Origin of the sequence: Leifsonia shinshuensis (assembly GCF_013410375.1) — a bacterium.
Lineage (GTDB): Bacteria > Actinomycetota > Actinomycetes > Actinomycetales > Microbacteriaceae > Leifsonia > Leifsonia shinshuensis.
This window is the reverse complement of sequence record NZ_JACCFL010000001.1, coordinates 1,231,065-1,286,397: the sequence shown is the minus strand read 5'-3', so window position 1 is coordinate 1,286,397 and position 55,333 is coordinate 1,231,065. Positions and strand designations below refer to the sequence as shown.

Sequence of the window (55,333 nt, the reverse complement as noted above, 5' to 3'; positions counted from 1 at the left end):
TCGTGCGCGCCAAGCGCACCCTGAGCGCGGCGCACGTCCCCTTCGAGGTGCCGGACCGCGCGGAGTACCCCGAGCGGCTGGCGTCGGTGCTGGAGGTCGTCTACCTGATCTTCAACGAGGGCTACTCCGCCACCGCGGGCGACGACTGGATGCGCCCCGACCTCTGCCAGGAGGCGCTGCGGCTCGGCCGGGTGCTCGCCGAGCTCACCCCGCGCGAGCCGGAGGTGCACGGACTGGTCGCGCTGATGGAGTTCCAGGCCTCCCGCCTCCCGGCGCGCGCCACCGCCGATGGGGAGCCCATCCTGCTGCAGGACCAGGACCGCACCCGCTGGGACCGCATCCTCATCGGCCGCGGGGTCGCCGCCCTCGCCCGCGCCGACCGGCTGGTGGGCCCGCGCGGCCGGGGTCCCTACGCGCTGCAGGCCGCGATCGCCGCCTGCCATGCGACCGCGCCCGCGCCGGAGGACACCGACTGGGAGGAGATCGTGGCCCTGTATGGAGCGCTCGCCGCCCTCCAGCCGTCGGCGGTCGTGGAGCTCAACCGCGCGGTCGCCCTGGCGATAGCGTTCGGCCCGGAGGCCGGGCTGGACGTCGTGGATCGGCTCGTGGACTCGGGCGAGCTGGCGTCGTACCATCTTCTGCCGTCGGTCCGGGCCGACTTCCTGCTCAAGCTGGGGCGGACCGTGGAGGCGGAGGAGGAGTTCCGGCGGGCGGCCGCGATGACCGGGAACGAGCGGGAGCGGGCACTCCTGCTGGCGCGGGCGCGGGAGGCCGCGGGCGGGTGACGGGCCGGGACGGGCGTCCGGGAGTGCGCCGAGAATGACTGCCCCCGGCGCGGAGGATGCGTGACACTGGGGTGCGTGAGAGTCCTCCTGAAGCTCATCCTCGACTGCGACCCGGACGCGGCCTGGCGCGCCCTGCAGAGCCCGACGGCCTTCCGCGAGGTGGCGCTGCCGTGGGTGGACTTCCGGTCGGACGAGCCCGCCGGCTTCCCGACCGTGTGGGACGACGCGGAACACCGGGTGAGCGTCCGCGCCCTCGGCGCGTTCACGGTCGGGACGCAGGCCATCCGCCTCGACACGCTGCGCTCGACGGACCCGCGCGAGCGGTCCACCCGCATCCTCCGCGACAGTGGCGGCGGTGTGGGCGGCGTGCTGTCCGCGATCCCGCACCTCGACCACCGGATGGCCATCGCCCCCGACCCCGCCGGCCCCGGCCCGGACGGCCGCCTGCGCACCCTGTACCGCGACCGGCTGGTGGTGCGGGCCGGCGTCGTGACGCCGCTCGCCTGGTACGGATTGTGGGCGTTCTGGCAGTGGCGCGGGCTGCGCCTGCGGCGCCTGGCGCCCACCTGGGCATACGATCCCCCCACGCCCGAACCGGACCCAGCCACGACGGAGGCAGCAGCATGAGCACGATCACCCCCGAGCCCTCCCCCGAGGTCGCCCCCGGTCGCGGCCGCGCCGCCACCGCCGTGCAGACCGCGGACTGGCGCCGCAGCGTCTTCGCGCTGTACGCCTCGGTGCGCCGGATCGCCGCGTCCGACCCGGCCGCCGCCCACGCGCACTGGATCTCCTGCCGCAACGACCTCTTCTCGTCGCACCCGGCCTCCCCGCTCCTGGACGAGGACCGCGACCGCTTCACCGGCCTGCCGGTGCCGCCCTACGACCCGGACTGGCGCTTCGAGCTGCCGATCCACCCGGCCGCGGAGGAGGTGCTCATGGACGTCGAGACCGGCACGGACGGCGTGGTCCCGTTCGAGCTGCTCGGCGCGGTCCACGTCCCGCTGGCCGGGTCGCTCGACGTCTGGCGGCTGACCTCCTACGGCGGCGGGCTGTTCGTCCCGGTCAAGGACGCCCTCGCCGGCCGCCGCGGCGGCACCTACGGCGGCGGCCGCTACCTGATCGACACGATCAAAGGCGCCGACCTCGGGATGACGGCGGACGACGAGACGACGATCGTCCTCGACTTCAACTTCGCCTACAACCCGTCCTGCGCCTACGACCCCGCCTGGGCGTGCCCGCTCGCGCAGGCGGGCAACACGCTGGGCGTGGAGGTGCCGGTCGGGGAGCGGTACGGCGGGGAGTGAGGCTCAGGCCTCCGTCGCCTCGCGGGTCGCGCGAACCCGCGTGATGAGATCGGCCAGGGGCTTCGACGCGACCGCCGGCTCGTCGAGCGCACGCTCGACCTGAAGGGCCTCCGCCGGAGTGAGCTTGATCAGCGCGTCCTGAAGCAGGATGTCGCGGGCGTTCTGCAGTGCCGGCCCGAGAATGAACGACGTCAGATCCTGCTGCGCCAGCTCGGCCGCGGCGCGGAGGGTGTCGCGCGCTTCTGCGCTCAATCGGAGGTTGAGCCGCTCGGTCTTGGCGGGGGCGAGTGCGGTCATGGGTTCAGTGTACACACGATGTACGTACGGGGTGCACCCGTCTGATGGATTCCCTCAGCTCGATGCGTTGAAAGTCGCCCTCAGCACCTTCACCGGCATGAACATCCGAAGGTGCCGATCCTCTAGCGATCGAAAGCCCATCTTCCGGTAGAAGGCGCACAACTCCGGCGTGAGCGCATCCACCAAGATCACCTCGACACCGACTTTGTCGGCGACGGCAAGGAAGCTCTCCAGCGCATGGACAAGCAACCTCGCACCCAGCCCACGACCTTGCGATCGTACGTCGACTCCCAGTTGGGCAAGGAGGATCGCGGGCATCGGATATCGACCGCGCCCTCCCCCGAAAGCTTCTGCGACTTCGCCTCTCTCCATCGTCCCTACCCGGGACGCATAGAAGCCCACGACGGCAAAGCCCTGGACCGCCAGGACCGTCCGCGCGTTGTTCGAGCGGTGCGACTGCCCCGCCTGCCGGCGGAACCAGTCATTCACGGCTTGCTCGCCACAGTCGAAGACCGAGCGGTCGAATGCCGCGTCGAACGCGACCAATCGAATCGGCGCACCCGCAGGCTCGCCATCCGCTCCCCTGAGCTCCTGCGCACTCATTCCCCGAGCATACAGATAATGTTCGGGCTACATCCAGAAATGAATGTATTACCGAGCGCCTACACCTCCACCAGCGTCAGCCGCTGCGTCGGCCGCGTCATCGCCACGTACAGCGACGCCGCGCCGCGCACCGACTCCGCGGCGAGCGCCGCCGGGTCGGCCAGCACGACCGCGTCGAACTCCAGGCCCTTCGCCTCGTAGCCGGTGAGCACCGAGATCGGGCGTGTCAGCCCGGCCGCCCCGCGGGCCGCCGCGTCGCCGAACCGCGCGCGCACCTCCGCGGCCACGGCCTCCACCTCGGCGGACGTCGCGATCACGGCGAGCGTGCCCTCCGCGTCCACGGACCGGTCGTGCGCGACCGCCTCCGCGACCGCGGCCGGCAGTCCCGCCGCGTCCGCCGCCACCCGCCGGATCGGCCAGTCGCCTTCCCGGACCGCGCGCGTCGGCGTGATCGGCAGCCCGGCCTCGGTCGCGATGCGCTCCGCTTCGCGGGTGATCTGCGCGGGCGTGCGGTAGTTGACGGTGAGCTCCTCCAGCCGCCAGGCGTCCTTGAACGACGGGCTGAGCGCTTCGTCCCAGCTGGTCGCGCCGGCGGCCGACGCCACCTGGGCGATGTCGCCCACGATCGTGAACGACTTCATCGGGCAGCGGCGCACGAGCACGCGCCACTGCATCGCCGACAGCTCCTGCGCCTCGTCCACGACCACGTGGCCGTAGGTCCACGACCGGTCGGCGAGGGCGCGCTCGGCGGTCGTGCCGCGGTCCTCCTGCTCGGCGAAACCGTCGGCGAGCTGCTCGGCGCTGACCAGGCCCTGCACGCCCATGTTGCGGATCGCCGCGCGGGCGTTCTCCAGGTCGCGCTTGCGCTGCCGCTCGCGCTCGCGGGAGGCCGGGTCGGCGCGGCCGGGGAAGTCGCCGAGCAGCTCGGCGGCCTCGTCCAGGAGCGGCACGTCGGAGACCGTGAACGGCGCGGTCCGGTCGCGCAGCAGCGCCTCCCGCTGCGCCGGCGTCCAGCGCGGCGTCAGCTCGGCCAGCCACGCAGGACGCGCGTACAAGTCCTGCAGCAGTTTCTGCGGGGTGAGCGGCAGCCAGGCCGTGTTGAGCAGCACGCGGACGTCGTACGAGGTGCGCAGGTCCTCCCGCAGCACCCGGAGGTCCGCCTCGTCGATGGTCGAGCCGCCGGCCCGGAGCTGGGCGGCCAGCTGGTCGGTCAGCTCCCCGAGAGCCTGCTTCACGAAGGTGACGCGCGCGACGTTGTGCGGCTTGCCGGTGCGCTGCGCCTTGGCGAGCGCGCGCTGGACGAGGTCGGGCTGGACCACCAGCCGCTCGTTGTCGACGACGATGGTCTGCGGCTCGGTCGGCGCCTTCTGGCGGGAGCGGACGGCGCGGGACAGCAGCCGCGCCATCTGGATGGAGCCCTTCAGCCGGGCGGCCTCCGGCGCGTCCTCGGTGGAGGCCTCCACGCCCGGGAACAGCTCGCCGAGCGTCTGCATGACGACGCCGGTCTCGCCGAGCGACGGGAGCACGGCCTCGATGTAGCGCAGGAACGCGGATGACGGACCGACGACGAGCACGCCGGAGGCGCTCAGCCGCTGCCGATTCGCGTACAGCAGGTAGGCGGCGCGGTGCAGCGCGACGGCGGTCTTGCCGGTGCCGGGGCCGCCCTGCACGACCAGCGCGCCGCGGATGTCGGACCGGATGATGCGGTCCTGCTCGGCCTGGATGGTCGCCACGATGTCGTGCATGCGACCGGTGCGCTGCGCGGTGAGGGCTGCCAGCAGCGCGCCCTCGCCCTGGACGTGCTCGCCGGACGCGTCGCCGTCGAGCAGCGACTCGTCGAAGACCTCGTCGTCGATCCGCACCACTTGGCGGCCGTTCATGGTCAGGTGGCGGCGGGCGCGCACGCCCATCCGCTCGTTCGCGGTCGCCTGGTAGAAGGCGCTCGCCTGCTGGGCGCGCCAGTCCACGAGCAGCGAGCGCTGGTCGTCATCGCGCAGACCCACGCGGCCGATGTAGCGGTGGTCGGTGCCGTCGACCGGCTCCTCCAGCAGCAGCCTCCCGAACACGAGCCGGGCGTCCACATCCCGGAGCTGGACGAGCTGGTCCTCGTACAGCCGGGCGAAAGCGTCGCGTTCGCTGCGCGCCTGGTGGTTGCTCCCGACGCTCTCCCGGCGCACCCGCGTCAGCCGCTCCTCCGTCTCCGCCCGGAGCGTGTCGAGACGCTCGTACAGGCCGGAAACGACGGTGCGCTCACGATCGAGCTCGGATTCCTGCACGCGCGAACCACCTTCCGGGATTACGGGCCGATAGTCTACGACCTCCGGCTATGAATGCGCTCCCAGCATCCGTGCGGCCCGCACCCGGTAGACTCGACGGACCAGCACGACTGGCCTGCCGGCATTGCCGGCGTGCGCGAGCGCCGGGCGGGGCCCCCGCCGCGCACCATCCACTCTTCTTTCCGGCGAAGACGTCGCCCTTCCGCGACGCCGCCGGACCGGCCCACCGTGGGCCGACTCTGCCAGAAAGGCACCAGTGACCAACCAGACTTTCGCCGACTTCGGCGTGCCCGCTCCCCTCGTCGCCGTCCTCGCGGCCGACGGCAAGACGGAGCCGTTCCCCATCCAGGCCGACACCCTGCCCGACACGCTCGCCGGACGCGACGTGCTCGGCCGCGGCAAGACCGGCTCCGGCAAGACCATCGCGTTCTCGCTGCCGCTGGCCGCACGGCTGGCAGCATCCACCGAAGGCGGTCGTCCGTCGCGCGGCTACCGCCGGCCCCGCGGCCTGGTGCTCGCGCCGACCCGCGAGCTCGCCACCCAGATCGACGCCACCCTCAAGCCGCTCGCGGCCGCGCTCGGACTCACCACGACCACGATCTTCGGCGGCGTCTCCCAGAGCCGCCAGGTGACCGCGCTGCAGGCCGGCGTCGACATCATCGTCGCCTGCCCCGGCCGCCTCGAAGACCTGATGAAGCAGGGCATCGTCCACCTCGACAAGGTGGAGCTCACGGTGCTGGACGAGGCCGACCACATGGCCGACCTCGGCTTCCTGCCCACGGTCACGCGCATCCTGAACGCCACGCCGGCCCGCGGCCAGCGCCTGCTGTTCTCGGCGACGCTGGACAACGGCGTGGACAAGCTGGTGAAGAAGTTCCTCCAGAACGAGGTGCTGCACTCGGTGGACGAGGCCACCAGCCACGTGGAGGCCATGACCCACCACGTCTTCGAGGTGGCCGACCAGGACGCCAAGAAGGACCTCATCCACGTGCTCGCCTCCGGGCGCGGCCGCCGCATCCTCTTCATGCGCACCAAGCACCAGGCCAAGCGGCTCGCCAAGCAGCTCACGTCGGCCGGCATCCCGGCCGTGGACCTGCACGGCAACCTGAGCCAGGGCGCACGCGACCGCAACCTCGCGGCGTTCGGCAGCGGGGACGTGCGCGTGCTCGTGGCGACGGACGTCGCCGCCCGCGGCGTCCACGTGGACGAGGTGGAGCTGGTCGTGCACGTCGACCCGCCCGCGGAGCACAAGGCGTACCTGCACCGCTCGGGCCGCACCGCCCGCGCGGGCAGCGCCGGCGACGTCGCCACCGTGATGCTGCCGGAGCAGGCGGGCGACGTGAAGCAGCTGCTGCGCGCGGCCGCGATCACGGCGACGCCGCAGCGGGTGACGGCGGAGTCGGCCGCGGTGACCGCGCTGGTGGGCGAGCGCGCGGAGCGCGTCGCTCCTGTCGCGGTCGTGAACGGCGGCGGGAACGGCGGCGGTCGTGGTGGCGCGAACGGTGGCGGCCGCGAGGCTGCCGCCTCGGGCGCCGGCAACGGCGCTGGCCGGAGGCGTCGTCGTGGGGGCGGCGGTCAGAACGGCGTCGCGGGTGACGCGGGCCAGAACGGCGCAGGTCGCGAGCCCGGAGGCCGCAACGGCGGCGGCCGGAACGCTGGCGGCCGGAATGCCGGAGGCCGTGAGGCCGCAGGTGAGAATGGCGTGGGCCGCAACGGCGGCCGGAACGGCGGCGGCCGGAACGGTGGTCGTGGCGGTGCCGACCAGACCGCCTCGGGCCGCAGCGCCGGAGGCCGCGGGGGCCAGAACGACAGCACCTCGCGCGGGAACGGCCGCGGCCGTCGCTCCTCCGGCGGCGACGCCGCGACGCACACCACCGGATCGGGCCACAAGGGCGGCTCGACCCACGGCTCGAACGCTCCCCGCCAGGGCATGCGCGTCGGCGACCTGGTGAATTCGGGCACCACCCGCGGACGCGGCACCCGCCGCGCCCGCGGCTGACCCACAACCGCACGCACAACGGAGGAGATCCGGCCGACAACCGGCCGGATCTCCTCCGTTGACTGCGTTTCGGGCCGTTCCCCGAGCGGATCTCCTCCGTTGCCCACCCGCCCACAACTCCGGAGACTCGGGACGACGCGCCGTGGGAGTGTCCGTAACTCCGGAGAATCAGGGCCGGGAGGGTGCGAATTCCGGTCGAACGAGATGGCCGGGTCCTCACGGACGGGACTCGGGGGAACGATTCCCGTGCTAGCGGACTGCGTGCGCCGCCAGGGAGGCGATCCCCGCCTCGATGCCGTCGATCAGGAGGCGGAAACTGCGGTCGAGGTCGTCGGGGAGGCCGAAGCCGCCGCCGAGTTCGAGGGTGATGAAGCCGTGGAGGGCGCTGCGCAGCATCCGGATGGCGTCGACCGTGGAATCCTCGGGGAGGCCGAAGCCGCGCAGCGCCGCCGCCAGGACGGCGATGGTCTCGCCGGCACGCGCCGCAAGCTCGGCGTCCGCCTCGGAGGCGAGGTCCGGCGCCACCTGGGTCGCCGCGTACCGGCCGGGGTGGCGGTGGGCGTAGGCGCGGACGGCGTCCGCGGCTGAGTGGATGGCATCCGACCCCGAGCGGCCGATGGTCGCCTCGGCGAGCACACCCGTCAGCTCGGCGACGCACTCGGTGGCGACCACGCGGCGCAGGTCGTCGAGGGAGGCGACGTGCTTGTAGAGGCTCGGCACCGCGACGCCCGCCCGGGAGGCGACGGCCGCGAGGGTGAGGCGGTCGAGGCCGTTCACGCCTCCGGCGTCCACGAGGTCCAGGGCCACCGCCGCGACCGCCGGGCGGGTGAGGCCGGCCCTAGGCACGCTTCTCACCCCAGCCGCTCTCCCGCCGCTCCGCCAGGAACCGCAAGGTCGCCGGGACGATGATGTCCGGCCGCTGGGCCTGCGGGTAGTGGCCGGCTTCGGGGACGCGGACGACCTCGGCGCCGAAGGACTCGATCCAGTCGGCCTCGGCGGCCGGGTCGCGGTAGTCGGGGTCGAGGGCTCCGACGAAGGCGAGGGTCGGGGCCTTCACTTCGGGCATCCGGGGCTCCACCACCGAGTGGGTGAGCTGGAGGGTGAGGTGGCGGAACGAGCGGAGCCGGCCGGGCTCCTTCATGTTGCGCTTGAGGTCGGCCGAGTGCTCCTTCAGCCACGGGGCGGTGCGGCCCTTGTTGATCGAGCGGTAGTAGCCCGCCCACACCGCCGGGCCCCACGGGCCGGTGAACAGCACGCGGTACATCCCGTGGATGGCTGCGACGGTCAAGCGGCTCATCGCCGGGTCGCGCAGCAGCGGGCCGTAGAGCACGAGGCCGGCGATCGCGTCGGGGCGCTCGGCGGCGGCCCAGGCGGCGGCGGCCGCGCCCATCGAGTTGCCGAGGACGACGGCGTTGCCGCCGAGCTCGTCGATCAGCGCGATCAGGTCGCGCGCGGTGGCGATGTCGCCGAACTCGCGGAACGTCGTGTCCGACTCCCCGTGCGCACGCAGGTCCGTGACGGCGACCCGGTAGCCGGCCTCCAGGAGCGGGCCGGTCAGCTCGCGGTACGTGGAGCGGAGGTCGCCCATCCCGGGGACGGCGACGACGAGCGGGCCGGAGCCCTCGACGGTGTAGCTGATGCGTCCCTCGGGGCGCTGCAGGAACTTGACCTGCGAAGCGATGGAAGTGTTCATAGCCGTAAAGCTAATACCATTAGCCAACGAGCGCAAGAGGAATTTTCGGAACTCTCCGGCGCGGGCTCAGACGAGCTTGCCCACCGACGCCATCGCGGCCTTGACCAGGGCGCTGCGACCGCCCTCGAGCTCCTCGCTGACCGTGTGCGACACGGCCTCCTCCGGCGTCATCCAGGTGATCTCCAGCGCGTCCTGCCGCGGTTCGCAGGTGCCGGTGACCGGCACGACATAGGCGAGCGAGACCGCGTGCTGCCGCTCGTCGGTGAACGCCGACACCCCCGGCAGCGGGAAGTACTCCGCGACCTGGAACGGCACCGGGCTCGCGGGCAGCAGCGGGAACGCCATCGGCCCGAGGTCTTTCTCCAGGTGCCGGAACAGCGCCTCGCGCAGCGTCTCCCCGTACATGACCCGGCCGGAGACCAGCGTGCGGGTGATCTCGCCCACCGCGTTGGCGCGCAGCAGCACGCCGACCTCGGTGACCTGGCCGAGGCCGTCCACCCGCACCGGCACGGCCTCCACGTAGAGCAGCGGCAGCCGTCTGCGGATCTGCTCCAGCTCGATGTCGCTCAGCCAGGCTGGGCCGGGCTGGACGCCCTCGCCGTCGAGCGGGTCGGGGGTCGGATCCGGGTCGGGGGTGCGCACGCTCATGCACTGATCCTACGGATGCAGTATCCCGGCGCCACCCGGACAGACCGATCTGTGGACTGCGCCGCGATCTGGGGGGATGTGGAGGACACGGTGACGTGCGCACAATGGACCATGCCCATCCCCGCCCCCGAGCTCCACCTCGATCACGAGGCGGTGCTCTGGTCCGCCGGTGAAGCCGACCGCGTCGGCCGCCCGCGACTGATCCTCCTGCACGGCTACGCGTCGGACGAGGCGGACCTCTTCGGGATCTCGGCCTACCTGCCGCTGGAGCCGGTGATCGCGTCGCTGCGTGCGCCGATCCCGGAGGGCCCGGGCTTCGCGTGGTTCTCGCGGTTCACCAACGTCTCCGTCGACCCGCTCGCCGCCAACGCCGACGCGGCGGCCCGCGCGGTCCTCGACTGGCTGGACGAGCAGCCCGACGCGCCGACCGGCCTGCTCGGCTTCTCGCAGGGCGGCGCCCTGGCGCTGCAGCTGATGCGCCTCGCGCCGGAGCGCTTCGACTTCGCGGTCATGCTCTCGGCGTTCGTCGTGCAGGGCACGGAGGAGGGCGACGCCGCGCTCGCCGAGCGCCGGCCCCCGGTGTTCTGGGGCCGCGGCACGCACGACGACACCATCCCCGCCGCGGGCGTCGCCCGCGCCGCGGACTGGCTGGCCGCCCACACCGCGCTCGACGCGCGCATCTACGAGGGTCTCGGCCACGGCATCTCGCCGCTCGAGCTCGGCGACATCTCCTCCTTCATCCGCACGCACCTGCCGCGCTGACCGCCGGACGCCGCGGGCCGACGCCGCGACTTGGCCGCTGTCGGTGGCCGGGAGCAGGATGGAGGCGATGAGCGACGTGCTCGACCGGTTCTCCCCCGCGACCCGTGAGTGGTTCCGCGGGGCGTTCGCCGCGCCCACGGACGCGCAGGCCGGGGCGTGGGAAGCCATCTCGCACGGCCGGCACGCGCTGGTCATCGCGCCGACCGGCTCGGGCAAGACGCTCGCTTCGTTCCTCTGGGCGATCGACCGCCTGGCGAGCGAGGAGCGGCCGCCGGACGCCCCGCGCGGCACCCGCGTGCTCTACATCTCGCCGCTGAAGGCGCTCGGCGTCGACGTGGAGCGCAACCTCCGCGCTCCGCTCGTCGGCGTCACGCAGACCGCGCGGCGGCTCGGCGCCGAACCACCCCACGTCAGCGTCGGCGTGCGCTCCGGCGACACCTCGTCGGCCGACCGGCGCGCGCTCGTGGCCTCGCCGCCGGACATCCTCATCACCACGCCGGAGTCGCTGTTCCTGATGCTCACGTCGCAGGCGCGCGAGACGCTCGCGACCGTCGAGACGGTGATCGTGGACGAGGTGCACGCCGTCGCGGCGACCAAACGCGGCGCGCACCTCGCGCTGTCCCTGGAGCGGCTCGACGCCCTGCTGGAGAAGCCCGCCCAGCGCATCGGGCTGTCCGCGACCGTCCGGCCACCGGAGGAGGTCGCCCGGTTCCTCGGCGGCAGCGCACCCGTGGAGATCGTGGCCCCGCCGGCCGGCAAGCGGTTCGATCTGCGGGTCGTCGTGCCGGTCGAGGACATGAGCGAACTCGGCACCTCCACCTACGCCAGCGACAACGACGACGGATCGGCTCCGCAGGCCGGCTCGATCTGGCCGCACGTGGAGGAGGCGATCGTCGACCGCGTGCTGGAGCACCGCTCCTCGATCGTGTTCGCGAACTCGCGGCGGCTGGCCGAACGACTGACCGCGCGGCTCAACGAGCTGTACGAGGAGCGGCTGCTCGGCGGCGAGGCGGGAGGCGCCGCGACCTCCCGGGCTCCGGCCGAGCTGATGGGCGGCTCGGACCAGACCAAGGGCTCCGCCGCGGTGGCCGACCCCGAGTCGCTCGTGCTCGCCCGCGCACATCACGGTTCGGTCAGCAAGGAGCAGCGCGCCCTCATCGAGGACGACCTCAAGTCCGGCCGGCTGCGCTGCGTCGTCGCGACCTCCAGCCTGGAGCTCGGCATCGACATGGGCGCGGTGGACCTCGTCGTGCAGGTGGAGGCGCCGCCCTCGGTCGCCAGCGGGCTGCAGCGGGTCGGGCGCGCCGGCCACCAGGTGGGCGAGGTGTCGCGCGGGGTCGTGTTCCCCAAGCACCGCGCCGACCTCATCCACTCGGCCGTCGCCACCGAGCGGATGGTCGGCGGCCTGATCGAGACGATGCGGATTCCGGCCAACCCGCTCGACATCCTCGCGCAGCAGACGATCGCGGCGACCGCCCTCGACCCGCTCGACGCCGACGACTGGTTCGACACCGTGCGCCGGGCCGCCCCGTTCGCGACGCTGCCGCGCAGCGCCTACGACGCGACCCTCGACCTGCTCGCCGGCCGGTACCCCTCCGACGAGTTCGCCGAGCTCCGCCCGCGCATCGTCTGGGACCGCGACGCGGGCACGCTCACCGGCCGCCCCGGCGCGCAGCGGCTCGCCGTGACCAGCGGCGGCACGATCCCCGACCGCGGGATGTTCGCCGTCTACATGGTCGGCGAGCGGGCCAGCCGGGTGGGCGAGCTGGACGAGGAGATGGTCTACGAGTCGCGCGTCGGCGACGTGTTCGCGCTCGGCTCCACGAGTTGGCGCATCCAGGAGATCACCCACGACCGGGTGCTGGTCTCCCCCGCCTTCGGCGAGCCGGGACGCCTCCCGTTCTGGAAGGGCGACGGCATCGGCCGGCCCGCCGAGCTGGGCGCGGCGGTCGGAGCGTTCGTGCGCGAGCTGAGCGCGGCCTCTCCCGCGGACGCCGAGCTGCGCTGCGTGGAGGCCGGCCTCGACGCCTTCGCGACGGCCAACCTGCTGGCGTTCCTGCGCGAGCAGAAGGAGGCCACCGGCCACACCCCGACCGACCGCACACTCGTGGTGGAGCGGTTCCGCGACGAGCTCGGCGACTGGCGCGTGGTGTTGCATTCCCCGTACGGCATGCAGGTGCACTCGCCGTGGGCGCTGGCGGTGCAGGCGCGCGTGCGCGAGCGCTACGGCATCGATGCCGGCGCGATGGCGGCGGACGACGGGATCATCGTGCGTATTCCCGACACGGAATCCACCCCGCCCGGCGGCGAGCTGTTCGTCTTCGAACCGGCCGAACTGGACGAGCTGGTGACGCTGGAGGTCGGCGGCTCGGCGCTGTTCGCCTCGCGGTTCCGCGAGTGCGCGGCCCGCGCGCTGCTGCTGCCCAAGTACAACCCGGGCAAGCGGTCGCCGCTCTGGCAGCAGCGGCAGAAGGCGTCGCAGCTGCTCGACGTCGCCCGCAAGTACCCGAGCTTCCCGATCATCCTGGAGACGGTGCGGGAGTGCCTGCAGGACGTCTACGACCTCCCGGCTCTGAACGAGGTGGCGCAGAGCATCGCCCAGCGCCGGATCACCCTGGTGGAGGCCGCGACCGAGACGGCATCGCCGTTCGCCCGCTCGCTGCTGTTCGGCTACGTCGCGGCGTTCATGTACGAGGGCGACAGCCCGCTCGCGGAGCGGCGCGCGGCGGCGCTGTCGCTCGACGCGGGGCTGCTCGCCGAGCTGCTCGGCCGCGCCGAGCTGCGGGAGCTGCTCGACCCGTCGGTGATCGAGCGGGTGGAGCTGCAGCTTCAGCGGCTCGACCCCGAGCGCCGGGTGCGCGGCGAGGAGGGCGTGGCCGATCTCCTGCGCCTGCTCGGGCCGCTCACGGTCGCGCAGGTGGCGGAGCGGCTGCAGGGTGAGGATGCGGGCGATGCGGCCGAGATCGAGGCGGCCGTCGCCCCGCCACATGCCACCCTGGCCGCCGCCCGGGCGCATCTCACCTCCCTCGTCGACGCCAAGCGCGCGTTGGCCGTCACCATCGCCGGCGAGGAGCGCTACGCCGCCATCGAGGACGCGAGCCGCCTCCGCGACGCGCTCGGCGTGCCCCTCCCGATCGGCGTGCCGGTCGCGTTCATCGAGCCGGTGGACGACCCGCTCGGCGACCTGGTCAGCCGCTACGCCCGCACGCACGGCCCGTTCGAGGTGGCGGAGGTCGCCGCCCGGTTCGGTCTCGGCCCCGCGATCGTGCACGACGCGCTGCGCCGGCTCTCCCGCGACGGCCGCGTGGTGGAGGGCGAGTTCCGCCCGCACGCCACCGGCTCCGAATGGTGCGACGCGGAGGTGCTGCGGCGGCTGCGGCGGATGTCGCTCGCCGCGCTCCGTCAGGAGGTCGAGCCGGTCGAGACCGCGACCTTCGCGCGGTTCCTCGGCGACTGGCAGCACGTCGGCTCCACGCTGCGCGGCGTGGACGCGGTGGCCTCGGTCATCGAGCAGCTCGCCGGCGCGCGCATCCCGGCCTCCGCGTGGGAATCGCTGGTGCTGCCGAGCCGCGTCGCGGACTACAGCCCGGCGATGCTGGACGAGCTCACCGCCACCGGCGAGGTGATCTGGGCGGGCGACGGCTCGCTGCCCGGCAACGACGGCTGGATCAGCCTCAACCTCGCCGACTCGGCCCCGCTCACGCTCGCACCGCCCGCCGATCACGAGCCCGACGAGCTGCAGCGCGGCGTCCTGGCCGCGCTCGCGCGCGGCGGCGGCTACTTCTTCCGGCAGCTCTCGGACACGCTCGGCGCCGAGCGCGGCGAAGCGATCGAGGACGCCACGCTCGTCACCGCCCTCTGGGACCTGGTCTGGGCCGGTCTGGTGACCAACGACACGCTCGCTCCGCTGCGCACGCTGACCGGCGGAGGCGGCGGCGCCCACAAGCGACCCAGGCAGCCCACCCGCTCCCGGATGTACCGCGGCCGCGTCGGTGCGCCGCGCACCTCGGCGATGGTGACCCGGATGGGGCCGCCGACGGTCGCCGGCCGGTGGTCGCTGCTCCCCGAGCGCGACCTGGACTCCACGATCCGCGCGCACGGGCAGGCCGAGACGCTGCTCGACCGGTACGGCGTCGTCACCCGCGGCTCGGTGATGAACGAGGGGACGCCGGGCGGCTTCGCGCTCGCCTACAAAGTGCTCAGCGGCTTCGAGGACAGCGGACGGGCGCGCCGCGGCTACTTCGTGGAGACGCTCGGCGCCGCGCAGTTCGCGAGCGGCCCGACCGTGGACCGCCTGCGCACCTTCGCCCGCGACCACACCCAGCCGCGCCCCTTCGAGGCGGTCGCGCTGGCGGCGACCGACCCCGCGAACGCCTACGGCGCCGCGCTGCCGTGGCCGGCCGTCCCCGCGCCGACCGGAGGGGTGGAGGGCGGCACCGGCCACCGGCCGGGGCGCAAGGCGGGCGCGCTGGTCGCCCTGGTCGACGGCGAACTCACACTCTACGTGGAGCGCGGCGGCAAGAGCCTGCTCTGCTTCGCCGACCAGGAGGACGAGACGGCGCGACCGGCTCTCGTCGCAGCCTCCCGCGCACTGGCCGGGCTGGTGACGTCGCGCCGCGTCGACAAGCTCGCGATCGAGACCGTCAACGGCGCCGGTGTGCTGGGCAGCCCGCTCGGCGCGGCCCTCGCCGAGGCGGGGTTCCTGGCGACGCCGCGCGGCCTCCGGCTGCGAGGCTGAGCGGATGCGCGCGAAGGAGGCCGCCCTGCCCGCCGGGGCGCCGGCCACGAGGATGACGGCCGATGCCCGAGGGTGACACCGTCTACCAGACCGCCGCGCGCCTGCGACGTGCGCTGGAGGGCCGGCTGCTGACCGAGACCGATTTCCGGGTGCCGAAGTACGCGACCGTCGACCTCAGCGGGCGGCACGTGGACGAGGTGGTCAGCCGCGGCAAGCACCTGCTGATCCGGGTGGGCGACCAGACCATCCACAGCCACCTCAAGATGGAGGGGTCGTGGGAGGTGTACCCGCCCGGCGGCCGCTGGCGGCACCCCGGCTTCCAGGCCCGCGTCGTGCTGCAGACCGCCGAGACGCAGGCGGTCGGCTTCCAGCTCGGGATCCTCGAGGTGGTGCCGCGGTCGCGGGAGGACGAGGTCGTCGGCCACCTCGGCCCCGACCTGCTCGGCCCGGACTGGGACGCCGGCGAGGCCGTGCGCCGGCTGGCGGAGCACCCGGACACCCCGATCGCCGTCGCGCTGCTCGACCAGCGCAACCTCGCCGGCATCGGGAACGTCTACGCCAACGAGTTCTGCTTCGTGCGCGGGATGCTGCCGACCCGGCCGGTGCGGGAGGCCGACCTCCCGGCGACCGTCGACCTGGCGCGCCGCATGCTGGTGGCGAACCGCGACCGCCCGATCCGCGTGACCACCGGCGACACCCGCCGCGGCCGCAACACCTGGGTGTACGGCCGCGACGGGCGCCCCTGCCTGCGCTGCGGCGCCCTCATCCGGCGCTCGGAGCTGGGCCGCACCGAGCTGGAGGAACGGGTCAGCTACTTCTGCCCGGTCTGCCAGACCTGAGCGGGACGCAAGCGGACATCAGGGCGCGTCCTCCTCGGTGACCCGCCGCCGGCGAGCGGCTCCCCGAGGGCCCGGCGCTAGGCTCGTCGCATGTCCGACCGGCGGCTCCCGCATCAGCCCGACGACGCGCACCTGCCCGACGACGCGACCGAGGAGGAGCGGCGGGAGGCCGGCGACCGGCTCCGCGAGCGGATCTACGTAACCTTCACGGCGCTGGCGATCCTGATGGCGCTGAACGCGCACGGCGAGCACCTGGACTCCCCGACCGTGCTCTGGACACTCGTCATCTCCGTCGTCGGCGTGCTGCTCGCGGGGCTCGCCTCCGACCTGGTCTCGCACATGATCGTGCACAACACCCTCCCGACCGCGCGGGAGTTCCGGCACCTGCTGGCCGTCGCCTCCCGCGCGCTCACGGTCCTCGCCGTGCCGCTGCTGGTCCTGATGGCGGCGATGCTCGGCTGGATGGCGGCGCAGACCGCCGTCGTGATCGCGATCGCGGCCCTCATCGCGTCGCTCGCGGTGATCGCGCGCATCGCGGTGTCGCGCACCGGCCTCGCCTGGTGGAAGCAGCTGATCGTGCTGATCGGCATCGTCGCGCTCGGTGTTCTCGTCGTCTTCCTGGAGCAGCTGGCGCACTGAGGGCGGCCGTTCGCCCCGCGCGTACCGTCCCTCCCGACGAACCGGACGCGTGCAAGGATGACGTATGGCGATCGCGCGAACCCGACCCGACCCGCGCAAGCTCAGCGCTGACGAAGAGGAGCTCTTCCACGCGTTCTACCTGATGCGGCGCGGATTCGATCGGACGCTCGACTCGCAGCTGCAGCGCGACGACGGCATCTCGATCTCCGAGCTCGAGGTGCTGATGTCCCTCGTCCGGTCGCCGGGGCGGCGGCTGCGGGTGCGCGACCTGGTCGAGCTGACCGGCTGGGAGAAGAGCCGGGTCTCGCACCAGGTGACCCGCATGGAGGCGCGCGGCCTGGTGGAGCGCGAGGACTGCGCCGAGGACCGCCGCGCGAGCTGGGTCCGGCTGAGCCGCGACGGGCGCCGCGTCGTCGTGCGTGCGCTGCCCCAGCACACGGCCACCATCCGGCGCATCCTCTTCGACGCGCTCACCCCCGGGCAGCAGGACGTGCTGCTCGCGATCTCGAAGCGGATGACCGAGGCGATGGCCGCCGCGCCCTGCCAGGAGCCCGCCGACGCGGAGCCCGCCGGCCCGGAGCCCGCCGACGCGGAGTCCGCCGGCCCGGCCGCGTGAGGACTCTCGCAGCGCCGCGCGCCCGCATGCCGTGAGCATGCTGAGAAGTGCTCGCTGATCTCCTGACCATTCCGCCGGAACACCGCGGAAACCAGGCTGTTCGCAGGCCGTTGCCCCTAGCGTTCTGGTGTGCGACGCCCGAACTTCCCCCCTGGAGACGACTCCGCCGCCGGCCGTGACGACCGTCCGGAGCCGCCGACCGAGGTCTTCGGACGCGTGCCCGCCGCCGACCCGCGCCGGCCGGTGCGGGCCACGCGGCCGGCGTCCGGTGTGCCCTCCGGGCGCAACGCCGGCGGACGCGCGGCAGGAGCGGGCGCGGCGGGAGCCGGTGCCGCAGGAGCAGGCGCGGCCGGCGCACCCTTCGATCTCTTCGGCCTCTCCGGTTCCCCTGCCCCCGGTCCCGCGGGCGACGACGGCGGTGCGGGCGACGGATCCGGTGACGGCGGCGCGGGTGGCGCGGGCGGCGGCAAGCCTCCGCGGAAGCGCCGGCGCGCCAAGCGCATCATCGTCTGGACGGCGGCCGGCCTCGCGGTCCTCCTCGTCGTCCTCGGCGGCTACGCGGCGTACAGCTACTTCCGGTTCGTCGGCGGCGTCAGCCATGTGGACGTCATCAACAAGACCGGCAACGACGTGGACGGCCAGGACCAGAACATCCTGCTCGTCGGCGACGACCACCGCCCGGACAACGCCACGCAGGCGGAGCTGAACCAGCTCAGCACCACCGCGGACGGCGGCGGCACCAACACGGACACGATGATGATCCTGCACATCCCCGCGAACGGGAAGTCGGCGACCCTCGTCTCCCTCCCCCGCGACTCCTGGGTCGACGTGCCTGGTCACGGGATGAACAAGCTCAACGCGGCGTTCTCGCTCGGCAACGGCGGCAGCGACCCGACCAGCGGGGCGAAGCTGCTCATCCAGACGGTCCAGAACCTCACCGGCCTGTCGATCGACCACTATGTGCGCGTCTCGCTGCTCGGCTTCTACACGATCGCGAAGGCCCTCGGGCCGATCCAGGTGTGCCTCAACAACGCGGTGAACGACCCGTACTCCGGCGCGAACTTCCCGGCGGGCGTCTCCACGCTGGACGCCCAGCAGGCGCTGTCGTTCGTGCGTCAGCGGCACGGCCTCCCGCGCGGCGACCTCGACCGCGTGGTCCGTCAGCAGTACTTCCTGTCGGTGGAGGCGCACAAGTTCCTGTCGGCCGGGACGCTGCTCAACCCGGGCAAGCTCACCAACGTCCTCGACGCCGTCAGCGGCTCGCTGGAGACCGACCCCGGGCTGAACTTCCTCCAGCTCGCGGCGCAGCTCCAGGGCCTGACCGGCGGCAAGATCCAGTCGGCCACCATCCCGGTCTCCGGCACCCCGACCATCACGGTGGACGGCAACGACGTGTCGATCGTGCAGGTGGACACGGCCGCGATGCCGGCGTTCATCAAGAGCCTGATCGGGACGCCCTCCGCCTACGACGACGCCAAGGCGGCCAAGCCCTCCGACACCACGGTGACCGTCCTCAACGGCGGCAGCATGAACGGCGCGGCGGCCACGGCGACGCAGACGTTCACGGCGGCAGGCTTCAAGACCGGCACCGCCGGCGACGCGAGCTCGCAGCAGACCACGACGATCGAGTACCCCTCCGGTCAGGAGTCGCAGGCCAAGGCCGTCGCGGCGCTGCTCCCCGGCGCGGCGGTCTCGGAGACCGGCAGCGTCAAGGGCGTCACGGTGATCCTCGGCGAGGACGGCCTGATGCCGGCCGCGCCCGGCGCCGCCCCTGCCGGCGGCTCCAGTGCCCCCGCCCCGGCGCCGGCCCCCACGCACTCCGGCCCCACCACCAACTACTCCAGCACCGTCTGCATCAACTGACCCAACAGTCGAGTACGCAGATTCTTCGCGTACTCGACGGTTTCCGCCTCGGCAGTTGCCGGCGCGGGGGGGTCAGTCGAAGAGGCGGCGGAAGACGTTGGTGTCGGCGAGGTCGATGAGCTCGTCGCCGCGGCCGGACATGATGGTGCGCAGCGCGTAGAGGGTGAAGCCCTTGACCTGCTCCGCGGTGATCGCGGGCGGGATGCTGAGCTCCTGGCGCGCGGTGACCACGTCCACGAGGGCGGGGCCGTCGTGGGCGAAGGCCGTGCGCAGCGCGCTCTCCAGCTCGTCCGGCTTCTCGACGCGCTGGCCGTGGAGGCCGATGGCCTGCGCGACGCGGGAGAAGTCCGGGTTCTCCAGCCCGGTGCCGTAGTTGACGAAGCCCGCGGCCTTCATCTCCACCTCGACGAAGTTCAGCGAGGAGTTGTTGAAGACGACGATCTTGACCGGCAGCTTCAGCTGCACCAGCGTCAGCAGCTCGCCCAGCAGCATCGCCAGGCCGCCGTCCCCGGCGAGCGCGACCACCTGCCGCCCGGGGAACGCCGCCTGCGCCCCGATCGACTGCGACAGCGCGTTCGCCATGCTGCCGTGGTTGAACGAGCCGATCAGCCGCCGGGAGCCGTTCATGCGCAGGTAGCGCGCGGCCCAGACCACCGGCGAGCCGACGTCCGGGATGAACACGGCGTCCTCGCTGGAGAGCTCGCTGATCAGCCGGGCGACGTACTGCGGGTGGATGGGCGTGCGGTTGCGGTCGTTCACCGCCAGCTCGTCCAGGCTCTTGCGCGCCTTCAGGTAGTGCGAGCGCGAGGCGTCGAGGTGCTTGGTGTCCTTTCGGTCCGCGAGCAGCGGCAGGAGCGCCTCCACCGTGTCCTTCACGCTGCCGACCAGCCCGAGGTCGATCGGCGTGCGCCTGCCGAGGTTCTCGCCGCGGAGGTCCACCTGGATGATCTTCGCCTTCGACGGGTAGAACTGCTGGTACGGGAAGTCGGTGCCGAGCATGAGCAGCGCGTCGCAGGACTCCATCGCCCGGTAGCCGGAGGAGAAGCCGAGCAGGCCGGTCATGCCGACGTCGTAGGGGTTGTCGTACTCCACGAACTCCTTGCCGCGCATGGCGTGCACCACCGGGGCCCGGAGCGCCCCGGCGATGTCGATGAGCTGCGGGTGGGCGCCCTCGACACCGGCGCCGGCGAGGATGGTGACCTTCCTGGCGCCGTTGAGGATGTCGGCGGCGGCCTGCAGCTCGCCGTCGGTCGGCCGCGTCACCCGCGGCGAGTAGACGATCGGCGCGGACGGCTTGCGGCCGACGCTCTCCGCGAGGAGGATCTCGCCCGGGACGACCACGACCGCGACGCCGCGGCGCTCGACGGCCGTGCGCATCGCGATCTCCAACACCCGCGGCAGCTGCTCGGGGATGCTCACGAGCTCGGTGTAGACCGACGCCTCGCGGAACAGGTCCTGCGGGTGGGTCTCCTGGAAGTAGGTGCTGCCGATCTCCGGCCCGGGGATCTGGGCGGCGATCGCGAGGACCGGCACCCGGCTGCGGTTGGCGTCGAACAGGCCGTTGATGAGGTGCAGGTTGCCGGGACCGCAGCTTCCGGCGCAGACGGCCAGCTCGCCGGTGAGGGCGGCCTCCGCCCCCGCCGCGAACGCGGCCGCCTCCTCGTGCCGGACGTGCTCCCAGGTGACGTCGCCCGCGCGGCGCAGCGCGTCCGTGAAGCCGTTGAGCGAGTCGCCGGGGATGCCGTAGACGCGTCGGACGCCCGCGTCCCGGATGATCTCCACGATGGTGTCGGCGACGGTGGTCATGCGGCGTCCTCCTCGGTCGGCGGGGCTGCGTGGGCGACCCGCGGCGGATAGGCCAACGCTACTCCGCGGGCCGGGGCCGCGTCTGGTCCCGTCCGTTCCGTCGTTCGGCGTCATGCACGGATTCATGCATCCATCGCAGAGCCGCGCCGCACTACTGTGTTCAGGTCATGGTCACGCAGTCTCGCGCCCTCGCCACCCGCGACGCCATCCTCCGGGGTGCGGCCGAGGTGTTCGGCGCGCGCGGCTTCGGGCTGGCCTCCATCGCCGACATCGCGGCGGCCGCTCGGCTGACCAAGGGAGCCCTGTACTTCCACTTCACCTCGAAGGACGAGCTGGCGCTCGCCGTGATCGCCGACCAGCACCGGCGCACGATGGAGGCCTCCGCCGCGATCCTGGCGGAGGGCCGGCCCGCGCTGGAGTCGCTGGTGCTGCTGAGCAGGAGCCTCGGCCGGCAACTGCTGGAGGACCCGGTGGTGCAGGCGGGCATCCGGCTGACGACGGAGATCGGCACCGCCGAGCAGCCGGTGACCGAGCCCTACGAGGACTGGTTCCGCTCGATCGAGGAGCTCACCAGGCGGGCGATCGAGGAGGGCGACGTGTCGGAGCGGGTCGACCCCGCGATGTTCGCCCACCTGCTGTCGCCGGCGTTCACGGGCGTCCAGCTGGTGTCGGCCGCGCTGACCGGGCGCGCCGACCTGTTGCAGCGGATCCGCGAGCTCTGGATCGTGCTGCTGCCGGGGATCGTGGCGGACGGCCGGCTGGACGCGCTGCGGACGCTGCCCGACCTCGTCGTGGAGTGACGGCGCACGTCTGACGGGGGCTCCCCAGCCCGCGCCGATCGGGGAACCGCCCGACCGACATCCCCCCAGTGGTCGCCGTTGCGACGTGCACGTCGGTCGGGCGTTCGCCCCCGCAGAGCCATATTACATGCATAACCGGTCGATCGGTTTGTTTCGACGCCCGGCACCGTCGCGGGGCGCGTACGGGGGCGTCGGTTAGAATCGCGGACGGGGGAGCCGCGCGAGCGGTTCGATTCACGCACCGCCTGGGGAGGTCGCCGATGTCGGCACGCACGAAGCAGAAGAAGCGCGCGACGATGCGCCTCGTCTACATCGACTTCTGGTCCGCGCTGAAGATGTCGTTCCTGGTCAGCCTGGTGCTCGCCGTGGTCATCGTCGCGCTCACGCTGCTCGCCTGGTCGGTGCTCGACAAGGTGGGCGTGGTGGGCTCGATGTCCTCGTTCTTGGAGAGCATCGCGGGCGCCCAGGGCGCCTCGCTGGTCGCCGGTCTCACCTTCTCCAACGTGATGACGTTCACCCTCGTGGTGGCGCTGCTGGAGGTCATCGTCGTGTCCGCGCTCGGCGCGATCGTCGCGGCGCTGTTCAACCTCGCCACCAACGTCGTCGGCGGCTGGAAGGTCACGTTCGGGAGCGACTGATCTCCTCGGGGCGATCGGCCGCCGCGGGCGCCGACGCGTCGCGGAGCCGGTGCAGCCCGCCGACCAGGAGGTCGACGCCGAACGCGAAGGCCGCGGCCGAGTCCGTCTCGTCCAGCGGGTCGGCCGCCTCGCCGGTGGCCAGGACGCCGATGCTGTCGAACTGCATCCGCTGCTGCTCGTGCGAGACGTGGCCAAGCACGAAGTGCAGCAGTGCGGTCGCCGCGCGCGCCGCGGTCTCGTCGTCGAAGCCCCCCGAGCGGACCGCGGCCTCCAGCCGCTGCTGGGCGGGCGCCCCGCCCAGGCCGAGCGCGGCCGTGCTGGCGACGACCTCGGCGCCGTCGCGGTAGGCGAGCAGGGCGTCGCGGAGGGCGGCGGCCTCCCCGCGCACCCGGTCGGGCCAGTCGGCCCCCGCGCCGGCGGCGGGGACGGCGGCCCGGCCGACGATGCGGTCCGCGAGCTCGGCGAGCAGGGTCTGCTTGTTCGGGAAGTGCCAGTAGAGCGCGCTCGCCTGCACGTCGAGCGCGGCGGCGAGCCGGCGCATGGTCAGATCCGGGAGGCCGTAGTCGTCGAGGATCCGCAGAGCGGTCTCCGCCACGTCGTCGCGGGTGTGCCTGCGTGCGCTTTCGTTTCCCGTCACGGCACCACTATAGTGAACGCTGTTCAGGTGAACAGTGTTCAGGTGAAGGAAACCCCCGATGACCGACTCCCCCCGCACCACCCCGGCCGCCCGCCCCTCCCGCCGGGCGATCGACGCCACCGACCTCGCCCGCGTCGCCGTCGTCGCGGCGATCGTGGCCGTGCTCGGCCTGCCCGGCGGCTTCACCGTCTTCGGCGCGGTCCCGATCACCGCTCAGACGCTCGGCGTCATGCTCGCCGGCGCACTGCTCGGACCCTGGCTCGGCGCGCTCTCGATGACCGTCCTCCTGGCGCTCGTCGCCGCCGGGCTCCCCCTGCTCGCGGGCGGCCGCGGCGGCATCGGCGTCTTCGTCGGCCCGTCGGCAGGCTACCTGTTCGGCTGGATCGTCGGCGCGGCCGTCATCGGCCTGATCGTGCACGCCGGCAACCGCAAGCCCGTCGCCTGGCGGACGCTCGTGGGCGTCATCGTCGGCGGCATCCTCGTGGTGTACGCGGTGGGGATCCCGGTGCAGAGCCTCGTCACCCGGCTGCCGCTCGGCGAGACCGCCCTCACCAGCCTGGTGTTCGTGCCGGGCGACCTCATCAAGGCCGCGATCGCGACGGCGGTGGTGACCACGCTGGTCCGCGCCTACCCGCGCGCGTTCCGGCGGACCTGGGCGGCCAAGCCGGCCACCGCTCCCGAGACGGCGCCGGCCGCAGGACGGGACGGCGCGCCTGTCGCATGAGCCCGATCGCCCCGCTGCGCGACGACGATCCCGCACTGCTCGACCGGCTCCGGGAGGCCAGGGCCGCCGGCGGCGTCCCGCTCGTGCTCGACGGCCGCCGTCCGCCCGCGCAGCTGACCGCGGCGGTGGAGGCGGCGACCCGGGCCGGGCTCGGCGATGCAGGAGACCCGGACCGGATCGGCTGGGCGACGCTGACCTCGGGCAGCAGCGGGCCGCCGCGGATCGTCCTGCGCACGCACGAGTCGTGGGCGTCGTCGTTCGCTGCGGTGGCCGAGTTACTGGGCCGCGGCCGCGCCGTCGCCCTCCCGGCTCCCGCGTCCTCCTCCCTCACCCTGTTCTCCCTCGCGCACGCGCTCGACGGCGGCCCGCGACCGGTGCTCGGCGGCGCGGCGCTCGCGGACGGCTCCGGCGCCGACTGCTTCCACGGCACCCCGGAGTCGCTGCGGCGCTTGCTGGAGTCGGGAGCGGCCTCCGGCATCCGCTCGGCCCTGGTCGGCGGCTCGCGCCTCGACCCGGCGCTGCGGTCCAGGGCCGAGGCGGCCGGGCTGCGCGTGACCGCGTACTACGGCGCGGCGGAGCTGTCCTTCGTCGCCGTCGACCACGGCGACGGGCTCGTCCCATTCCCCGGCGTGGGGCTGCGGGTGCGCGGCGGCGAGCTGTGGGTGCGCTCCCCCTACGTCGCCCACGGCTACGCTGGCGTTCCGGGGCCGCTGCGCCGCGACGGCGACTGGGCGACGGTCGGCGACCGGGCCGAGCTGGTCCCCGCTCCGGGCGGCGGCGAGCGCGTGCGCCTGCTCGGCCGGGCGGACGGCGCCATCCTGAGCGCGTCGGCCACCATCGTGCCGGACGAGGTGGAGGAGGCGCTGCGGTCGGTTCCCGGTGTGCGCGACGCCGTGGTGTTCGGCCTCCCGACCGGGCGGATCGGCGCTCTCGTCGCCGCCGTCGTCGAGCCGGAGGGCGCCGTCCCGTCGCTCGCCGTGCTCCGGTCCGCGGCGGCCGAACGGCTCGCCCCCGCGCACCGTCCGCGCCGCTGGTTCGCGGCCGAGCTGCCGCGCACGGCCGCGGGCAAGCCGGCCCGCGCGGAGGCCGTCCGGCGCGTGCTCGACGGGGAGGTGCGGCCGCTTGAACGCTGAGCGCTCCCCCATCGTCATCGCCGCGCGCCGCACCCCGATCGGCACCCGCGGCCGCGCTCTCGCGGGCCTGCGCGTGGAGCAGCTGGCCGCTCCGGTGCTGCGCGCCGTCCTGGACGACGCCGCGACCGCCGCCGGCGCACCGGCCGACGTCGCCGACGTGCTCCTGGGCAACTGCATGGGCCCGGGCGGCAACCCGGCCCGGGTCGCCGCGCTGGCCGCCGGGCTGGACGCCGCGATCCCTGGCGGCACGGTCGACCGGCAGTGCGGGAGCGGCCTGGCGGCGATCCTCGACGCGGCCGCCGGGATCCGGGCCGGCGACGGCAGGGCCCGGCTCGCCGGAGGTGTGGAGAGCGCCTCCACAGCCCCGGTCCGGTCGGTCGACGGGGTCGCCTACGACCGGGCGCCCTTCGCGCCGGAAGGCTTCCCGGATCCGGACATGGTGCGGGCGGCGGAGGATCTGGCGACGCACGACGGCATCCCGCGGTCGCGGCTCGACGCGCACGCCGCGCGCAGCCACGCCCGGGCGCGGGAGGCGTTGGCGGCCGGGCGGTTCGCGGACGAGCTGGTGCCGCTCGCCGGGCTCGACCGGGACGACGCGATCGGCGCGGCCGACCGGCTGCTGCCGCGCCTGCCCGCACTCTTCCCCGGCGGCGCGCTCACCGCCGGGACCGCGACCCGCATCGGCGACGGCGCGGCGGCCGTCCTGGTCGCTCCCGCCGGCGCCGCTCCGGGACTCGCGGTGCGCGCCGGCGCGATCGTCGGCTGCGACCCCGCGCTGCCCGGGATCGGCGCGGCGCCCGCGATCCTGTCCGCACTCGCGGCCGCCGGCGTCGAGCGGCACCAGGTCGCCGCGTTCGAGCTCGTGGAGGCGTTCGCATCGCAGAGCATCGCCGTCCTGGAGCGGATCGGCGTCGCCGAGGACGACCCGCGCGTGTGCGCGGACGGCGGCGCGCTCGCCCTCGGGCACCCGTGGGGCGCCAGCGGCGCCGTCGCCGTGGTCCGGCTGTTCAGCCGGCTCGTGCGCGGCGGGGCGCCGGCCGGGACGATCGGCGTCGCCGCCGCGTCGGTCGGAGGCGGCCTCGGCGTCGCCGCGGTGCTGGAGGTCGTGCGGTGAGCGCCCTCCGGCTGCGGGACGTCGGCGTGCGCCTCGGCGACGTCGACGCGCTCCACGACGTCACCCTCGACCTCGACGCGCGCACGGTGGCGGTGATCGGCGAGAACGGGTCGGGGAAGTCCACGTTCGCGCGCCTCCTCGGCGGGCTGGTCCCCGCCTCCGCCGGGGAGCTGCGCGTGCTGGGCCTCGACCCGGCGCGGCAGGCCGCGGAGCTGCGGAAGCGGATCGCGGTCGTGTTCAGCAACCCCGACGCCCAGATCATCATGCCGACCGTCGCGGAGGACGTCGCCTTCTCGCTGCGGGCCGACCGGCTCGGCCGGGAGGCCACCGCAGCCCGGGTGGCCGAGGCGCTCGACCGGTTCGGGCTGGCCGCGCTCGCCGACCGGCCGTCCCACGACCTGTCCGGAGGGCAGAAGCAGCTCCTGGCGCTCTGCGGGGCGTTCGTCCGGCGTCCGGAGCTCGTGATCGCCGACGAGCCCACCGCCTACCTCGACGCGCGGAACGCGCGCCGCGTCGCCGACCACCTCCTCGAGGACGCCGGGCACCGCCTCCTCCTGGTCACCCACGACCTGGCCCTCGCCGCGCGCTGCGACGCCGCGGTGCTGTTCGCCGGCGGCACCGTGGCCGCCGTCGGTGAGCCGGGCGACCTGATCGCGGCATACGAGCGTCTGCTCGCCGAGGGGAGCCTCCCGTGCTGACCCTCTACCGCCCGGGGACGGGACCGCTGCACCGGATGCCCGCCGGGCCGAAGCTGCTGCTCGTGCTCGCGGCGGTGCTCGCGGTGTCCCTGCTGCCCTCCACCTGGGCCGCGGCCGGGATCGCCGCCGCACTGCCCGTGGTCGCCTACGCGCTCGCCGGGCTGGGCGACGGCATGCTCGGCCTGCGCGAGCTCGCCCGTCAGGTGCTCGCCGTACGCTGGGTGATCGTGATCACCCTCGGCGGCCAACTGCTCTTCCTCGGCCCGGAGCCGGCCGTCGCCAACACGGCCCGGGTGACCTCCGCCGTCGTGCTCGCGGCGCTGCTCGTGCTGACCACCCGGGTCACCAACCTGCTGGACGCCGTCGAGCGCGGCCTCCGGCCGCTCGCCGCCCTGCGGGTCGACCCCGCGCGGGCGGCGCTGCTGCTGACCGTGACGCTGAGCACCGTGCCCGTCCTCGCGGGGCTGGCGCGCGACGTCCGGGACGCCCAGCGCGCCCGCGGCGCCCGGGCCGGCCTGCGGGCGTTCGCCGTCCCGTTCCTGGTGGTGGCGTTCAAGCACGCGGACGAGCTGGGCGACGCGTTGACGGCGCGAGGCGTGCGATGAGCGGCGGCGTGACAGGGCCGCGTGTGCTCGGCCCGACGGTCGACGACCAGACCCGCTGCGTCCACTACCGGACGCCGCTCGACGTGATCGCGATCCGGTTCGCCTGCTGCGGCGAGTTCTACCCGTGCCACGCCTGCCACGCGGAGACGGCGGGCCACCCGGCGGAGCAGTGGCCGGTGGCCGAGCGGGACGAGCGGGCGGTGCTGTGCGGGGTGTGCAAGGCCACGCTGACGATCGCCGACTACCTGGAGGCCGACTCCTGCCCGGAGTGCGGGGCGCCGTTCAACCCGGGGTGCACGCTGCACACGGAGCTGTACTTCCAGGTGTGACGCCCGGCGGACCCGGCAGGATGCTACGGCACCACCACGACCTTGCCGCGCGCCCGCCCGGCGCCGACGTGGTCGATCGCCTCGGCGGTGCGCTCCAGCGGGTAGGCGGTGTCGACGACCGGGCGGAAGGCGCCCTCCCGGTAGAGCCGGGCGAGCTCGATCAGGTCCTCCTGGCGCTCGCGCGCCATCAGGCCGATCAGGCGCTGGCGGGAGGTCGCATTCCTCAGCCCCGCCGCGGCGACGCGCTCCATCCCCCCGAGGATGCTGCCGCCCTCCTCCCCGCCGACGAGGACGAGCGCGCCCGCGGGGGCGAGGCTCGCCCGCAGCGCGCGGAGCGGCCGGTTGCCCGCGGTGTCGATGATCGCGTCCCAGACCCGGCCGAGGCCGAGCGGGTCGGTGGTCGTGTAGTCGATCGCGTCGGCGGCGCCCAGCTCGCGCACCAGCGCGGTCTTGGGGCCGCTGCAGACGCCCGTCACCTCGGCGCCGCGGGCGACGGCGAGCTGCACGGCGAAATGGCCGACCCCGCCGGCCGCGCCCAGCACCAGGACCCGGTCGCCGGCATCCACCTGCGCAGCGGCCAGCGCCTGCAGCGCGGTCACCGCCGAGATGGGCACCGCGGCGGCCTCCGCGAAGCCGAGGCCGGCGGGGATCGGCACGACCTCCGCGCGCGCGGCGCGCACCCGCTCGGCGAGCGCTCCGGCGGCCGAGCCGAACACGGCGTCGCCGGGCCGCAGGTCGGTCACTTCGGCTCCGACGGCCTCCACGACGCCCGCGAAGGCGGCGCCGCGGACCCGCTGCGACGGGCCGCGCATCCCGAAGCCCATCAGCCGCATCAGGTAGGGGCGGCCGGTGGTGAGGTGCCAGGTGCCGGCGTCGATGCCGGCCGCCTCGACGCGCACCAGCAGGTCGCCGGGGCCGATCGACGGCACGGGCACCTCCTCCACCCGCAGGGCGGCGGTGGTGCCGTAGACGTCCTGGACGACGGCGCGCATCGTGGCGTTCATGATTCCCCTCACTCCTCGGGGTACTGGAAGACGTCGTCGAGCGGGACCCCGAACACCCGAGCGAGCTGGAAGGCCATCTCCAGGGACGGCGAGTACCGGCCCTGCTCGATGGCGATGATGGTCTGGCGGGTCACGCCGACCCGGTCCGCGAGCTCGGCCTGGGTCATCTCCCCCGCGCCGAACCGGAGCGCCCGGATGCTGTTGGTGACCCGGGTGGGCTTCACCATGCGGGCAGCCCCTTACGGTAGGCCACGAGGGTGGCGATCGAGCCGACGACCGCGGAGAGCACGAACGCCGCGTAGACCGCGTTCGCGATCCAGAACCACGGCGCCTCGAACAGCGCCAGCACGAGGGCGGCCAGGGCGCCGATGACGACGAAGGCCTGGCCGACGCGTTCACCGAACACCTTGATCTCCCGGTCGCGCTGGTCGCGCTTGTCGGCCTCGCGCGGGTTGCCGATCGAGATGCCGATGCGGGCCACGATGTTGGCGGCGATGGAGGCGCCGACCGTCCAGAGCAGCAGCGGCACGTAGGCGCCGGGGCCGAGGGCCGCGAGCAGGATCAGGTAGGTCGCGTAGCCGAGGACGGCGACGACCAGGTACGCCCACGCGTTCTTCTCGTCGAAGGACACTTCGCACCTCCCATGTCAAAAATCATTTACATGGCGAGTGTAAAGCGACGCGTACATCGTGTCAATAATTTCTGACACGCGATTCGTGACGAATGTTGCGATTCGGGCGCGGATTCGCGCGATTCGTGACGAATGCGCCCGCGAACGAGCGACCGCCGGGCGCAGCGTGCGCGCCCGGCGGTCGTCGTCAATCAGGGACTACTGCTGCTGCCAGCCCCAGAGCCAGCCGGTGAGCCAGTTCCAGATCAGCGTCCACACCCAGTGGCCGACCGCGTTGCCGTTGGCGACCTTGAGGTCGTCCCAGCCGATCACCGAGTTCTTGCTGTCCTGCACGGACAGCTTGTGGTCGCCCTTGGCGAGCGGCTTCGGCAGGGTGAGGTGCAGCACGCCGTCAGCGGGCACCTGGATCCAGCCGGCGCCGACGGCCTGGGGCTGCGAGTACACCCACACCGAGACCCACTGGCCCGCGCGCGCCTTGCCGACCGAGACGTCGATCGGGTCGCCCGCGTGGTAGGCCTTGTCCTTGAACGAGATCTTGCCGTTCAGGGCCTTGGTGAGCGCGGACTCGGCCGCCGCCTTCGGGTCGGTCGTGGGCTTGCCGTCGGTCGGAGCGGCCTCCACCGTGAGCGGGATGCGCACGGTCGTGCCGGACTCCTTGGCGGTGAGCACCAGGGTGCTCGCGCCTGCGGCCGAGGCCGGGACGGTGAAGCCCACGGTCGCGTTGCCCGCGGCGTCCACCGGCACGCTGCCGATGACCGCCGAGCCGCCCCAGCTCAGCTCGAGCGAGGTGTTGGCCGGGCTGCCCAGGCTGGTCAGGTTCAGCTTCTGCACCCCGAAGCTCACCTGCTGGCCGCGCTTCAGGGTCGCCGTCGGGACGTCCGTGACGGACACGCCGCGGCGGGCGAAGCTCGGCGACAGCGGGCTGTGCGCGGAGATGTAGCCGATCCAGGCGTCCCGGTCGATGAGACCCGAGTCGCGTGTGTCGGTTCCAGCCGCGAACGCCCGGAAGTTGTCGCCGCCCTGCGCGAGGAACGAGAACGTGCCGATCCGGTACGACTTCGCCGGGTCGATCGGCGTGCCGTTCACGATGATGCTCGTGATGCGGTCGCCCTCGGGCCGGGTGGCGTCGTACGTGTAGCTGACGTTCTTCGACAGCCCCAGGTTGAGGAACGGCCGGCTCGGCACGGTGCCGTCGGCGTTCCGCTGCCACTGCTGCTCGAGCGCCTGCTTGAACTGCGCTCCGGTGAGGGAGGTCGTCCACAGGTTGTTCACGAACGGCAGCACGGCGTTCGCCTGCGCGTAGCTGACCGATCCGTCCGTGCCGTAGAGCAGCTCGGCGCGGAGGCCGCCCGGGTTCACCACGCCGATCTCGGCGCCGCCCGACTGGGCGGGCGAGAGGGTCGACAGCAGCGAGTCGGCGACGAGGTTGCCCAGGGTGGACTCGCTCATCCGGTCGTCGCGGGCGCCGTTGATGTACGCCGTGGTGATGTCGGAGGTGACCGAGCCGATCTTCTGGTTGCCGATGACGGCCGCGTCGGCGAGCGCCTTGTCGACGATCGTCTTCACCTTCGCCACCCGCGGGTAGGCGGAGACCAGGCTCGCGTCGGCGTCCGTGGTGCGCTTGACGTTGCGAGCGGTGTACGAGGTCACCGCGCGGCTGTCGGGGTCGACGGTGAGCTTGACCTGGCCGATGTTCTCGCCGTAGCTGCCGGTCTGCACGATCGGACGGGTCGCGCCCGCGACACCCGGGACGGGGCCGTCCCAGCTGTACTCCTTGTGCGTGTGGCCGGTGAAGATCGCCGAGACCTTCGCGCTCGTCTTGGTGACGATGTCGGCGAACGCGCCGCCTGCCGCGACCTCCTGGTCGAGCGTGGCGCCGTCCGGCGTGCCGAAGCCGGCGCCCTCGTGGTACTCGGCCACGATCACGTCGGCCTCGCCGTTGGCCGGGTCGCCGTCGGTGAGCTGCGCTGCGACGCGGTTAACCGCCTCCACCGGGTCGCCGAAGTCGAGCGTCGAGACGCCGCCGGGCGAGACCAGGGTCGGGGTCTCCTGCGTGACGGCGCCGATGACGGCGACCTTCAGCCCGTTCACCGTGAAGGTGGCGTACTCCGGCAGCGCCGGGGTCTTCGTGCCCTTCTGGTAGACGTTCGCACCGAGGTAGCCGAACTTCGCGGCGTCCTTCACGCGGCCGGTGAGGTCGGCGAAGCCCTTGTCGAACTCGTGGTTGCCCACGGCGCTCGTCTTCAGGTCGAGCGCGTTCAGAACGTCGAGGGTGGGGACGTCGCCGGCCGAGGCCGAGGCGAACAGGGAGGCGCCGATGTTGTCGCCGTCGGAGAGGAAGAGGGTGTTGCCCTCGCCGCCCTCCGCGCGCAGCTTCTCGACGGTGCCGGCGAACTTGACGGTGTTGCTGTCGATCCGACCGTGGAAGTCGTTGATGTTCAGCAGGTTGAGCGTCACCGGGGCCGCCTTCACCGCCAGGCCCACGACGATCGGGTCATGGTCGCTGGAGCGGTACGGGCCCGCCTCGTAAAAGTTGGTGACGTTGTAGTTGTAGCGGCTGTACTCCAGGGCCACCGACTCGACGGAGTTGATGTTCCAGACGTCCGCGCCGGTGATGGCGGCGTTCGCAGCCGGCGACGCGAGCACGTGGTCGAGCGAGCCGACCGTGCCGCCGAAGGAGTAGGTCGCCTTCGCGGTCCGGGTGCTGACCTGGTCGACGTAGCCGGCGTCGGTCAGGACCTTGATCGGGTCCTCATTGAGGTACGCGTTGAAGTCGCCGATCAGCAGCACCTTGTCGGAGCCGAGCGTGGTCCTGCGCTCGTTCGCGAAGGCGACGAGGGCGTTGGCCTGCTTGACGCGGGAGGCGTTGGACGCGCCCTGCCCGTCGCCCTGGTCGGCGTCGGCCCCGCTCCCGGAGCCCTTCGACTTGAAGTGGTTCACGATGGCGATGAACGCCGACGAGTCCTGCGCGCCGACCTTCCTGAAGGCCTGGGCGAGCGGCTGGCGGGCGTTGGAGAACGCTGCGTCGTCGAGGATCTTCGACGCGCCGACCGGGGCCGCGACGGCCTTCTTGTAGATGAACGCGGTGCGGATGACGTCCTCGGACGCCGGGACCGTCGCCGGGGATGGGACGAACGCCCAGACCTCGCTGCCGGCCGCGGCGTTGAGCGCGGAGACCAAGGTCTTCAGCGCGTCGTCGCGGTCGAGGCCGAAGCGCTTCGAGTTCTCGATCTCCTCCAGGGAGACCACGTCGGCCGTGAGGGCGTTGATCGCGGCGACGATCTTGTCCTGCTGGCGCTTGAGGCTGGTCGCGTCGGCGGCGCCGCGGGCGTCGCAGCCGGAGTTGACCGTGATCTTGTTGCCGTCGCGGTCGGTGTAGAACGTGCAGCCGGTGAGCTGGTCGCCGGTGGTCGGGAAATAGTTCAGCACGTTGAACGTGGCGAGCCGGAGGTCGCCGCCCACGGTGGCCGGGGCCGCGGTGCGGGTGTTGCCGAAGCTGACGGGCTGAACGGCGGACGCGTTCGCCGGAGTTAGCTCGGCGGTGGGCTCGAACTTCCAGGCGTCGTTCCGGTAGTCGAGGATGACCGGCTTGGTGAACGTGACGGGCGCCCCGACGCGGACCGGGCTGGTCAGCGAGAGGTACGGCAGCGGCTTGGACTTGTTCGCCGCGCTGAGGAAGTTGGTCGAGGCGCCGTCGTCGAGGGTGACGGAGCGGGCCTTGTTGTCGGCGACGGCCGCGGCGTAGGCCGTGGTGCCGGGACGGGCGATCTCGGTCGGCTGCACGAGCGGCTTGTCGCCGGCCGCGAGGCCGATCTCGCCGTACTGGTTGGCCGAGTAGACATCGGTGACGGTGAAGGCGCCCTGGGGGGCGATCAGCATGCCCTCGAGGCTCTCGCGCTGCGCGTCGGTGGTCGGGAGGCCGACGAGCGCGGGGGTGGGAGCGGTGACGGTGCTCTTGTCGAGCGTGTCGACCTTGGTCGCGGTGAGCTCGGTGAGGCCGTTGTACTCGCTGACGGCGCCGGTCACCTTCACGTAGTCGCCCACGGCGACACCGGCGACGGCGGAGGAGCCGAAGACGAAGATCGCGTCGGAGGCGGTGTGGGTGGCGAGGTCGATCGCGCCGCCCGTGCCCGGGGTCTGCAGGTAGAAGCCGTTGAAGCCTCCGGTCGGGTAGGCGGCGGTGACGACGCCGACGGTGCTGACCGTCTGGCCGGCCTTGGGGCTGGTGTCACCGGTGCCCTGGATGTCGGAGATGGCGATCGTGCCGGGCGGGCCGGGGTCGGTCCCCGTGCCGGGGTCGGTGCCTCCGCCGTCGCCCGGGTTGCCGGGGTCGGGGGCCGACGCGGTGTTCTGCGGGGTGATCGTCGCGCTCAGCGAGATGTCCGCGGCGTTGTCGTCGGTGTCCTTGAAGGCCGTCCGGTTGAGAGACTTCACATCCGTGTTGCCGCTCGGGGCGGTCGCAGTCTTCGAACCTTCGAAGGTGTTGGAGGCGCCGTAGCCGATGAGGTCGACGACGTTCGGGTTGCCCGTGACGGAGCCCGTCGGCAGGGTCAGCGCGGTGGCCGACTTGGCCAGGATGAGGGTGCCGGAGGTGCCGGACGGGTTCAGCCCGTTGCTCGCGGCGTCCGGGGTCGGCAGGGCGGCGCCGGTCGTGCCGTTGGAGGCGCCGGCGACCAGGTAGTAGCCCTTGGCCGCGATCGTGCCGCTCAGCGGGACGACGCCGTTGGCCGCGCCGGTGCTGGTCCCGGAGCGGTACTGCACGCTCCAGCCGGTCAGGGCGACGGGCTGGTCGCCCGGGTTGTAGAGCTCGACGAACTTGTTGGCATAGGCGGCGCCGGCGCTGCCGCCGGAGAGGTACGCCTCGTTGATGACGACACCGGTGCCGTCGGTGCTGGCGAAGGCCGGCGTCGCGGCGAGGGAGCCGGCGGCGAGGCCGGCTCCGACAGCCACGGCGGTGGCGGCGCGCCACAAGGTGCGCAATCTGGGTGACATTTCTCTCCTCGGTCGGAAGGGGGGAACTCGTGCGAGCCCGCGGTCAACTTAGAGATCCCGGAGAACCGCGCACTGTCTTGTGAGTGAACGTACATAAAACTCGTCCGGGGGTAGACCGCTCATTTAAGCAGCCCCATTCGCGGGGAGACGGCTGCCGGCGTCTTCGCCATCCGGCGGGCGCGACGCGGGTGGGCCATGATGGTGTGCATGCGGATCGACGAGATCGCCCACTTCCGGGCGCTGGCGGCGGAGGGCCATCTGGCGCTGGCCGCCGAGACGCTCGGCGTCTCGCAGTCGACCCTGTCGCGCTCGCTGGCCCGGCTGGAGGCGGACGCCGGGGTCGAGCTGTTCGACCGCAGGCGCGGGCATCTGGAGCTGAACCAGTACGGCGAGATCCTGCTGGCCCACGCGTCCCGGGCGGAGGCCGAGCTGGAGACGGCCCGCGCCCGCATCGACGCCCTCCGCGACCCGGCGGCCGGGATCGTCTCCCTCGCCTACGTGTCGTCGTTCGGCAGCTGGCTGCTGCCGCGCGTGGTGAGCGAGTACCGCAGCCTGTTCCCCGACATCCGCTTCGCGCTGCGCGGCGGCACCGCGGACACCGTCCTGGACGCGCTGCGCGAGGGCTCGGCCGACCTGGCGTTCCTCAGCCCCGACCCGCGCGACCCCGACATCGAGTGGGTCCCGCTGACCGCGGAGCGGCTGGTCCTCGGCGTCCCGGACGGCCACCCGCTCGCCACCCGCGCCGAGGCGTCGTTCGCGGACCTGACCGAGGCGGAGCTCGTCGCGCTGCGCCCGGGCTCAGGGCTGCGCACGATCGCCGACGCGTACTTCGCGGCGCACGGCGAGGTGCTGTCACCGGTGATCGAGGTCACCGAGCTGTCCACGCTGCGCGCGCTCGTGCGCGACGGCGTCGGCGTCGCCCTCATCCCGGACACGCCCGCCGAGCCGGGGATCGTCGCCGTGCCGCTCGCGGACGAGGCGCAGCGCGTCATCGGGCTCGCCCGCAACCGCACCCGCTCGCAGTCGGCGGCCGCCGAGCAGTTCGCGCGCTTCGTGCGCGAGGAGCTCACGGCGATCTGAGGCCGGCCGCCGGCGGCCGGCCGGACAGGGCTAGGCGCCCGCGCACTCCGTTCCGACCGCCGTGGACGCGCTCGAGAGCGCCTTGAGCTTGGTGGTGAGCACGTCCGTGCTCACCGTGGTCGGATCAGCCTGGATCTTCTTGATGTAGTCCGCGTAGTCCGAGAAGGCCGCGGCCGCGGCGGAGGTCTTGACCTTGACCTCGGCGTTGTTCACGCCCGAGTCCATGCTCGCGAACGACGCGGACATCTCGTCCAGGATCGCCTGCGCCTTCGACGGATCGGACATGGCCGACGCCGCCTCGCCCTGCTTCGACGCGAGCTCCCGCATCGTCTTCATGACGATGGCGCACGCCTCCGCATGGGTCTGCGCGGCCGCCGTGGCGGTGGCCGACGCGGTCGGCGTGGCGGTGACGGTCGGCGCGTTCGACGCGGAGCACCCGCTGAGCGCCGCGACGAGCGCGATCGAGGCAGCGGCGACGACAGAGATCTTCTTCATTGGTTTCCCCCCGAGGATGCGGAATCGGATCGGTCCGCACGGAAGAACGTATCGCACGCTCCGCCCGGCGACGTGCGACATGCGGCCGCTGGCGTGCGTGTGGGGGGGCGTGGGGTGGCGTGCGGAGGGCGGCGCTCAGGCCGCAGCCGCGAACGCGGCGCCGAGGGCGCTCCAGAGCCGGTCGATGTCGGCGGGGAGCCCGTCCAGCCGGCCGCGCTCCGCCGCGATCATGTAGGCGCCGAAGAAGCCCTGGACCGCGACCACGGCGAGCGCGCGCGGTTCCAGGCCCTGCGGCAGGGCGCCCTCCTCCTGCGCCAGGTAGCCGGCCACCACGCCCACCCAGTTGTCGTACGGGTCGGCGTCCGGGCCGGGCGGGAGCACGGTCTGCGACAGCGCCATCGCCGCGCGCACCCGGACGTCCGAGGCGAACACCGCGCCGACCCGCCTGGTCAGCTCGGCGGCCGCCGCCACGCCGCGGAGCCCGCTCGCGTCGATGTCGGAGACGATCGCCGGCCAGTTGCCGTACTTCTCCGCCACTAGCGCCTTCGCCAGGTCCAGCTTGGACCGGAAGTGGAAGTACACCGCGCCCTTGGTCAGGCCGGTGCGCTCGACGATCCGCTCCAGCCGGGCTCCGGCGTAGCCGTGCTGATCGAACTCGTCCGCGGCCGCGTCGAGGATGCTGGCACGGCTGCGCTCGGCGCGCTCCTGACGTGGCATGGCTGGGGTCCTCGAATCCGTTCGATGCGGCGGTCCCCCCAGGAGCAAACTCTAACCCGGGGACGCCGCGCGACACGGCAGGGCGCTCGATTGCGCGGCGATTCGGCGCCGCGGATGTCGTGGACACACCGGGGTAGTGCGGGACGAGGCGCCCGTCGCATCCTGTACTCGTAGCCTCGCGAGAGGGGGACCACCATGTCCATGGAGCCGCCGCCGCCGTCCGCCCCGCCGCCGCCGTCCGGGCCCGTCCCGCCGTCCGGGCCGGTGCCGCCGTCCGGGCCGGTGCCGTTGTCGGCGCCGCTCTACGGTGCCACCATGGGCGACGCGATCCGCCGGTTCTTCACCAAGTACGCGGACTTCACCGGACGGGCGAGCCGCGGCGAGTACTGGTGGTTCTTCCTGTTCGACGTGCTGCTGGCCATCGCCTACTGGCTGTTCGTGGTCGTGATCAGCCGGCTGAGCGGCAGCTTCCGGATGACCGGCTCCCCGCGCATCGTCGGACCGCTGTTCTGGGTGCTGCTCGCCGTGTGGATCGTCTGGGTCCTCGCGACGCTGGTGCCCCACCTGGCCCTGATCTGGCGCCGTCTGCACGACGCGAACCTGGCCGGCCCGTGGTACTTCATCTCGTTCGTCCCGCTCGGCTGGGTGGTGCAGCTGGTGCTCACGGCCCTTCCGTCGAACCCGCTGGGGGCGCGATTCGACCGGCCGCGGTAGCGAAGGGCTCGGTGAGGCTGCACGCCTGCGAGACGATCCTGGTGTTAGCAGCACCACCATCGAGGGACACTGGTTGCTTGCCGCGCGACCAAGGATCCTGTGGATACGAGTCGACGACAATCCAAGGACCCGCATGCCACTCACCACGCGCTCTGCTCCGCAGCGTTACGCAACCATCGACGATCTTCTGGGCGACGGACGCAGCCGCTTCTTCAGTCACGGCTACAAGTCCACGAACCCGCTGCTTCGGAGAGTCCGGGTGGCGCACGGAGTCTCTGAGTCCACCCTCACGGCGCGCGCCGGCATAGCGATCCACGGATCCTGGTCCCTCAAAGGCGAGACGGAGCAGATCCCACATTTGGGAACCACCGATGTTCTCGTCCTTGCCTGCAGAATGGCCGAAGCCATATTGGCCGGTCGCTATTCCCCGGAGATTCTTCCGACCGCGTACGTCGAATCGATTATCGTCTCCGGAGGCGGCGAACCAGTCGAAGGAGATCTCAGCGATCTTGAATCCGGCGCCACATTGCAGACTGGAAGCAACGGCTCGCCTTCAGTCATGCGCTGCTCGGTCGCCTCCATGACAGCAACTCTGACGGTGGCCCACGATGCCCACGAGCTCGGACTCGCTTCAGTCCAAGCACCGACCGAGGAGGCTCTCGTCGGCGACGCCGGTTCACGCCTTTACGGCGACCGCTGGGCACGACGACGGGTTTCACTCGAGGACATCCAGCTCGACGCGGAGGACGAGGCTGTCAGCGCGCAGCTATCGTTCAGCCAGCCCACCCCGAGCCGCATCGCCGACCTGAGCGGGCTTGAGGCTGCCTATCCCCACGCGCTCTGCGCAGTCGACTTCTTCGTCGCGACTCTTCAACTCGGCCAGGTCCTGCTTTACGGGTTCGATTCCGTGAACCGTGCCGAGAGCAACACATTGTGGATGCGCAAGACTCGAATTGCGCTCAGCCGCCCGAGTCCTCATGCGGAGGCCGGGCGAACAACCGGCCTGACTGTCCGGCTGCGCAGGAACCGGCTCATCGAGAAGCAGGACGAGTCGTGGCGTTGCGCCGACGTCGTAGGCACGTTCGACGGCGGCGAAGTGGTGTGCAGTGTGGCACATCGCTTGCCTGCTCGCCGCGCGACTCAGGCGTCTGAGGTCGCCCGATGAGCGCGCCTGCTGCCGTCATACGCGGCCTGGGAGGCGCCCTTCCGGAGCGCGTCGTCACCAATCACCACCTGTCCGCGCTCATGGACACCTCCGACGAGTGGATCAGGCGCCGAACCGGCATCGCCGAACGTCGTCACTCGAGTGAAACAGAGACAACGAGTGCGCTTGCCACCGTCGCTGCCCAACGCGCGTTGGCCAGCGCCGGCGCCGACTCCGCGGGTCTCCTGATGGTGGCGACGTCAACGCCGGACAAGGTCTGTCCCGCAACGGCTCCGAAGGTGGCGGCAAATCTGGGGCTGCGAGGGGTCGCCGCTTACGACGTCTCCGCCGTTTGCTCCGGATTCGTGTACGCCTTGGCCACGGCGTCCTGGGCGATCAGCTCAGGCTCCGTCGACTCCGCCCTCGTCATCGGCGCTGACACGTTCACTCGCCTTCTCGATCCGACGGATCGGGCTACGTCCGTAATCTTCGGGGACGGGGCAGGTGCCGCATACCTCACGGCTGGAAAAGCCGAGGAGCCCGGCACCATCCTGGCCTCGACGCTCCACTCGGACGGCACGGGCGAAGAACTCATCCAGGTGCCACGACGCGCTGGCGCCTTCTTCGAGATGCAAGGAAAAGAAGTCTTCTCGCAGGCCGTGTCCGCGATGTCGGATTCCGTACAAACGGTTCTGGCGCGCGCGGGCTGGACCGCGAATGACGTGGACTCCTTGATCGCACATCAGGCCAACGTCCGAATCCTGAAAACGGTCGCTTCAGTGACCGGCATCCCTGGCTCGAAAGCGGAGATCCACTTGGACAAGGTCGGTAACACGTCGGCCGCGTCGATCCCGTTGGCGATGACCAATGCTGGTACCAAAGGTCACAGGAACCCGGGCGACAAAGTCGTTCTGACGGCTTTCGGCGGCGGAACCACGTGGGGCGCCATAGCCATGACGTGGCCATCGATGTCGGTTATCGACCCGCACTAGGCGACCAGCCGAATCCTGCAAGGCGTCGCCCGTGCAGGACCTCTGTGGCGCGGGACGATCCCGGGCCACCTCAATCACCAGATAGGGGAAAACCAATGGAAATCACCGCTCCCGACGTTGTCGATGCGATCGGATCCGTCATGGACGAGCTCAGCCACATGCAACCGGACGACGCCTTTGCGGATCTGGACATCGACTCGCTCACCCTCGTTGAGGCCGCCGTGATCCTCAGCAACAAGTTCGGCGTGCGCGTCGACGAATTCGAACTCGCAGATGCAGGCAATGCGCACGCTGCAGCCGCGATGCTCACGAACAGACTGGCACCGCGGAACGCGAGCTAGCCATGCCCGTCACAGGGCCCACAACAGACCGAGCACAAGAAGGAGGACACATGGCTGATCCGGCAATTGCAGTTGTTTACTATTCGGGCTCCGGCCACACCAAAGTCCTGGCAGACGCCGTGGTCGATGCTGTCGGCACTCGCGGCGCGACCACCACCCTCATCCACGTCGAGGCGATGACTGAGCGGTCCTGGGATTACCTCGATGAGGCCGATGCGATCGTCTTCGGCGCCCCCACCTACATGGGCACAGCACCATCTGCCTTCCATGCATTCGCCGAAAAGACCACAGGCCGCTGGGCTGAACAGAGATGGCACAACAAGCTCGCAGCGGGCTTCACCAATGCAGCCTGCAAGGCCGGAGACAAGCACTCCACCCTGGACTATTTTTCGACGTTTGCCGCGCAGCACGGGATGAACTGGATCAACCTCGGCCTGCTCCCGGGATGGAAGAATACCCGGGGCACCGAGAATGACCTCAACCGCTTCGGCTATTTCAATGGGGCCGCCGCCCAAACTTTCTCGGATGTCGGCGTCGAAGGTGTACACCCAGCGGATGTCGCGACAGCACAGCATCTGGGCCGAAGAGTTGCCGACATGACGGCCATCTTCGTCGCCGGCCGCTGCGCCTTAGACCGGTGACCCGTAGCGCGGGCCTCGCTCACGCAGACGCCGGCGTAGCAGTGTGTATCGGCGTTAGCGGAGACAGCGTAGATTGCACAACCGCCAGCACGTCCAGGCTGGCGCGATGGAAGAGGTGCCCGACACCGGATAGTTCCACCAGCCGTGGTTCAGCTGAGCACCAGGAAGCCCAGCGCGCGGAGTCGATGGCGGCCACCACAGGGTCGTCGTTGCTGTAGAGAATCGTTGCCGGGACTTTCAACTGCCCCTCCGGACGCCTGCCCGGGTAGGACGCCAACAGCGCAAGGTCCTCGAGCAGGATCTCACGCGCACGCTCGGACAATTCGCCGGAGAGGGCGGACGCGCGAGCTGCAGCGCGCTCTACCGAGAAAGCGGTAGCGCCGTCGGGTGCTTCCCATGGCGGACGAGCGGCCGCGAGGAAGACGTGTTCCAGACGATCGACATCCTGGAGTCGGAGGGCCACCTCGAACGCAAGGGTCGCCCCCATGCTGTGACCATAAAGCGCAAGCCGAGGCGACGATGACGCGTCTATCCGCTCGGCAAGAACATCTGCGGCTCCAGCGATAGACCCGAAGTCTCTTCCACGGTAGCCCAGTTTGGTGACATCGACTCCGGGAATGCGCCAACCTGCGAAGCTCGCGGTTGTACCCCCAGCATGATGCAGGCAGAAGAGATGCATGGAGATGTCCGAACGCTATCGAACTTGGAGCCGGTGAGTGTCATGCTCCGCGCGGGAGGCCGCCACCTCATCCATGTTCGTCTCAGCCCAGTTCTTCATTTCAAAGACGATTCGAAGGAGCGATTGGCCGAGGAGCGTGAGCTCGTAATCTGTGCGCACGGGAACTGACGCCGTGACGTGCCGAGAAACCAGGCCGTCGCGCTCCAGGGATCGAAGCGTTGATGTGAGCATCTTCTGGCTGGCACCCGGAATGCGCTTGCGGAGCTCGCTGTGGCGGAGCTGGCCATCTTCCAGTGCCAGCATCACCAGAGTCACCCACTTGCTGCTGATGGCTTCGAGGAGCTGGCGAGCCGGGCAAGCGCCCAAATGGGCGTTGTGTTGCCTCTGGGCTTTCAGACGTCTCTGCTCTGCCGTGAGGCTTCCCGTCCCACAACCCTTTTCCACCGATTGGCTCATGGGACAAAAGCATACTTGGGCTTACATACAGAGAGAAAACGTACATGACGCTACGCGATCGTCACTGACTGATCGTTCGCCTTCGGTCCGACCAACAGCGATTCACCCGTCAACGCCATGAACGGCAAGTCCGAATCGTGGTCGCCGTAGGCGAGGCTCGCCGCCAGATCCACTCCATGTTCGGCAGCGTGGGACGCCACGGCGCGCGCTTTGGCAGCGCCCACCAACGCTTCTTCGATCTCCCCGGTGTAACGGCTGTTCCTGATCCGAGGGAGCGTGCACAGTATCTGAAGCTGCGGCCAGCGCCGTTTCACACGCACCAGTGCAGGTTCGAAGGAGGCCGTCACTGCGACTATTCGCCGCCGGTTTCGCGTGTGCCCGTCCAGGAGGGACGCCACTGGTTCCAGGAACTGCCATCGCATAGGCGAGTCTGCCTGGAAGTCTGCCCAGCGCTCCCCGAGTTCGGCGACTTCCGTCACACTCCGGCCTTGCCACCAGCGGAAATAGCGGGCATTGGTCTCGGACCTTGGCACGCCGCGAGCGGCCGCAGCGCGCAGTCCGGCCAGGAACTCGTCCGCCTCGGCGCAGCGAAGTCGTTCAGCGGCGTCGAAGCGAAGGAGTTCGAAGATGGAGTTATACGCCACCACTGTGCCGTCCACGTCTGTGTAGGCAGCTTGGGAACTGTCGGAATCTTCCACGGGAAGAATCCTAGGAACCCCTGTCCCGATGTGGAAGCCATGACAAGCAGGCACATTGAAGTGCCTTAGGCACAATTTAGTGCGCTCTTACGGGACTCCAGCGGTGCAGCTGAGGATGGAGGGCGGGGTCCCTACGGCCCCAACCGCACAGTCCGAAAGGAAGCCAATGCCCACCATCCTCCACATCAACGCCTCGCCCCGCTACGCCAACAGCGACTCCCTGCGGCTGGCACGGCACTTCATCGACAGTGTCCAGACTGCCGGTCCGGAGAGCTTCGAGGTGGAGACGCTGGACCTGTTCGAGGACGGTGCGCTGCCCGTTTTCGGTCGTACCGCGGCTGCGGCCAAGATGGCCGTGTTCTCCGGCCAGGAGCAGACGCCGGAGCAGATCGGAGCGTGGGAGTCCGCCCGCGCCGTGTTCGACCGGTTCGCGGCCGCCGACGCCTACGTCTTCAACATCCCCATGTGGAACGCCGGCGTTCCGTACGTCCTCAAGCAGTGGATCGACATCGTCACCCAGCCCGGCTGGTCCTTCGGGTTCGACCCCGAGAACGGCTACAACGGCCTGATGGAGGGCAAGCAGGCCGTCGCCATTCACACCAGCGGTGTCTATGCGCCCGGCGTCCCGGCCAGCTTCGGAGCTGATTTCAGCGCTACGTTCTTCGCCGACTGGCTGAGCTTCGTGGGCATCGAGGACGCCACTCACGTCCGGTTCGCCCCGACGGTCGTCAACGGTGACGTGGACGGCACGCGCGCGGCCGCCGAGGCAGAGCTCACCGACGCGGCGGTCGCGTTCGCCCGCAAGCTCAGCGCCGCAGCAACTCTGCAGCTCGTCAACGACTGAGGCGGACGCAATGCGCATCGGTATTTCGGGTACCTACTCCTCGGGCAAGACGTTCACCTCGATTGCACTGTCCCACTACACCGGGATGCCGAGGACCAGGGCGAGGACAATGCGGGAGATCCTCCCCGAGGCAGCGCCAGGAAAGACCCTCGAGGAATGCACCGCAGCTGAGCTCATTCAGATGATCGTGACACGTCATGTCGAACGTGCCGTATACGAGGACAAGCTCTCGGACGGCTTCATTTCGGACGGGTCCTCGCTCCAGGAATGGATCTACGGGTCGGTGCGTGTTTCTCTCGGGTTGAACCCCAGTGCCTCGGCGAATCTGAAGGCGGGGGAATCAGTCGAGAAGACGGCGGAACTCGCCTTCTTCGAAGAGGTGATGGCGAGCCTCGGAAACAGCTTCAAGAGGCATGTGAAGGACTCATTCGACGCCTTTGTGCACCTGAAGAACGAACTACCGCTTTCCGCCGACGGGCACCGACCGGTCAACGACCAGTTCCGGAACATGTCCGACTCGATCCTGCAGGAGACCATGAGCGAACTAGGGATCCCGTTCCACGTGGTCTCCGGCTCGGTCGAGGAACGGCTCGAGCAGATCGCCGGTCTTTTCAGCCTGGAGGCGTGCATTTCTGCCGAGGATGCTCTGCGGCTGGCTTCAGAGGAATATGCCCTTCTCGACGTCCGCACCGAACGGGAGCGGGCCCTTCAGCAGCCAGAGCTCTGAGGGCTCAGAGGCAAGCCTCTGCTTACTTGTTCGTCCGGCCGACCACCGCAGAAAGTGGCCGGCCGGACGCGCGTCTGAATTGGAGAATCCGTGCGGATCGATGAACCGTTGTCCAACCACGTACGCCTTGGCCGCTTTCTCCGGGCGCGCCGCGAACAGACACGCCCGGAGGACCTCGGCTTGCCTGCGAGCACCCGGCGCCGGACCCCGGGGCTCCGGCGCGAAGAAGTCGCCGTTCTCGCGAACGTCGGAGTGTCTTGGTATACCTGGCTGGAGCAGGGCCGGGCACGAGGAGCTTCTGAGGAAGTACTCGAGGCGATTGCGAACGCGCTTCGGCTCGGTCCCGAGGACCAGGCACATGTCTTCCGCCTGGCATCAGTCAGACGTTCGCCCGAGAGGTCTACCGCTTTCGCTGCCGGCGAGTCCCCCGAATTCGACGGCGGCCGGCTGAGGCTTCTACAGCAATTGGTGGACGCTATGACGAACCCCAGTTACGTCGCCGATCCGTTCTGGACTGTAGTGACCATGAACTCCGCCGCGGCGGACGCGTTCGATACCCGCGTCGGCACTAGCTGCCTGAAGCGTTTTTTCACGGATGACGAGCTTGCCCGTTCGCATGTGCAGCCCGCGATGATGGCTCGGTCGATGGTCGCACAGTTCCGGGCACAGTCGGCGCGGTATCCGGAGGACTCCCGATTCGAGGTGATGGCCCGCGGCCTCTGCGAGGTCTCGGCGGATTTCTGTGAGTTGTGGCAACGCCACGTCGTGGAGGATTCGTATCGAATCGACGTCGTCTTCGACCACCCTGTCGTGGGCCGGTTGAGCTTCGATCCGCTGGTTCTGGAGGTCCCGCGGTTTCCGACGCTCCGCCTCTTCACATACCTGCCTCAGGGCGGCACCGGGACTCAGGCAGCCCTGAACCGACTGACCCACAACGGCGCGGCCCCGCGGCCCGCAAACCGTGGCGCGCCCCTCTTGACCGCGCCGGACACGAGCGAGATGCGCATTTCAAAATCGTCTGTCGGCGCGTCAGGTCCCATGCACTCGGATGAACGGTCACTCGACAAAGCCACATCCTGGTGCTCCCGTTCCGAGCGCAGAACAACGTCAACGTATTGAAGGAGTAGACATGTCGCATCGACGCACGACAACGCGTACCGCCCGAGTGGCACCACCGAGCCAACATCAGTTGGCGCTGATGATCTGGATAGCCGTATTCCCCACCCTGACCGTGATCAACGTCGCGTTCGGCGACTGGCTCGCGACACTGCACCCCGTTCTGCGCACCCTCGTCGTGGTCACCGTCGCGGTCCCGATCGTCATCTACGGAATAATGCCCAACCTCCACAGGCTGCGGGCACGCCTTATCGCTCGAGGAGGTCGCGGAGGCGGGCCGCTCTGATAACGGAGAGCATGACACGGCGAGGCCGCGCGAACAGGTCCGCAGGCGTCGGCTCAGCAGGAGTCCGCGAACAGCCGCCGTGGCCGCTCGGGGTCGGCGTCGTCGAACAGCACCGACGCGACCTCGCGCGGCGCGCCCAGCGGATCCTTGCGGCCCGTGGCCACGAACGACCAGTCGGCGTCGCGCTCCGGGTCGTGCTCGATCCAGACCGAGAAGTTCCAGAGCCCTCGCAGGCCCTCGCCCAGCAGCCCGGGGCCGTCCACGACGAGGACGCCGTCGGGCGAGGTGGTGCGGAACGGCGTCACCAGGTCCGCGCGGAGGCCGTCCGGCGTCGCGTGCGCCGTCGCGTGGGCGCGCTCCACCGCCTGACCGCTCGCGCGCAGCGCCTCGGCGAGCGCGTCGGCCGCGTCCGGCAGGTCGGCCCCGGCGACGCCGGTCACCGCGATGAACCGCGGTCCGCGGCGGTAGTGCTGGAGGAATTCGGCGGCGAGGCCGTCGAAGAAGGACGACCGGTCGGTGGTGGTGCTGCCCATGCCGCGAGTATCCCACCGTCCCCGGGAGGCTGCCAGCGAGACCGTACCGTTCCCGCAGGTCCGCGGCCTACCCTGGAGGGGTTGCGGTCCCGGTGGGAGGAGTGCTCATGGAAGCGGACCAGGGGGACGGCCTGCGGCCGCCCGAGGCGGTGCCGGAGCTCCCGGACGAGCGCGCGATGGGCATGATGAGCGTGTCGCCGCAGCGGGCGGCCGAACTGGAGGGCCGCGCGCGCGAGTGGATTCGCGATCTGGCTGCCGCCGAGCCGGACAGCGAGGCCTTCCGCCGCAAGATCACCGGCTTCTCCCGCCTCGGCGACGCCGAGATGCGGGAGTCGAGCGAGGCCTCCCGGCAACTGCTGAGCCGCCCGGCCACGGCGCTCGCGGCGGCGCGCGGCAAGGCGGTGCGCTCGGACCCGCAGTACGGCGTCCTCCGCACCCTCCAGGCCCTCCGGGCGACGGTGAGCGACTTCGATCCGCAGCACACCAGCAAGAGCTACCGGATGCTGGCGAGGATGCCCGGCGGACGTCGCCTCCGCAAGTACGTCGAGCGGTTCGAGTCGGCGCAGAAGCAGCTCGACCAGATCGTCGTCTCGCTCGACCACGGCGAGGAGTGGCTGCGTCGCGACAACGAGGACATCGAGAACGAGCGCACGGCGCTCTGGAAGACGACCGAGCGGCTGAACGAGTACGTGACGCTGGCCGCCGCGCTCGACCGGGCGACCGTCGAGCGCGCCGACGAGCTGCGGCTCACCGACCCGGTGCGGGCGGCCACCCTGGAGAAGGAGGCCCTTTTCCCGATCCGGCAGCGCCGCCAGGACCTGACGACGCAGATCGCCGTCTCGGTGCAGGCGTACCTCGCCCTCGACGTCATCAAGAAGAACAACGTCGAGCTCATCAAGGGCGTCGAGCGCGCGAAGACCACCACGGTCTCGGCGCTCCGCACCGCCGTCGTGGTGGCGCAGGCGCTGGAGAACCAGCGTCTGGTCATTGACCAGCTCGGCGCCCTCAACCAGAGCACCAACGCCCTGATCGGCCGCACCGGCGAGGTGCTCCGCGACCAGACCGAGCAGATCCAGAAGGAGCAGACCACCTCCGCCGTCGACGCCCAGGTCCTGCAGCGCGCGTTCGACGACGTGTTCGCGACGATGGACGGCATCGACGTCTACCGCGGGCAGGCGATCACGAGCATGTCGCAGACGGTGGACGCGCTGGAGCACCAGGTCGCGCGGTCGCGGGGCTACCTGAAGCGCGCGCGGACCAGCGGGGAGCAGTAGCCGCCCTGCGCGCGGCCGCTCAGCTGAAGATGGCCCACTCTGCGCGGTCGAGCCGGACGTTCGCGCCCTGGATGACGAGATACCAGTAGCACTCGTCGCGGTGCACGTACTCGCCGAGGATCGTGGCGAAGCACCAGTCGCCGTCCACCCGGCTCCAGTGGATCAGCGAGATCGACTGCCCGTGCCGCAGGTACGGGACCGCGGCGAAGTCGTCGCGGGAGAACGCGGACGACCGATGCAGCCGTTCCGCATCCGGGGTGCTCATGCGGCAACGATGCCCCCGGTCGGACGCGGCGGACAGGGACCAAAGTCACGTGGGCCGCTCAGGCCTGCGGCACCGGCTCCAGCCGGACGATCACCGCCTTCGACACCGGGGTGTTGCTCCCCGTCGCCGCGCTCTGCAGCGGCACCAGGACGTTCGCCTCCGGGTAGTACGCCGCCGCGCAGCCGCGCGCGGTCGGGTACGACACCACACGGTAGTTCGGGAGGACGCGGTCGACCCCGTCGGACCACTCGCTGTGGATGTCGACGCGCTGGCCGTCCGTCAGGCCCAGCTCGAGCAGGTCGTCCGGGTTGACGAAGATCACGTCGCGGCCGTTCTTGATGCCGCGGTAGCGGTCGTTGAGGCTGTAGATCGTCGTGTTGAACTGGTCGTGCGAGCGCAGGGTCTGCAGGATCAGCCGGCCCTCCGGGCGCTCCAACGGCTCCAGCTCGTTGACCGTGATCATCGCCTTGCCAGTGGCGGTGTCGAAGCGGCGCTCGTCGCGCGGGCCGTTCGGGAGGACGAAGCCGCCCTTGCGGCGCACGTCCGCGTTGAACGTCTCGAAGCCGGGGACCACGCGGCTGATGTGGTCGCGGATGACGTCGTACTCCGCCTCGAAGCCGGCCCAGTCGATCCCGTGCCTGTCGCCGAGCGTCGCCTGCGCGAGCCTGCAGACGATCGCCACCTCGGACAGCAGCCCGGGCGCGACCGGCGGGATCTTGCCGTGCGTCGCGTGCACCGCGCAGACGCTGTCCTCGACGGACAGGAACTGCGGGCCTCCGGCCTGGAGGTCCACCTCGGTGCGGCCGAGCGTCGGCAGGATCAGCGCCTCCTCGCCGGTCACCACGTGCGAACGATTCAGCTTGGTGGAGACCTGCACGGTCAGCCCGGCGCCGCGCATCGCCGCCTCGGCGGCGGCGGTGTCGGAGATCGCGGCGACGAAGTTGCCGCCCATCGCGAAGAACACGTCGATGTCGCCGCGCTGGAGGCCCGCGAGCGTCTGCAGCGCGTCGAAGCCGTGGGCGCGCGGCGGGTCGAAGCCGAACTCGGCCTGGAGGGCGTCGAGGAACGTCGACGGCATCTGCTCCCAGATGCCCATCGTCCGGTCGCCCTGCACATTGCTGTGCCCGCGGATCGGGGAGGCGCCGGCGCCGGGCTTGCCGATGTTGCCGCGCAGGAGCAGCAGGGTCATGAGCTCCTTGAGCGTCGCGACCGCGTTCTTCTGCTGGGTGAGGCCCATCGCCCAGGTGATGATGACGCGGTCGGAGCGGATGTAGAGGTCGGCGAGGAGGTCGATCTCCTCCAGCGTGAGGCCGGTGGCCTCCAGCACGGTGAAGTCGTCGAGTGTCGCGATGTGCGCGCGGAACTCCTCCAGCCCGAGGGTGTGCTTCGCGAGGAACTCGTGGTCGAGAACGGTGCCGGGGGCGGCGTCCTCCGCCTCCAGCACGCGCTGCGAGACGGCCTGCAGGAGGGCCATGTCGCCGCCGGAGCGGATCTGCAGGAAGTGGTCGGCGATCTGCGTGCCCCGGCCGATGATTCCGCGCGGCTTCTGCGGGTTCTTGTAGCGGATCAGCCCGGCCTCCGGCAGCGGGTTCACCGCGACGATGGTGGCGCCGTTGCGCTTTGCCTCCTCCAGCGCGGTCAGCATGCGCGGGTGGTTCGTGCCCGGGTTCTGGCCCATCACGATGATGAGGTCGGCCTTGCCGAAGTCGTCGTATGCGATGGTCGACTTGCCGATGCCGATGGTCTCGCTGAGCGCGGTGCCGGTCGACTCGTGACACATGTTCGAGCAGTCCGGGAGGTTGTTGGTGCCGAACGCGCGCGCGAACAGCTGGTAGACGAAGGCCGTCTCGTTCGCCGTGCGGCCGCTGGTGTAGAACGCGGCCTGGTCGGGCGACGACAGGCCGTTCAGCCGTTCCGCGATGAGCGCGAAGGCCTCGTCCCAGCCGATCGGCTCGTAGTGGTCGGCCCCGGCCGGCTTGTGCACGGGCTCCACGAGGCGGCCCTGCATGCCGAGCCAGTACTCCGACTTGTCGAGCAGGCTGGTGAGCGAGTTCTGGGCCCAGAAGCTGGTCGGGACGGTGATCGGCGTGGCCTCCCAGGTGACCGCCTTGGCGCCGTTCTCGCAGAACTCCAGGATGTTGCGGTCGCCCGGGTCGGGCCACGCGCAGCTCATGCAGTCGAAGCCGTCCTTCTGGTTGATCGCCGTCATCAGCTTGGCGGTGCGGGTCGGTCCCATCTCGCGGATGGCCGGCTCCATCGAGTGCAGGATGGCGGGCACCCCGACGGCCCAGGTCTTGTTGTGCCCGACTTCGAGGTCGGGGTACTCGTTGCCCGGGTTGACGTCCGTGTCGTGCATCAGGCCATCGCTTTCTGTTCGGAGGGCGACTGTTCGGAGGGCGACTGTTCGGAGGGCGCCGGCTCGGCGGGCGCCGGTTCGGTGACCACGATGCGCTCGGCGCCGGAGTAGACCACCATCGACGAGCCGCGGAGGAACCCGACCACGGTGAGCCCGAGCTCCCGGCCGAGGTCGACCGCGAGCGACGACGGCGCGGAGACCGCCGCCAGGATCGGGATGCCGGCCATCGACGCCTTCTGGACGAGCTCGAAGCTGGCCCGCCCCGACACCATCAGGACGGTGCCGCTCAACGGGAGCCGGCCCTCCTTGAGCGCCCAGCCCACGACCTTGTCGACGGCGTTGTGCCGGCCGACGTCCTCGCGCAGGACGAGCAGCGCCCCGGTCGCCGCGTCGAACAGCGCGGCCGCATGGAGGCCGCCGGTCTTCTCGAACATCGCCTGGCCTTCGCGCAGCCGGTCCGGGAGGGTGGTCAGCAGCTCGTCGGCGACCCGGACCGGGTCGGCGTCGACCGGGTAGGCGGAGCGGGTGCGCACGGCGTCGATGCTGGCCTTGCCGCACAGCCCGCACGAGCTCGTCATGTAGAAGTTACGGTCGAGGCTCGGGTCCGGGCGCGGGACACCCGGCGCCAGGGTCACATCGAGGACGTTGTAGGTGTTCTCGCCGTCGACGGCGCCGCCCGCGCAATAACGGATGGCGCCGAGCTGGTCGCCGTGCGAGATCACGCCCTCCGAGACGAGGAAGCCGGCCGCCAGGTCGAAGTCGCTGCCCGGGGTGCGCATGGTGATCGAGAGCGGCGTGCCCGCCACCCGGATCTCGAGCGGCTCCTCGACGGCGAGCACGTCCTCCCGGCGCCTGAGCGATTCGCCGACGACGATGCGACTGATCTGTTTTCGCGATGTCGTTCGACTCATGGTCCAGGCTTATCACGGCGTAGCGTGAGACCGGAACGGAATGCCCGCAGTGGGTCATTCGAATACTGCGGGAAGAGGATCGGGAATGGGCATAGCGCCGTGGGCGGGCCTGGCACGGTGACCGGGAACGGCGGACGGCCGTCCTGGCACGAGGCCCGGGCCATCGCCGCGGCGGCGGGGAGCGCGCCGGCGGCGGGGAGCGCGCCGGCGGCCGGGAGCGCGCTGGCGCCGGAGAGCGTCCCGCTGCACGCGGCGATCGGACGGCGGCTGGCGGCGGACCTCGTGACGCCGATCGACCTCCCCCACTTCGCCTCGGCGGCGATGGACGGCTGGCTGGTCGCCGGCGACGGGCCGTGGACGCTGGTGGACCACTCCCCCGGGCGCGGGCAGGCGTCCCCGATCGTCACGGGCGCCCTCGTCCCGGCCGACGCGTTCGCGGTGCTCCGCAGTGAGAGCGGGGAGGTCGCCGGCGGGACGCTGCGCTCGACCGTCGCCGGCGAGCCGAGGCCGGGCCACCACATCCGCCGGCCCGGCACGGAGGCGCTGCGCGGCGAGCGGCTGATCGGGGCGGGCACGCCACTCAACCCGGCGCACGTCGCGCTGGCGGCGGCCACGGGCGCCGACGAACTGCTGGTGGCCGCCGTCCCGTCCGTCGCGCTCGTGCTCACCGGGGACGAGGTCGTGACCTCCGGCGTCCCGGCGCCCGGGCGCGTGCGCGACAGCTTCGCCGTGCAGCTCCCCGCCCTGATCGGGATGCTCGGCGGCCGGGTGGCCGGCACGGCGCGCGTGCCCGACCGGCTCGACGACACGGTGGCGGCTCTGCGCGACGCCGACGCCGCCCTGATCGTGACGACCGGAGGCACCGGCACGTCGTCGGCCGACCACCTCCGCGACGCGCTCCGCACCCTCGGCGCCCGCCTGCTGGTCGACGGCGTCGCGATGCGGCCGGGCGGCCCGACGCGGATCGCCGAACTGCCGGACGGCCGGCTCGTGGCCGCCCTCCCGGGCAACCCGCTCGCCGCAATGGTCTCGGCGATCACGCTCGTGGAGCCCCTGCTGGCCGGGCTCGCGGGGCGCCCTCCCGAGCCGGTGCGCACGGTGCGCGGGGCCACGGCCGAGGGGCGCGCGGGGTCGACGGTGCTCGTGCCCTACACCGAGATCGACGGTCGCGCGCAGGTCGCGGCGTGGCGCGGCGCGGCGATGATGCGCGGGCTCGCCGGGGCGAGCGGGATCCTCGTGGTGCCGCCGGAGGGCGTGCGCGACGGGGAGGACGCGGAGAGCGTCCCCGTCCCGTGGCGCGTGGTGGCCTGAGCACCCCGCCCACAAGCGCACAGGGGCCGCGACACGCCGTTGACGCGTGGGCTTAGCGGCGTGTTGCGACCCCTGTTCAGACGGCGGTGCGGGCCGCGTCCAAGCGCTTCCGGCCGGACGGATTGCGTGAGCACGTCGTCTGTTCGCCAAGCTGGGATACGGTGGCAGCTGCCGGAAGGAGAGCAGATGGACGAGCCGATCGGGACCGCCCGAACCACGGACAGCACCGAGCCCGAGACCACCGAGCCCGAAGCCAGGGAAGCCGAGGTCGCGGCGGTCGAGGTCCCGGAGCCCGAATCCACCGAGATCACCTACGACGAACAGCTCTACCCGGCCCGGCCCCGCCGGCTGCGCCCGCGCGCCAACCTGCGCGGCGGCAGCATCCGCCGCACCGTCTCCGACCCGCGCGCGGCCAACGGCCTGAACCCCGCCTACGTGCAGTGGCTGGTCCGCCAGTCGATGCTGAAGGACGCCGACGTGCTCAGCCGGCAGCTGTCCGGCTCGCCGAGCATGTGGCGCAACCCGTACGCGCGGCCCGACGCCCGCCGAGCGGTGTCGACCTCCGACGTGTGGTTCACGGCCTACCCGATCTCGCTCATCACCCGGCGGGACCAGAGCTTCCTCGCCGCGCTGGCCGACCCGGAGCTGTGGACGGCGTTCCAGCGGATCGGCATCAATGGCGTGCACACCGGTCCGGTGAAGCGGGCCGGCGGCCTGCGCGGCTGGCAGGAGACCCCGAGCGTCGACGGCCACTTCGACCGGATCGGCACCCAGATCGACCCGATCTTCGGCGACGAGGAGACCTTCCAGCGGATGACCGACGTCGCCGAGGAGCACGGCGGCGTCGTCATCGACGACATCGTGCCCGGCCACACCGGCAAGGGCGCCGACTTCCGCCTCGCCGAGATGGCCTACAAGGACTACCCCGGCATCTACCACATGGTCGAGATCCCGCCGGAGGAGTGGGACCTGCTGCCCGAGGTCCCCGAGCACCGCGACTCGGTCAACCTCGACGCCGCCACCGAGGCCGCCCTGGCCGAGCGCGGGTACATCATCGGCGAGCTGCAGCGCGTCATCTTCTACGCGCCCGGCGTCAAGGAGACGAACTGGAGCGTCACCGCGCCGGTCGTCGGCGTCGACGGCGTCACGCGCCGCTGGGTCTACCTGCACTACTTCAAGGAGGGCCAGCCGTCGGTCAACTGGCTCGACCCGACCTTCTCCGGCATGCGCCTGGTGATCGGCGACGCCCTCCACTCGCTCGGCGACCTCGGCACCAGCGCGCTGCGCCTGGACGCGAACGGGTTCCTCGGCGTCGAGAAGAGCGCGGAGGGCCTGCCCGCCTGGTCGGAGGGCCACCCGCTCTCGCACGCGGCCAACCACGTCATCGCCGGCATGGTGCGTAAGGTCGGCGGCTTCACCTTCCAGGAGCTCAACCTGACGGTGGAGGACATCCGCGACACCGGCGCGGTCGGCGCTGACCTGTCCTACGACTTCATCAACCGGCCCGCGTACCACCACGCCCTCGCGACCGGTGACACGGAGTTCCTGCGGCTCACGCTGCGCACGTCGCTGGAGCTCGGCGTGGAGCCGGCGAGCCTGGTGCACGGCCTCCAGAACCACGACGAGCTGACCTACGAGCTGGTGCACTGGGCGACGCTGCACAAGAACGACCTGTACCCGTTCCGGTACCAGGAGCTGACCGGCGGCGAGCTGGCCGAGCTGATCCGGTCGGAGCTGGTGGAGAAGCTGACCGCGCCCACTGCCGACTACAACCTGGTGTTCACCACGAACGGGATCGCCTGCACCACGGCCTCCCTCATCGCCGCGACGCAGGGCCACGCGACGCTCGACTCCATTACGGAGGCGGACATCCCGGCGATCCGCGACGCGCACCTGCTGCTGGCCGCGTTCAACGCCTGGCAGCCCGGCGTCTTCGCTCTGTCGGGCTGGGACCTGCTGGGCGCGCTCACCCTCCCCCGCGAGCAGGTCGCCGACCTGATCGCGGACGGCGACACCCGCTGGATCGAGCGTGGCGCGCACGACCTGCTGGGAGTCGCTCCGGAGGAGGAGCGCTCGGCGTCGGGGATGCCGCGGGCCCGCTCGCTCTACGGCACGCTGCCGGAGCAGCTCGCCCGCCCCGACTCGTTCGCCAGCGGGCTGCGCGACCTGCTGCGGATCCGCTCCCGCTACGGGATCGCGACAGCGCGCCAGGTGGACGTGCCCGACGTCGCCCACCCCGGGATGCTGGTCCTCGTGCACGAGCTGGAGACGCTGGACGAGCACGGCCTCCCGATCGTGCAGCTGTCGGTGCTGAACATGAGCGCAGAGGCGGTGGACGGCACGATCCGCTCGGACGCGCTGCCGCTCGGCGCGACCGTGATCGACGCCGGGGACGACAGCGAGCTCACGACGGTCGACAACCTCAGCAGCTTCCCGCTGAGCATCGGCCCGTACGGGGTGCGGTTCCTGGTGCTGCGTCGTCCGGAGGTGTGAGGCCGAGGGTGGTGTGATTTAATCTGCGTATGCGCGCAGATAAGCCGATATTCGGCCACCTCCCCGACAGCCAGTTCGTCGAGCTCGCGGTGGAAGTGTTCGGGATGCTCGCCGACCCCACCCGGGTCCGGATCATCCTCGCACTCCGCGACGCAGGCGAGCTGTCGGTGAACCACCTCGCGGACATCCTCCACAAGCAGCCGGCGGCGGTTTCCCAGCACCTGGCGAAGCTGCGGCTCGCCCGCATCGTGGCCACGCGGCAGGACGGCCAGCGGGTCTTCTACCGGCTGGAGAACGAGCACGCGAGCCGGCTCGTCACGGACGCGATCTTCCAGGCGGAGCACTCGCTCGGCGGCACCCCGCGGCACCACCTCGCGGAGGCGGCCGAGACGGACGCGCCCGCGGCTGAGCCACCCGCCGAGGAGGCGTCAGCATGAGCAGCGGGACGCAGGCGGGGCACGGGCATCCGCACGGGCATGAGGACGAGCACGAGCATGAGCACGAGCACGAGCACGGGCACGACCACGACCACGGGCATGACCACGAGCACGGGCATGACCACGACCACCACCACCCGACCGGCTTCAAGGGCTTCCTCTACGGCCTCTTCGTCCCGCACTCGCACGACGCCGCGGACTCCATCGACGACGCGCTGGAGGCCAGCACCGAGGGCGTGCGCGCGCTGAAGATCAGCCTGTTCGTGCTGCTCGGCACGACGCTGCTCCAGGCCGTCGTGGTCGCGCTCAGCGGGTCGGTCGCACTGCTCGCCGACACCGTCCACAACTTCTCCGACGCGCTGACCGCCGTGCCGCTCTGGGTGGCGTTCGTGCTCGGCCGCCGGGTCGCCTCCCGGCGCTACACCTACGGCTACGGCCGCGCCGAGGATCTCGCCGGGCTGTTCATCATCGCCGTCGTCGCGCTGTCCGCGATCGTCGCCGCCTGGCAGTCGATCGACCGGTTCTTCCACCCGCACCCGCTGGAGAACCTCGGCTGGGTGGTCGTCGCCGGCCTGATCGGCTTCGCCGGCAACGAGGCGGTCGCGATCTACCGCATCCGCGTCGGTCAGCGGATCGGCTCCGCAGCCCTC

Annotated in this window: 54 protein-coding genes (2 of these 54 only partly in view); 33 read left to right on the top strand and 21 right to left on the bottom strand. The window is 71.5% G+C overall.

Going from position 1 to position 55,333, the window contains the following annotated elements:
* The 3 genes from HNR13_RS06270 to HNR13_RS06260 all read left to right on the top strand — a co-directional run.
* Positions 1-785: the 3' portion of an RNA polymerase sigma factor gene (locus HNR13_RS06270; RefSeq protein ID WP_382312350.1), read on the top strand. It extends 532 nt beyond the left edge of the window; only the last 785 of its 1,317 coding nucleotides appear in the window; its start codon lies beyond the left edge, outside the window; its stop codon occupies positions 783-785.
* 75 nt (positions 786-860) lie between these two features.
* Entirely contained in the window at positions 861-1,412 is a 552-nt protein-coding gene (locus HNR13_RS06265; protein ID WP_179604963.1) for a hypothetical protein, read from the top strand.
* The gene (locus HNR13_RS06260) at positions 1,409-2,089 is read left to right on the top strand and encodes a DUF1684 domain-containing protein (protein WP_179604962.1); all 681 of its coding nucleotides are present in this window, start codon (positions 1,409-1,411) and stop codon (positions 2,087-2,089) included. Before HNR13_RS06265 ends, HNR13_RS06260 begins: the two co-directional genes overlap by 4 nt.
* Before the next feature lie 3 nt (positions 2,090-2,092).
* On the opposite strand, the gene HNR13_RS06255 is transcribed toward HNR13_RS06260, so the two are convergent.
* From HNR13_RS06255 to HNR13_RS06245, 3 genes are read right to left on the bottom strand one after another with little or no spacing between them, the layout of a single operon-like run.
* Positions 2,093-2,386 (bottom strand): type II toxin-antitoxin system TacA family antitoxin, encoded by a 294-nt coding sequence (locus HNR13_RS06255; RefSeq protein ID WP_179604961.1) that lies wholly within the window; start codon positions 2,384-2,386, stop codon positions 2,093-2,095.
* Positions 2,387-2,440: 54 nt separating this feature from the next.
* Positions 2,441-2,989, bottom strand: a complete 549-nt coding sequence (locus HNR13_RS06250) for a GNAT family N-acetyltransferase (protein ID WP_179604960.1) — start codon at positions 2,987-2,989, stop codon at positions 2,441-2,443.
* Positions 2,990-3,048: 59 nt separating this feature from the next.
* Entirely contained in the window at positions 3,049-5,265 is a 2,217-nt protein-coding gene (locus HNR13_RS06245; protein ID WP_179604959.1) for an ATP-binding domain-containing protein, read from the bottom strand.
* Between the two features lie 256 nt (positions 5,266-5,521).
* On the opposite strand from HNR13_RS06245, the gene HNR13_RS06240 reads away from it, so the two are divergent.
* On the top strand, positions 5,522-7,264 hold the full coding sequence (locus HNR13_RS06240) for a DEAD/DEAH box helicase (RefSeq protein ID WP_179604958.1): 1,743 nt from the start codon (positions 5,522-5,524) through the stop codon (positions 7,262-7,264).
* Positions 7,265-7,513: 249 nt separating this feature from the next.
* On the opposite strand, the gene HNR13_RS06235 is transcribed toward HNR13_RS06240, so the two are convergent.
* The 3 genes from HNR13_RS06235 to HNR13_RS06225 all read right to left on the bottom strand — a co-directional run bounded on the left by HNR13_RS06235 (position 7,514) and on the right by HNR13_RS06225 (position 9,605).
* Entirely contained in the window at positions 7,514-8,110 is a 597-nt protein-coding gene (locus HNR13_RS06235) for a WHG domain-containing protein (protein WP_179604957.1), read from the bottom strand.
* The gene (locus HNR13_RS06230) at positions 8,103-8,957 is read right to left on the bottom strand and encodes an alpha/beta fold hydrolase (RefSeq protein ID WP_179604956.1); all 855 of its coding nucleotides are present in this window, start codon (positions 8,955-8,957) and stop codon (positions 8,103-8,105) included. The genes HNR13_RS06235 and HNR13_RS06230 overlap by 8 nt, the downstream gene beginning before the upstream one ends.
* A gap of 66 nt (positions 8,958-9,023) precedes the next feature.
* A complete protein-coding gene (locus HNR13_RS06225; RefSeq protein ID WP_179604955.1) occupies positions 9,024-9,605 on the bottom strand; it encodes an NUDIX hydrolase family protein in 582 nt (193 codons plus the stop codon).
* A gap of 111 nt (positions 9,606-9,716) precedes the next feature.
* Here HNR13_RS06225 and HNR13_RS06220 point away from each other — a divergent pair, with 111 nt between their 5' ends.
* From HNR13_RS06220 to HNR13_RS21995, 6 genes are all read left to right on the top strand, one after another.
* Entirely contained in the window at positions 9,717-10,367 is a 651-nt protein-coding gene (locus tag HNR13_RS06220) for an alpha/beta hydrolase (protein WP_179604954.1), read from the top strand.
* Between the two features lie 67 nt (positions 10,368-10,434).
* The gene (locus tag HNR13_RS06215) at positions 10,435-15,105 is read left to right on the top strand and encodes an ATP-dependent helicase (protein WP_179604953.1); all 4,671 of its coding nucleotides are present in this window, start codon (positions 10,435-10,437) and stop codon (positions 15,103-15,105) included.
* A gap of 62 nt (positions 15,106-15,167) precedes the next feature.
* A complete protein-coding gene (locus HNR13_RS06210; protein WP_179604952.1) occupies positions 15,168-15,944 on the top strand; it encodes a DNA-formamidopyrimidine glycosylase family protein in 777 nt (258 codons plus the stop codon).
* Between the two features lie 90 nt (positions 15,945-16,034).
* Positions 16,035-16,583, top strand: a complete 549-nt coding sequence (locus tag HNR13_RS06205; protein ID WP_179604951.1) for a hypothetical protein — start codon at positions 16,035-16,037, stop codon at positions 16,581-16,583.
* 64 nt (positions 16,584-16,647) lie between these two features.
* Positions 16,648-17,199 carry a MarR family winged helix-turn-helix transcriptional regulator gene (locus HNR13_RS06200; protein WP_179604950.1) on the top strand — a complete coding sequence of 184 codons (552 nt, stop codon included), beginning with the start codon at positions 16,648-16,650 and terminating at the stop codon, positions 17,197-17,199.
* Positions 17,200-17,328: 129 nt separating this feature from the next.
* Entirely contained in the window at positions 17,329-19,062 is a 1,734-nt protein-coding gene (locus HNR13_RS21995; RefSeq protein ID WP_179604949.1) for an LCP family glycopolymer transferase, read from the top strand.
* Positions 19,063-19,134: 72 nt separating this feature from the next.
* On the opposite strand, the gene poxB is transcribed toward HNR13_RS21995, so the two are convergent.
* Complete coding sequence (poxB, locus tag HNR13_RS06190) at positions 19,135-20,868, bottom strand: ubiquinone-dependent pyruvate dehydrogenase (RefSeq protein WP_179604948.1); 1,734 nt, start codon at positions 20,866-20,868, stop codon at positions 19,135-19,137.
* Between the two features lie 167 nt (positions 20,869-21,035).
* Between poxB and HNR13_RS06185 the strand changes: the two genes are divergently transcribed.
* Positions 21,036-21,668, top strand: coding sequence for a ScbR family autoregulator-binding transcription factor (locus HNR13_RS06185; protein ID WP_179604947.1), 633 nt, complete (start codon positions 21,036-21,038; stop codon positions 21,666-21,668).
* 260 nt (positions 21,669-21,928) lie between these two features.
* Positions 21,929-22,306, top strand: coding sequence for a DUF3566 domain-containing protein (locus HNR13_RS06180; protein WP_179604946.1), 378 nt, complete (start codon positions 21,929-21,931; stop codon positions 22,304-22,306).
* Here HNR13_RS06180 and HNR13_RS06175 read toward each other — a convergent pair.
* Positions 22,287-22,943: a TetR/AcrR family transcriptional regulator C-terminal domain-containing protein gene (locus tag HNR13_RS06175; protein ID WP_179604945.1), complete on the bottom strand. Its 657-nt coding sequence runs from the start codon at positions 22,941-22,943 to the stop codon at positions 22,287-22,289. The genes HNR13_RS06180 and HNR13_RS06175 overlap by 20 nt on opposite strands.
* A gap of 58 nt (positions 22,944-23,001) precedes the next feature.
* On the opposite strand from HNR13_RS06175, the gene HNR13_RS06170 reads away from it, so the two are divergent.
* Genes HNR13_RS06170 through HNR13_RS06145 form a run of 6 tightly spaced genes read left to right on the top strand, consistent with a single transcriptional unit; the run spans position 23,002 to position 27,546 of the window.
* Entirely contained in the window at positions 23,002-23,667 is a 666-nt protein-coding gene (locus HNR13_RS06170) for a biotin transporter BioY (protein ID WP_179604944.1), read from the top strand.
* Positions 23,664-24,800, top strand: a complete 1,137-nt coding sequence (locus HNR13_RS06165; protein ID WP_179604943.1) for an AMP-binding protein — start codon at positions 23,664-23,666, stop codon at positions 24,798-24,800. Before HNR13_RS06170 ends, HNR13_RS06165 begins: the two co-directional genes overlap by 4 nt.
* The gene (locus tag HNR13_RS06160; RefSeq protein WP_218881181.1) at positions 24,790-25,914 is read left to right on the top strand and encodes a thiolase family protein; all 1,125 of its coding nucleotides are present in this window, start codon (positions 24,790-24,792) and stop codon (positions 25,912-25,914) included. The genes HNR13_RS06165 and HNR13_RS06160 overlap by 11 nt, the downstream gene beginning before the upstream one ends.
* Entirely contained in the window at positions 25,911-26,612 is a 702-nt protein-coding gene (locus tag HNR13_RS06155) for an ATP-binding cassette domain-containing protein (RefSeq protein WP_179604942.1), read from the top strand. Before HNR13_RS06160 ends, HNR13_RS06155 begins: the two co-directional genes overlap by 4 nt.
* The gene (locus HNR13_RS06150; protein WP_179604941.1) at positions 26,606-27,217 is read left to right on the top strand and encodes a CbiQ family ECF transporter T component; all 612 of its coding nucleotides are present in this window, start codon (positions 26,606-26,608) and stop codon (positions 27,215-27,217) included. The genes HNR13_RS06155 and HNR13_RS06150 overlap by 7 nt, the downstream gene beginning before the upstream one ends.
* The gene (locus tag HNR13_RS06145; protein WP_179604940.1) at positions 27,214-27,546 is read left to right on the top strand and encodes a CHY zinc finger protein; all 333 of its coding nucleotides are present in this window, start codon (positions 27,214-27,216) and stop codon (positions 27,544-27,546) included. The genes HNR13_RS06150 and HNR13_RS06145 overlap by 4 nt, the downstream gene beginning before the upstream one ends.
* 23 nt (positions 27,547-27,569) lie before the next feature.
* Here the strand turns inward: HNR13_RS06145 and HNR13_RS06140 are convergent, their stop codons facing one another.
* The 4 genes from HNR13_RS06140 to HNR13_RS06125 form a co-directional block, all read right to left on the bottom strand.
* Entirely contained in the window at positions 27,570-28,550 is a 981-nt protein-coding gene (locus HNR13_RS06140) for an NAD(P)-dependent alcohol dehydrogenase (RefSeq protein WP_246312726.1), read from the bottom strand.
* Positions 28,551-28,558: 8 nt separating this feature from the next.
* Positions 28,559-28,777 carry a helix-turn-helix transcriptional regulator gene (locus HNR13_RS06135; protein WP_179604939.1) on the bottom strand — a complete coding sequence of 73 codons (219 nt, stop codon included), beginning with the start codon at positions 28,775-28,777 and terminating at the stop codon, positions 28,559-28,561.
* The gene (locus HNR13_RS06130; RefSeq protein WP_179604938.1) at positions 28,771-29,181 is read right to left on the bottom strand and encodes a hypothetical protein; all 411 of its coding nucleotides are present in this window, start codon (positions 29,179-29,181) and stop codon (positions 28,771-28,773) included. The genes HNR13_RS06135 and HNR13_RS06130 overlap by 7 nt, the downstream gene beginning before the upstream one ends.
* A gap of 198 nt (positions 29,182-29,379) precedes the next feature.
* The gene (locus HNR13_RS06125; protein ID WP_179604937.1) at positions 29,380-34,173 is read right to left on the bottom strand and encodes an ExeM/NucH family extracellular endonuclease; all 4,794 of its coding nucleotides are present in this window, start codon (positions 34,171-34,173) and stop codon (positions 29,380-29,382) included.
* Between the two features lie 207 nt (positions 34,174-34,380).
* Between HNR13_RS06125 and HNR13_RS06120 the strand changes: the two genes are divergently transcribed.
* Complete coding sequence (locus HNR13_RS06120) at positions 34,381-35,253, top strand: LysR substrate-binding domain-containing protein (RefSeq protein ID WP_179604936.1); 873 nt, start codon at positions 34,381-34,383, stop codon at positions 35,251-35,253.
* A gap of 30 nt (positions 35,254-35,283) precedes the next feature.
* On the opposite strand, the gene HNR13_RS06115 is transcribed toward HNR13_RS06120, so the two are convergent.
* Both HNR13_RS06115 and HNR13_RS06110 read right to left on the bottom strand, forming a co-directional pair.
* On the bottom strand, positions 35,284-35,748 hold the full coding sequence (locus HNR13_RS06115) for a hypothetical protein (protein ID WP_179604935.1): 465 nt from the start codon (positions 35,746-35,748) through the stop codon (positions 35,284-35,286).
* Positions 35,749-35,883: 135 nt separating this feature from the next.
* On the bottom strand, positions 35,884-36,465 hold the full coding sequence (locus HNR13_RS06110; RefSeq protein WP_179604934.1) for a TetR/AcrR family transcriptional regulator: 582 nt from the start codon (positions 36,463-36,465) through the stop codon (positions 35,884-35,886).
* 195 nt (positions 36,466-36,660) lie between these two features.
* Here HNR13_RS06110 and HNR13_RS06105 point away from each other — a divergent pair, with 195 nt between their 5' ends.
* From HNR13_RS06105 to HNR13_RS06085, 5 genes are all read left to right on the top strand, one after another.
* Positions 36,661-37,179, top strand: coding sequence for a DUF805 domain-containing protein (locus HNR13_RS06105; RefSeq protein ID WP_179604933.1), 519 nt, complete (start codon positions 36,661-36,663; stop codon positions 37,177-37,179).
* Positions 37,180-37,312: 133 nt separating this feature from the next.
* Entirely contained in the window at positions 37,313-38,344 is a 1,032-nt protein-coding gene (locus HNR13_RS06100) for an AvrD family protein (RefSeq protein ID WP_179604932.1), read from the top strand.
* Complete coding sequence (locus tag HNR13_RS06095) at positions 38,341-39,315, top strand: beta-ketoacyl-ACP synthase III (RefSeq protein WP_179604931.1); 975 nt, start codon at positions 38,341-38,343, stop codon at positions 39,313-39,315. Before HNR13_RS06100 ends, HNR13_RS06095 begins: the two co-directional genes overlap by 4 nt.
* A gap of 95 nt (positions 39,316-39,410) precedes the next feature.
* A complete protein-coding gene (locus HNR13_RS06090; RefSeq protein WP_179604930.1) occupies positions 39,411-39,656 on the top strand; it encodes an acyl carrier protein in 246 nt (81 codons plus the stop codon).
* 50 nt (positions 39,657-39,706) lie between these two features.
* Complete coding sequence (locus tag HNR13_RS06085; RefSeq protein WP_179604929.1) at positions 39,707-40,297, top strand: flavodoxin family protein; 591 nt, start codon at positions 39,707-39,709, stop codon at positions 40,295-40,297.
* A gap of 19 nt (positions 40,298-40,316) precedes the next feature.
* Here HNR13_RS06085 and HNR13_RS06080 read toward each other — a convergent pair whose 3' ends face one another.
* Genes HNR13_RS06080 through HNR13_RS06070 form a run of 3 tightly spaced genes read right to left on the bottom strand, consistent with a single transcriptional unit; the run spans position 40,317 to position 42,130 of the window.
* Entirely contained in the window at positions 40,317-40,976 is a 660-nt protein-coding gene (locus tag HNR13_RS06080; protein ID WP_179604928.1) for a thioesterase II family protein, read from the bottom strand.
* Between the two features lie 15 nt (positions 40,977-40,991).
* On the bottom strand, positions 40,992-41,432 hold the full coding sequence (locus tag HNR13_RS06075) for a winged helix-turn-helix transcriptional regulator (protein ID WP_179604927.1): 441 nt from the start codon (positions 41,430-41,432) through the stop codon (positions 40,992-40,994).
* Positions 41,433-41,482: 50 nt separating this feature from the next.
* The gene (locus HNR13_RS06070) at positions 41,483-42,130 is read right to left on the bottom strand and encodes a haloacid dehalogenase-like hydrolase (RefSeq protein ID WP_179604926.1); all 648 of its coding nucleotides are present in this window, start codon (positions 42,128-42,130) and stop codon (positions 41,483-41,485) included.
* Positions 42,131-42,296: 166 nt separating this feature from the next.
* On the opposite strand from HNR13_RS06070, the gene HNR13_RS06065 reads away from it, so the two are divergent.
* The 4 genes from HNR13_RS06065 to HNR13_RS06050 all read left to right on the top strand — a co-directional run bounded on the left by HNR13_RS06065 (position 42,297) and on the right by HNR13_RS06050 (position 45,103).
* Positions 42,297-42,974 carry an FMN-dependent NADH-azoreductase gene (locus HNR13_RS06065; protein WP_179604925.1) on the top strand — a complete coding sequence of 226 codons (678 nt, stop codon included), beginning with the start codon at positions 42,297-42,299 and terminating at the stop codon, positions 42,972-42,974.
* A 10-nt stretch (positions 42,975-42,984) separates the two neighbouring features.
* Entirely contained in the window at positions 42,985-43,701 is a 717-nt protein-coding gene (locus HNR13_RS06060) for an AAA family ATPase (RefSeq protein WP_179604924.1), read from the top strand.
* Between the two features lie 90 nt (positions 43,702-43,791).
* Positions 43,792-44,820: an MmyB family transcriptional regulator gene (locus tag HNR13_RS06055; RefSeq protein ID WP_179604923.1), complete on the top strand. Its 1,029-nt coding sequence runs from the start codon at positions 43,792-43,794 to the stop codon at positions 44,818-44,820.
* A 79-nt stretch (positions 44,821-44,899) separates the two neighbouring features.
* On the top strand, positions 44,900-45,103 hold the full coding sequence (locus HNR13_RS06050) for a hypothetical protein (protein WP_218881180.1): 204 nt from the start codon (positions 44,900-44,902) through the stop codon (positions 45,101-45,103).
* Between the two features lie 53 nt (positions 45,104-45,156).
* Here the strand turns inward: HNR13_RS06050 and HNR13_RS06045 are convergent, their stop codons facing one another.
* Positions 45,157-45,636 carry a hypothetical protein gene (locus HNR13_RS06045; RefSeq protein WP_179604921.1) on the bottom strand — a complete coding sequence of 160 codons (480 nt, stop codon included), beginning with the start codon at positions 45,634-45,636 and terminating at the stop codon, positions 45,157-45,159.
* A gap of 107 nt (positions 45,637-45,743) precedes the next feature.
* On the opposite strand from HNR13_RS06045, the gene HNR13_RS06040 reads away from it, so the two are divergent.
* Complete coding sequence (locus tag HNR13_RS06040) at positions 45,744-46,910, top strand: toxic anion resistance protein (protein ID WP_246312724.1); 1,167 nt, start codon at positions 45,744-45,746, stop codon at positions 46,908-46,910.
* Between the two features lie 19 nt (positions 46,911-46,929).
* Here HNR13_RS06040 and HNR13_RS06035 read toward each other — a convergent pair whose 3' ends face one another.
* Genes HNR13_RS06035 through fdhD form a run of 3 tightly spaced genes read right to left on the bottom strand, consistent with a single transcriptional unit; the run spans position 46,930 to position 50,442 of the window.
* The gene (locus HNR13_RS06035; protein ID WP_179604920.1) at positions 46,930-47,175 is read right to left on the bottom strand and encodes a hypothetical protein; all 246 of its coding nucleotides are present in this window, start codon (positions 47,173-47,175) and stop codon (positions 46,930-46,932) included.
* A gap of 58 nt (positions 47,176-47,233) precedes the next feature.
* The gene (locus tag HNR13_RS06030) at positions 47,234-49,531 is read right to left on the bottom strand and encodes an FdhF/YdeP family oxidoreductase (protein ID WP_179604919.1); all 2,298 of its coding nucleotides are present in this window, start codon (positions 49,529-49,531) and stop codon (positions 47,234-47,236) included.
* A complete protein-coding gene (fdhD, locus tag HNR13_RS06025) occupies positions 49,531-50,442 on the bottom strand; it encodes a formate dehydrogenase accessory sulfurtransferase FdhD (protein WP_179604918.1) in 912 nt (303 codons plus the stop codon). Before fdhD ends, HNR13_RS06030 begins: the two co-directional genes overlap by 1 nt.
* Positions 50,443-50,559: 117 nt before the next feature.
* Here fdhD and HNR13_RS06020 point away from each other — a divergent pair, with 117 nt between their 5' ends.
* The 4 genes from HNR13_RS06020 to HNR13_RS06005 all read left to right on the top strand — a co-directional run.
* A complete protein-coding gene (locus HNR13_RS06020; RefSeq protein ID WP_179604917.1) occupies positions 50,560-51,753 on the top strand; it encodes a molybdopterin-binding protein in 1,194 nt (397 codons plus the stop codon).
* 186 nt (positions 51,754-51,939) lie between these two features.
* Positions 51,940-54,246 carry a maltose alpha-D-glucosyltransferase gene (gene treS, locus HNR13_RS06015; protein WP_179604916.1) on the top strand — a complete coding sequence of 769 codons (2,307 nt, stop codon included), beginning with the start codon at positions 51,940-51,942 and terminating at the stop codon, positions 54,244-54,246.
* Positions 54,247-54,275: 29 nt separating this feature from the next.
* On the top strand, positions 54,276-54,683 hold the full coding sequence (locus tag HNR13_RS06010; RefSeq protein WP_179604915.1) for an ArsR/SmtB family transcription factor: 408 nt from the start codon (positions 54,276-54,278) through the stop codon (positions 54,681-54,683).
* Positions 54,680-55,333, top strand: partial view of a cation diffusion facilitator family transporter gene (locus tag HNR13_RS06005; protein ID WP_179604914.1) — the 5' portion only. Its footprint extends 435 nt past the window's final position; only the first 654 of its 1,089 coding nucleotides appear in the window; its start codon is at positions 54,680-54,682; its stop codon lies beyond the right edge, outside the window. Before HNR13_RS06010 ends, HNR13_RS06005 begins: the two co-directional genes overlap by 4 nt.

Bases quoted from the DNA above. Each gene is read 5' to 3' on its own strand.
- HNR13_RS06255 (WP_179604961.1), bottom strand. From the start codon at position 2,386: ATGACCGCACTCGCCCCCGCCAAGACCGAGCGGCTCAACCTCCGATTG.
- HNR13_RS06060 (WP_179604924.1), top strand. From the start codon at position 42,985: ATGCGCATCGGTATTTCGGGTACCTACTCCTCGGGCAAGACGTTCACC.
- HNR13_RS06170 (WP_179604944.1), top strand. From the start codon at position 23,002: ATGACCGACTCCCCCCGCACCACCCCGGCCGCCCGCCCCTCCCGCCGG.
- HNR13_RS06035 (WP_179604920.1), bottom strand. From the start codon at position 47,175: ATGAGCACCCCGGATGCGGAACGGCTGCATCGGTCGTCCGCGTTCTCC.
- HNR13_RS06140 (WP_246312726.1), bottom strand. From the start codon at position 28,550: ATGAACGCCACGATGCGCGCCGTCGTCCAGGACGTCTACGGCACCACC.
- HNR13_RS06115 (WP_179604935.1), bottom strand. From the start codon at position 35,748: ATGAAGAAGATCTCTGTCGTCGCCGCTGCCTCGATCGCGCTCGTCGCG.
- HNR13_RS06205 (WP_179604951.1), top strand. From the start codon at position 16,035: ATGTCCGACCGGCGGCTCCCGCATCAGCCCGACGACGCGCACCTGCCC.
- HNR13_RS06210 (WP_179604952.1), top strand. From the start codon at position 15,168: ATGCCCGAGGGTGACACCGTCTACCAGACCGCCGCGCGCCTGCGACGT.
- HNR13_RS06100 (WP_179604932.1), top strand. From the start codon at position 37,313: ATGCCACTCACCACGCGCTCTGCTCCGCAGCGTTACGCAACCATCGAC.
- HNR13_RS06225 (WP_179604955.1), bottom strand. From the start codon at position 9,605: ATGAGCGTGCGCACCCCCGACCCGGATCCGACCCCCGACCCGCTCGAC.
- HNR13_RS06065 (WP_179604925.1), top strand. From the start codon at position 42,297: ATGCCCACCATCCTCCACATCAACGCCTCGCCCCGCTACGCCAACAGC.
- HNR13_RS06030 (WP_179604919.1), bottom strand. From the start codon at position 49,531: ATGCACGACACGGACGTCAACCCGGGCAACGAGTACCCCGACCTCGAA.
- HNR13_RS06085 (WP_179604929.1), top strand. From the start codon at position 39,707: ATGGCTGATCCGGCAATTGCAGTTGTTTACTATTCGGGCTCCGGCCAC.
- HNR13_RS06180 (WP_179604946.1), top strand. From the start codon at position 21,929: ATGTCGGCACGCACGAAGCAGAAGAAGCGCGCGACGATGCGCCTCGTC.
- HNR13_RS06125 (WP_179604937.1), bottom strand. From the start codon at position 34,173: ATGTCACCCAGATTGCGCACCTTGTGGCGCGCCGCCACCGCCGTGGCT.
- HNR13_RS06105 (WP_179604933.1), top strand. From the start codon at position 36,661: ATGTCCATGGAGCCGCCGCCGCCGTCCGCCCCGCCGCCGCCGTCCGGG.
- HNR13_RS06185 (WP_179604947.1), top strand. From the start codon at position 21,036: ATGGTCACGCAGTCTCGCGCCCTCGCCACCCGCGACGCCATCCTCCGG.
- HNR13_RS06230 (WP_179604956.1), bottom strand. From the start codon at position 8,957: ATGAACACTTCCATCGCTTCGCAGGTCAAGTTCCTGCAGCGCCCCGAG.
- HNR13_RS06110 (WP_179604934.1), bottom strand. From the start codon at position 36,465: ATGCCACGTCAGGAGCGCGCCGAGCGCAGCCGTGCCAGCATCCTCGAC.
- HNR13_RS06250 (WP_179604960.1), bottom strand. From the start codon at position 2,989: ATGAGTGCGCAGGAGCTCAGGGGAGCGGATGGCGAGCCTGCGGGTGCG.
- treS (WP_179604916.1), top strand. From the start codon at position 51,940: ATGGACGAGCCGATCGGGACCGCCCGAACCACGGACAGCACCGAGCCC.
- HNR13_RS06165 (WP_179604943.1), top strand. From the start codon at position 23,664: ATGAGCCCGATCGCCCCGCTGCGCGACGACGATCCCGCACTGCTCGAC.
- HNR13_RS06200 (WP_179604950.1), top strand. From the start codon at position 16,648: ATGGCGATCGCGCGAACCCGACCCGACCCGCGCAAGCTCAGCGCTGAC.
- HNR13_RS06040 (WP_246312724.1), top strand. From the start codon at position 45,744: ATGGAAGCGGACCAGGGGGACGGCCTGCGGCCGCCCGAGGCGGTGCCG.
- HNR13_RS06260 (WP_179604962.1), top strand. From the start codon at position 1,409: ATGAGCACGATCACCCCCGAGCCCTCCCCCGAGGTCGCCCCCGGTCGC.
- HNR13_RS06145 (WP_179604940.1), top strand. From the start codon at position 27,214: ATGAGCGGCGGCGTGACAGGGCCGCGTGTGCTCGGCCCGACGGTCGAC.
- HNR13_RS06090 (WP_179604930.1), top strand. From the start codon at position 39,411: ATGGAAATCACCGCTCCCGACGTTGTCGATGCGATCGGATCCGTCATG.
- HNR13_RS06215 (WP_179604953.1), top strand. From the start codon at position 10,435: ATGAGCGACGTGCTCGACCGGTTCTCCCCCGCGACCCGTGAGTGGTTC.
- poxB (WP_179604948.1), bottom strand. From the start codon at position 20,868: ATGACCACCGTCGCCGACACCATCGTGGAGATCATCCGGGACGCGGGC.
- HNR13_RS06135 (WP_179604939.1), bottom strand. From the start codon at position 28,777: ATGGTGAAGCCCACCCGGGTCACCAACAGCATCCGGGCGCTCCGGTTC.
- HNR13_RS06050 (WP_218881180.1), top strand. From the start codon at position 44,900: ATGATCTGGATAGCCGTATTCCCCACCCTGACCGTGATCAACGTCGCG.
- HNR13_RS06220 (WP_179604954.1), top strand. From the start codon at position 9,717: ATGCCCATCCCCGCCCCCGAGCTCCACCTCGATCACGAGGCGGTGCTC.
- HNR13_RS06095 (WP_179604931.1), top strand. From the start codon at position 38,341: ATGAGCGCGCCTGCTGCCGTCATACGCGGCCTGGGAGGCGCCCTTCCG.
- HNR13_RS06120 (WP_179604936.1), top strand. From the start codon at position 34,381: ATGCGGATCGACGAGATCGCCCACTTCCGGGCGCTGGCGGCGGAGGGC.
- HNR13_RS06080 (WP_179604928.1), bottom strand. From the start codon at position 40,976: ATGCATCTCTTCTGCCTGCATCATGCTGGGGGTACAACCGCGAGCTTC.
- HNR13_RS06045 (WP_179604921.1), bottom strand. From the start codon at position 45,636: ATGGGCAGCACCACCACCGACCGGTCGTCCTTCTTCGACGGCCTCGCC.
- HNR13_RS06075 (WP_179604927.1), bottom strand. From the start codon at position 41,432: ATGAGCCAATCGGTGGAAAAGGGTTGTGGGACGGGAAGCCTCACGGCA.
- fdhD (WP_179604918.1), bottom strand. From the start codon at position 50,442: ATGAGTCGAACGACATCGCGAAAACAGATCAGTCGCATCGTCGTCGGC.
- HNR13_RS06010 (WP_179604915.1), top strand. From the start codon at position 54,276: ATGCGCGCAGATAAGCCGATATTCGGCCACCTCCCCGACAGCCAGTTC.